The organism is Lactobacillus sp. CA30L, assembly GCF_059900845.1.
Genome location: NZ_JBWXGB010000002.1, coordinates 1 through 57671, shown reverse-complemented (window position 1 = coordinate 57671; position 57671 = coordinate 1). Strand labels below are relative to the sequence as shown.

Sequence of the window (57671 nt, the reverse complement as noted above, 5' to 3'; positions counted from 1 at the left end):
AGGGCGTCCTTGGAATCACGGTCCAGGTGGTTGGTCGGCTCGTCCAGGAACAACAGGTTGGCGGGTTCAAACTGCATCTTGGCCAGCTTGACCTTCTCCTGCTCGCCGCCCGATAGCTTCTTGAGCGGACTCATCGCCTGCTGTGCAGTCACGCCCAGCCGGGCCAGCGCACCGCGCAGTTCCTTGGGCTTCTTGCGGTCAAATTCCTCCTGCAGGTACTGCAGGGGCGTCATGTTGCTATTGGGCCAGGCCAGATCCTGCTTGAAGTAGGCCACCTTGGCCGTAGTCGACAGTTCAAACGAGCCGAAGATCGGCGGCAACTGGCCCAGCAGCGTCTTGAGCAGGGTCGTCTTGCCGATTCCGTTGAAGCCCGTGATTGCGACCTTTTCACTGCCGCCAACGGAAAAGTTGAAGGCCTCGGTGACCAGTGCGTGGTCGTAGCCAATCACCAGATCCTGCGTCTGCAGCAGCAAGTTGGAGGCCGTGGCCACGTAAGGAAACTCAAAGTGCACGCGCTTGTTGCCCTTGGGCGGGTTGAGCACGTCCATCCGGGCCAGCTGCTTTTCACGCGACTTGGCACTCTTGGACCTGGTGCCGGCCTTGTTCTTGCGGATGTAGGCCTCCGTCTTGGCAATCTTGCGCTGCTGGTTGGTGTAGGCCTTCATGTAGGTCTCCCGGTTGGCCGCCTTCTGCCGCATGGCCTGCTTGAGCGTCCCCGTGTAGCGCGTGATTGTGCCGATGTCAATGTCGATGATGCAGTTGGCAATCCGGCCCAGGAAGTCGTAGTCGTGGCTGACAACGATGAAGGCACCGCTGAAGTCGTTCAGGTAGCCCACCAGCCAGTCGATGTGGCCGACGTCCAGGTAGTTGGTCGGCTCGTCGAGCAGCAGGACGTCCGGGTTCTGCAGCAGCAGCTTGGCCAGAATAATCTTGGACCGCTGGCCGCCCGATAGCTGTGCCACGTCGTGGTCGTAGCCCAGTTCGGCCAGGCCCAGCCCCGACGCCACGCGTTCGATTTCCGTGTCAAGGCCGTAGAAGTTGTTTTCTTCCAGGTAGGTCTGCAGCTTGCCCGCTTTTTCAAGCAGGTCGGCGGCGCCCTCTTCGGCGTACTGCGCGTACTGCGCATTTAGCTCTTTTTCTTTTTGATAAAGGTGGTCAAAGGCCGTCCGCAGGAAGCCGCGGATGGTCACGCCCGGCGTGAGCTTGGCGTACTGGTCGAGGTAGCCCACGGTCACGCGGTTCTGCCACTTGACCTGGCCCTCGTCCGGCAGCATCTCACCCGTCAAAATCTTGATCAGGGTCGACTTGCCCACCCCGTTCTGGCCGGTGACGCCCATGTGGTCTTCCTTGTTGAGGACGAAGTTGCCGTTTTCGTACAGCGTCTTGTCCACAAAACTCTGCCCCAAATTTTTAACCGTCAGTAAACTCATTATCCATCCTCTTTCAAAAATACGACTCGCCTTAGTATATAATAAAGTCGCCCGTTTGGCTTGCCTGGGCGCCGAAAAGCCGCCGATTTCTGCGCACCGCTGACCCGCAAATTATTTTTCGCGGTGGTGCCAAAAACGATTGTGCAACGCGGCACGGTAACATATAATTAGGTATCACATCTATCAGTAAGTTTGGAGGAAACCAAAATGAAGTTGAAAAAATGCTTAATTACGCTTGCTGCTCTGGTAACGGTCGGTGCTGCCGGTACCGCTGCCGCCGCTCCGGCCCGCGCTGCACAGGCCAAGGCGGACACGGCCGTCTTCCCCAAGAAGATGCACGGTACCTGGTACTACTACGACACCGACATGAAGAAGGTCAATAAAACCATCTTTACCAAGACGACGCGGACCATCTTTGATGAAAAGGGCAAGAAATTTGTCGCCCCCCTGCACCCGTTAAAGGACGGCGAGCTTGATCCCCAGTTTGACCAAACCTACAACACCTGGATCAAGATTGCCGGCCAGCCCAAAGCGCACGGCCGCAGGTGGATCAACGTCCAGGGCTTTGCAGCAGGTGCAGGCGATGGTATCTACTACAACGTCGCCAAGCTCAAGGGCCACAAGGTCCTCTCCATGGCTTACGGCGCGGGCATCTGGCACACGGACCACTGCTACAAGACGGCCAAACTGGCCAAGCAGCTGAAGAACCGCCACTACGCCCACTTTGAATATTAATTAATACGGACTTCAGCATCAACGCTGAGGTCTTTTTTTGTCCCAAAGGCCGGCACTCACAAAAAGAGCCCCGTCAATTATTAACGAAGCTCTGCGTAGTCTATTCAAAAATCTCGCTTGCGGCCAGTAGCCAGTATCAACGGTGTTCCTGCTCGTACTTCTGCAGCGCATCTAGCACCTTGGGCCAGTAGCGCTTGGGCAGAATCAGCTGCAATTTATTATGGTAAATCGGAAAGTCGCTGCTCTTCATCCCCGTGATCTGCGCCAGGTCCTCGTCAGACAGGTGAAATTCACGCGCGATGCGCTTGATCTCGACCGACGCGTGCCCCCTAAACCAAGACAGTGCAAAGAAGAACACGGCGAAGAGGCCGGCACCAAATACGGCGGCCGGCATTGCCCAGTGGAACGTGTTCAGGCAGATGAAGAAGATGGCGATAAAGGCAATCAATGCCGAAATCACCCCGTAGACGACGGGAAAAAGTGCTGGTTTGCGCAATTGGAACCTCCTGTTTTTAAAAAATTCAAGGTTGAAATCCAGATCCTTTGGCCTTCCCGACCGGGCAGGCAGTCCAGGTTCTATTGGCCCGCGGAATTGTTGCTTGTGCCGTCCGTGCCGCCCTCGGTGGTAACGGCCGAATTATATATCTGGTAGTTGGTGAAGGGCGCCGGGTCCTTCCACTTGATATTGTTATTCTGCTCGTTGAGCCGGTTAAGTCGGGTCTCGTCGTTATCAAGCACCACCTTGTCTAGACCGAGGTTGCCCCGCACCTGGTCCGACACTTTTTGCAACTCCTTGGTTGAGGCAACCTGGATTGATGAGCCGTTAATCCACGCATCATGTCCCTGGAGGTAGCCGCTATCGATGTTATGTGAACAACCGCGGTAGGTGAGGGCGAGGGCGAGCAGGTCATTGAAGGTCAAATTGGTCTTAACGTACTTAGTAAAAATCTGGGCCAACTTGCGGTAATTAGCAATAGAATCAATCGAGATAGCCTTGTGTACAACTGCCTCAATCACCTGCCGTTGGCGCATCTGACGGCCATAGTCACCGCGTGGGTCATCATGGCGCATCCGCACGTAAGCAACAGCGTGGCGACCATTCAGGTGTTGTTTACCCTTATGAAAGTCACACCAGTCATAGCTAAAGCTAAAGGGCACCTTAACGTCCACACCACCAACCGCCTCAACCAAGCTTTTGAGAGCCTTCATGTTGACTTCGACGTAATAATAGATGGGCACGTCAAGCAATGCCGAAACGGTTTTGACTGAAGCAGAACTACCACCCATACCAAAGGCGGAATTAATGCGAAACATGTTGTACTTATCCCCAGGGTCGCCTAAAATATTAGCTAAGGTGTCCCGCGGAATTGAAGTCATTGTTGCCTTATTCTTAGCCGGGTTGGCCGTGGCCAGAATTAGGGTATCAGAGTTGCCCCGGTCGTGGCGCCCCTCAATTCCCTGGTCGACACCGAGAACCAAAACCGAAATCGGCTGCCGGTTAGCAATGCGAGCAGACGTGGCGGAATTACCGTTTTGTCCGTCAATCGCATAGTGCAGGGAAAAATACATATGCGCGGCCCAGGCCACGCCCAAACAGACACATAGGGTTGCAACAATACCACAAATGCGGGCAAAAAAGTTACCTTTGAACGTTCGCGCTGGCGCAGCCAGGACGTGATTGCGATGAAGATTCAGAGAAGGATGCCTTTGATGATAGTCTTCCCTGCGTTTTGAACTTGGATTCATGCCACTCTTTAATTCCTTCCGTAATTATTCATATTATTTGTATCACTTTTGGACCCAAAATAAAATAACGGCAACGATAATTAATAATACCTTATTTTTTAGTTTTTAACATATTAACACAGTTTCAGATAAATAGATAAAAAGGAGAACTGCAATGACAATACCTAACAGAACGGCAGTCCCAGAAGAACTCAAGTGGGATCTAACCCGTGTCTTCAAGTCCGACCAAGAATGGGAGGCTGAATCTGCCCAAGTCAAACAAGCAATAGCGACCCTGGATGCCTTGAAGGACAACTTTATCCAGTCAGGCAAGAACCTTTATGACGGACTCAGCCAGATTTTGGCCGTGCAGCGCAAGTTGGAAAGGGTCTACGTCTACGCCACGATGGCCAGTGACGTCGATACGGGGAATGCTCACTACCTGGGCTATGCTGCCCAAGTGCAGACGTTAGCCAGTGCCTTTGAAGCCGCGACATCCTTCATGAGTCCGGCCATCCTGAGCCTTCCTGCCGACCGCCTCGACCAGTTCAAGCAGGACGAAAAGCGGCTGCACGACTACGACCACCTGCTCGACCAGATTACTAAAAAACGCCCCCATACCCTGCTGGCCCCGGAAGAAAAGCTGGTCGCCGCTGCTGGAGCCGCCCTGAGTGCATCCGCGAGCACCTACAACGTTTTGACCAATTCGGACATGGAGTACAGCTACGTGCAAAATGATGACGGCGAAATGGTCCAGCTGTCCGACGGGCTCTACTCCCTCCTGATTCAATCACAGGACCGCATGGTACGTAAAGGGGCCTTTGACTCGATGTACGCTACTTACGGGCAATTTGAAAACAGTCTAGCCTCTACCTTAGCCGGCGCAGTTAAGGCCCATAATTATGATGCTGGTGTTCACCACTATGATTCAGCCCGCGCCGCGGCAATGCTCGAAAACGGCGTGCCGCCAATCGTCTATGATACCCTTATCCAAGCAGTCAACAGCCATCTAGACCTGCTCCACGACTATGTGGCCCTACGCCAGCAAATACTCGGCGTGGATGACCTGCAGATGTGGGACATGTACGTGCCCTTGACTGGCAAGCCGGCCCTGACCTACACCTTTGAAGAGGCCCAAAAGGAGGCCAAGAAGGCCCTAAAGCCACTGGGTGATGACTACCTGAAGCAGGTTGACTACATCTTCAATCACCGCGTTATTGACGTCGTTGAATCCCAAGGTAAGACCACGGGGGCCTATTCTGGCGGCTCCTACGACACGGACGCATATGAACTACTCAATTGGGAAAACAACGTAGACTCGCTCTACACCCTGGTGCATGAGACTGGCCACTCCGTCCACAGCATGTACACCAGGGCAAATCAGCCTTACGTCTATGGTGACTACTCCATTTTCGTAGCTGAAATCGCTTCGACCACCAATGAAAACATCCTGACGGAGTACTTCTTGGATCACGTCACCGACCCCAAGATCCGTGCGTTTATCCTCAATTATTACTTGGACTCCTTCAAGGGTACCCTGTTCCGACAGACCCAGTTTGCCGAATTTGAACAAACAATTCATCAATTGGATGCCCAGGGCGAAGCTCTGACTGCCGAACGGCTCAATGAACTATACGGTAAGCTTAACCAGCACTACTACGGATCAGCTGTCGAAGCGGGAAGTGCCATCGCCAGGGAGTGGGCACGGGTGCCACACTTCTATTATGACTTCTACGTCTACCAATACGCGACTGGCTTTGCCGCAGCAACTGCCTTAGCCAATAACATAGTCCACGGGACAAGTAAGCAGAAGCAGGCCTATCTTGAATTTCTCAAATCCGGTTCTAGTGATTACCCGGTTGAAATCATGAAAAAAGCCGGTGTTGACATGACCCAGCCTGTCTACCTAGAAGAGGCCTTTGCCACTTTCAAGAAACGCCTAGTTGAATTCAAACAGCTTGTTCAAAATGACTTTAAGTAACAAATGAGCGCTATAAACACATAAGAGGGGTGACGGATACCGGCCATACCCTCTTTTTTAGGTTACGAGCGGGTTTTTAGTCTGCCGTTCACAACGAGCTATTTAGTAATTAAAACATTATTGAATTCTACCAATAACATTCATAATAGAGTATTTCGACCAAATTTGACTAAAAAAGTACTCCTGACAACTATCTTAGTTGCTAGGAGTACTTTCTGATGGGGTGATATTTCGATATTATAGGGAATTAACTACTTAATATTTGTCTTTTTAATTAAAGTGTTGTCAGCTATTACGTAATAACTGGACTTCTTCATAGTTACGCTGCTACCGTAAGTTCTAACCAAATGGTGCTTTCTAAGCACTGTTTGACCCTTACGATGGCCGTATTGATTATAAAGATAAGCATTGTGCTTCAACGTACGGTTTTGGCCGTCAATATTGGCTGCTGCTAGGTAGAGGCCATCAGGCAGTTCATAATAAGTCTTGCCGTTGATCTTCTGTTTGCCTGTCGTCTTGACTACAGAACCAGCCTTAATAATCAGGCCATTAGCACGCTTAGCCTCCTGGTTATACAGATAGGCGTTGTGCATAACTTTCTTTTCAAGCAGGTTATTGGCGTTGTCATTAACGATAGCTGTGCCGAACTTATTTGAAGTAGTCTGCTCCACCAGGTTGACCAGTTTGACGAAGCGATTAGGGGCAATAATCAAGTACTTTTTACCCCGCATTGTGACAGGGTCACCGTAAGTGTCAAGCGTTTGGCCCTTCTTGAGTACCTGGACGGGGTTTACCCGGTTACCATACTGGTTGTAAATAAGGGCATTGTGCTTTAGGGTACGCTTGGTGGCGTCAATGTTGCCCGCCGCCACATAGTAGGTTTTGTTATTTGCACCGCGATCAACCAGGATATAGTATTTTTGATCAGCAATGGTGGTATAGCCGTTAACCTCCAGACGGGACCCGGCTTTGAGCACAACCTTGTTGGCCCGCTTCCCCTCATGATCGTACAGATAACCATTGTGCATTAAGATGACTTGCTCGCTCTTAGCGGTACTATTGGCTATTCCATCAGCTGGATTAGTGTTTCCCGGCGCTACTGGGGCAACAGGAACGGTAGAAGCAATCGGGTAACTAGGGTTGACTGGAGTGCTCGGGCTATTAGAACTATTCTTGGTATAGATGTAAGTAACTTCCTGTGGTTGATCAGTAAATTCAGTTGGCTCCGTACCCTTTACTTGCTTAAAGGTGTAGTACTTGATGTCCTTGTGCTGCGGAGTAAACTTGTCACCAGGCCATTTGCTCGAAGCATCGATAGTGTCAATGGGGCTGATAGCATTGTTATTCTCATCAACATAGTGGATAACGATGTTAGCAGCAGGGGTTATCAGATTATGATCCCGAATCCAGACTCCTAAATCCCTGGTACCGACAAAATTCGTTAGAAATTGGGCAAAATCACTTTCACTTTTCCCATTCGGCTTAATAAATGAACCTGTACCCTGTTCTTGCCATTTTCCTTTCAAGCCCGTATCGTTAACAAATTTATTCGCCTTACCTAGTTTAATTATTGATATCGCGTCACCAAACATGTTCTTAGTGGCCTGCACGTTTGTCATGTTAAAGTCGCTAATATCTAGCCACTTTAAGCCTGAGCCATTGAACATGTCGGACATATCAGTAACCTTGCTAGTATCAAAGCTAGTTAAGTTAACTTGTCCAATATTTGTGCCAACAAGAAACATTCCTTTCATATTAGTTACTTGATCAGTCTTAAAATGGCTTAAATCTAGCTTGACCCTGGTAGCTTCACCTGAGTCAGATGTACCTGTATTAATCGTACCTGTTATGCCTGTATCTGTTTTTGCACTATATGAAAACATGTACGACATGTCCGTTACACTACTGGTATCAAAGTGACTAAAGTCTAAACCACTTAATGCTGGGCCCATTTCATTGGAAAACATATATGACATATTCTTAACTTGGCTAGTATTTTTTAAGTTACTAATGTCAAGCTTATTGCCACCAAAAGCTTCAAACATATGAGCCATGTTGGTAACTTTCTTTGCATCCATGTTAACCGTCAGATCACCAGGGGTTAATTGACCATTAACCATATCACTGACTCTTAGCTTGTTAAACATATAAGACATATCCGTTACATTGCTAGTGTCAAAGTTAATGGCTAGCTTAGATTGGTGATACAAGTTAGTACCACTAAACATGCTTTTCATATTAGTAACTTCGCTCGTGTTAACATGGTCTAAGCCCGTTATTTGGCTTAAGTCCAAATTACTAAAGAAACCTTCAGCTGAACCCTTTAACTGCAAATTACCTGTGATCTTTAATTCATAGTTGAAGATATTATGGTTCGCAAATTTTTCGGAAACGGACAAGGGATCGGTAGCGGTACCACCCTTAATATTAATAATATGCTGGGTATCATCAATATCATAGGTAATATTTGACCAATGGTCGTCTTGACCAGCACCTTTAGCCGTTAATTTGTTAACTTTGTTAGTGTTAGCTGGCTTTATGGTGTCACTAGGTGTTTTTGCATCAACTGGTTTTGCAACTTGATTAGCTTCAGCTTTACTAGTTTGATCAGTTGTATCAGTTACTACTGGCACTTTTGAACTAGCTGCTACGGCTTTATCATTTGTATTTTGACTAACTGTTGCGGCAACCTTAGCATTCTTAACGCCATCAGCAGGCGCTTTATTACTAATAGTGGCGTTAGTAGCCGAGTCCGCAGAATTATTAATCGTATCAGCTTTTACTTGTTGTGCTCCCATCAGTAGCAGTGAGCAGAGGGCTGCTCCCGCTAAGCTGAGTGTTAATTTATTGGTTTTATTGTTGATTACTTTGTTTTTATAATTCATAATGCTCTTTCTCCCCTAAATTAACAATATTATATTATTTATATGTAAAAAAGTGAAGTCTTATCTCTGCATTCAATAAAACTTCACTAGCTAGTTAATTATATTTTACTTATATTCCTGCCAGAAGCGCTGGGCTAGCTTTGCATAAAGCCGGCAGCCCGCTAGATAATCGGCTACTTCGACAAACTCGTTAGGTTCATGATCTGTTGTACCGGCGGCTGGACCCAGAATGATAATGGGGAAGTCACCAGCCCGAATATATTCAGAGGCATCGGTAGCACCGGTACCTGCTGTGAAGTGACTAGGCCGCGCTAATTCTTCTTGGACAACTTTTTGGGCCAATTTAGCCAGGCGCGTCCCCGCTTGACTGGGCAGTGGCACTTCCGGAAAACTGTAACGCAGCGTGAGCTCCGCTCCATTTTTATTGAGTTCGGCAACAATTTCTTCTAGCTCGCTATAAATCTGGGCATTAGGATAGCGTGGTGTTGTCCTGATGTTGCCCGACAACCACGCACTGCCTGGTACGGAATTAATCTGATCGCCACCCTGAATCTGGGTAATGACGTGCGTCAATAATCCTAGATCCGGGTCTTCCTGCGTGTGACAAGCCAGCAAATCCTGGGCCCTTTGTGCAAACTCAACCAGGGGCATAATAGCATTCTTACCTTTTTCTGGTGTCGACGAGTGAACAGTCGCACCCGTTGAAGATACATAATAATCAATCACGCCTTTATGGGTCACGCGCACATTGAAGTGAGATGGCTCCCCAATGACTAGGCCGGCCAAATCAGTCGCATAACCCTCTTTAACCAGCTGTGCGGCCCCATATTCACCGGTTTCTTCACCAACTGATGCCAGCAAGCGAATGCGGCCCGGCAATGGTTTTCTTTCAGCTAGCAAATCTAGCATGGCGACCACCATAGCGGCTAGACCCGACTTCATGTCACTGGCACCACGACCAAATAACCGACCATTCTTAATAGTTGGCGTAAAAGGCGGTGTCTGCCAGTTACTGAGCTCACCGGCAGATACAACGTCTTCGTGCCCGGAAAAGCCCAATAGTGGGCCCCGCTCACCCATGGTAATAACCAAGTTATCGCGCCCCGGGGCGTAAGGTACCCGCGCAAGCTGGACGGGGTATTCACTAAATAAGTCCGTTAGATAGTCTGCCACCAGACTTTCGTGGTCATTAGCCGAAGCGATTGCAATCAGGTCAGTCAGAATTTTGAGTGCACGTTTTTCTTCCATTAATTAATCCTTTTTCACTTAGCTGCTTTTATGCTTCTAACACTTTAGCCAAAAAGTCCTGAGCCCGTCCGGTCTTGGGGTGAGCAAAAAAGTCCTCGGGCGTCGCCTTTTCCTGGATGTAGCCGTCAGCCATGAACCAGACTTCGTCCGCCACATTCTTGGCAAAACCCATCTCATGCGTAACGACCACCATGGTCATCCCCTTTTGAGCAAGATCCTGCATTACCTTAAGCACTTCACCGACCATCTCAGGGTCAAGTGCCGACGTGGGTTCGTCAAACAGCATCACTGCAGGATCCATTGCTAAGGCCCGCGCAATCGCCACCCGCTGCTGCTGTCCTCCGGAAAGACTGGCCGGAAAGGCCTCGGCCTTGTCGGCTAGCCCCACCTGAGCGAGCAGATCGGCGGCCGCTGCCGTAGCCTCCTCATCACTGGCTCCCTTTACCTTCATTGGTGCCAGCTTAATGTTTTCGCTAATCGTCATGTGCGGGAAAAGGTTGAACTGCTGAAAAACCATGCCCATTTTCTCGCGCAACTGATCTAGCTGCGTTTCACTTAAAGCTGTCAGTTCCTTATTTTCAAACAAAACCCGGCCTGCAGTTGGCTGGTCCAATAAGTTGAGACAGCGCAGGAAAGTACTCTTACCGGCACCTGAGGGACCCACCAGACAGATAACCTGTCCCTCTACAACTGTTGCATTAACGTCTTTTAAAACCTCATTATTGCCAAACGTCTTTTTTAAGTGTTCAACTTGTAAGACTGTCCTCTTAGTCATGGTTCATTTTCCTTTCTAAGTGTTTCATCAGGCTGGACAAGCCAAACGTAATGATAAAGTACAGCATCATCGTAATCACGAGTGGCATAACCCCACGGTAAGTATCGGCCTGCACGATTCGTGACTGGTAAATTAAATCCTTGACACCGATTACCGATACAATTGAACTTTCCTTTATTAAAGACACAAATTCATTACCCAGAGCTGGCCAGATGTTCTTCATTGCCTGTGGCATGATGACGTACCGCATCGTCTTGGCCCGTGATAGGCCCAGTGACCGCGCTGCTTCCTGTTGACCCACTGCAATCGAGTTGATGCCGGAACGAATAACCTCAGCAACGTAAGCGGCCGAGTTGAGTGCGACCGCAATGATACCGGAAAGCAGCGCCGGTATGTTAATAATCACTCCTAGGCCAAAATAGATGAAGAGCAGCTGCACCATCAGGGGCGTACCCCGCACAAATTCAATGTAGGCTGTGGCCACGGAACGCGCAATTTGATTGTTACTTAAGCGCATTAAGGCCAGTATAGCACCCAGTAAAAAGCCAAAGAAAACAGAAATTGCCGAAATAAATAGGGTGTAGCCCACGCCAGCAATGAAGAAATCCTTATAGGCCCACATCGAATTAGATTCCTGTGCCGCCTTTTTGGTCTGACCGCCAGCCAGGTACTTCCCAGCCTGAGGCAAGTATTGCTGATTAATCAAATCCTGCTTTTTAATTTCAGCAATTGACTTATTGGCGGCCTTGACCAGACTTTTTGCCCCCTTATGAAAAGCAATCGCAGATCCGGCAGAATCTACCTTAAAGCCTGAAGGAATGACCATAATACCACTCGTATTTTTGGCAAAAGCATTAGCCGTAGCCGTGTCAACAGCTACGCCAGCAAACTTATTCGTCTTTAAGCCGAGAATAAGGTCACTGTCTTTATCCATCGTTTTCAGCTTGGCCTTTTGGGCCTGTTCCTTGATCAGGGTGGCCTGCAAACTGCCCGTCTGAGCACCGATGACCTGACCGGTAAAAGAATGGTAATCTTTAAACTTGGCCTTGTCCGCTGTTCTAATCAACAGATCCTGCCCACTCTTATAGTAAGCGTGACTAAAGGCTACGCTCTTCGCCCGTTTAGGCGTGGCATCCATACCAGAAATGACCATGTCAATCTTACCCGTCTCCAAGGCCACCAGTAGTGAATCAAAGTCCATCGTACGGACAACTAGCTTTACGCCCAAATCACGGGCAACTTTACGGCCGACCTCAATATCCATTCCTACTACCTTGGACTTACCATTAATGTTTTTGACAAATTCATAAGGTGGAAAATCGGGGCTGGTACCCATCACTAATTCACCTTTTTGCTTAACTTTATGCAGGTATGTATCCGTTGCCTGCGGGGATTGACTAGATTTTGCGGCCAGTATTTTTTGGGGGGATAGGGTCAACATCATCACGACTATGATAATTGCTTTGAGCCAGTTCCACGGTTTTTTCATAATTTCTCCTCCACTTTTGCATTATAACAATTATAATAATATAAAAATAAAATTACAGCAATTCATATTATCTTATTTTTATCAAGCAAAAAAAAGCTCTGCCATTCAATCTGCTTAAATAGATTGACACAGAGCAATTTTGTTTTCTTAGGAACAAGCGTAATTAAGCGTGTGAAGCCCCCGATACCACATCAGAATCATTTTCCTTAATTTGGTTATCAGCAGTTACAGGATACGGCTGAATTCTGGAAGGATCCGTATTTGACTTCAAATTATCAGCTGAGTAGTTGATGTGAGCAAGCTTAGCGTGCTTAACATCCTCAATGGTCTTGCAGCCAGTCAGTTGCATGTCAATTAAGAGTTCTTGATTTAGTTGTTCAATAACGGATTGTACCCCCTTCGGGCCACCCAGAGCCAACCCATACAAGTATGGGCGACCAATGCCGACCAGGTCAGCACCAAGTGCCAATGCTTTAAAGACGTGCGATCCGCGCCGAACACCTGAATCGAAGATAATCGGTACCCGGTGGTTAACCGCCTGGGCGATTTCGGGCAACATATCGATTGTGGCTGGGCCACTATCAATTTCACGGCCACCGTGATTAGTAACGTAAATTCCATCCGCACCACAGCCCATGGCCAGATAAGCATCCTCAGCACAGACAACCCCCTTGACAAATACTGGCAAGCCAGACATTTCCTTAATGCGCCGAACATCTTCTGGACCAATCTTTTGGGCGGAGGAAGCATACATTTGTGCCACCGTCTGTCCTTCACCTTTTGCACCTTGGTAACGGCTAAAGAAATCAAGCGGTACAGGGTAAGCGAACTTGGTCCTCAGGTTGGCTTCACGGAAGCCAGAAACTAGTGCGTCAACCGTCAGGAAGATTCCCTTATAGCCAGCCTTCTTAATCGCGTCAAAGACCATCTTGTTGAAGTCCCAATCTTTACTCAAATAAAGCTGGAAGAAACGGGCTGCATCCGGAGCAGCCGCTGCAATATCTTCGACACTCTTGTTGCCATAAGTACTAGACGAAAATAGGGCGCCAGCCGCAGCCGCACCCTTTTGAGTAGCAGCTTCGGCATCCTGGTGGGCAATACCGTGACAAGCAATTGGTGAAATCATTATCGGGGTCTTCAACTTCATCCCCATGAATTCAGTGTCCAGTTGTGGGCTATCCATATTGGTTAAAGCCCGGGGCACAATTTGGAAATGGTTGAAGGCAGTAGTATTGTTCCGCCATGTCCATTCATTTTCCGAACCAGAAGCAATGTAATAGTAAGCACCTTCCGGCATAACTTCCTTGGCCCGTTCCTCAAGCTCATCGAGGTTAATCATGTTGATCATTTCATCCCGATCACTTTGGGGAAAACCATTATAGTATGATGTCATTTTAAAGACTCCTTCTATGAATTAAATCTATCCACGTCTTATTATACATGAAAATGCTTACAATAGTTAGTGAATTTTGCAAAAGAATGTTTAAATAACAGTCTTATCGATGTGTTAAAATTCACAATCTCATCACAAGCAGGTACTTGCAGACTGCTGTTGGAATTACCTAATCAAAGGTTGTGCTTAATCAGGTGGGTGAAGTAAGTAACAAGATATACTGCCACCTCAATGAGTGCGATGAAAAAAGTTACGGGCAGATTAGTGATGAAGCCCAAATATAATCCAAGCCACACCCCCGCCAAGGCCAAGATGACTGACCAGGCAATCATTGACGACACCGTCTTGCCCAGATAGCTTGCCGTTGCCGGTGGCAGCGTCAACAAGATAAACACAAGCAGGGAGCCCACAATCTGTGCACCAATGGAGACTGACATGGCCAGTGCAACCAGGAAGATGACGCTGATCAGGCCCGTTTTTACTCCGTGCGCCAGTGCGCCGATGTGATCAAAAGAATCAAAGTTCAGCGGGCGCTGGATGGCAAAAATCAGCAGAAGGACAATGACGGACAAGACAACCAGCTGCACGACGCCCTGCTTGTCGACCCCAATGATGCTGCCAAACAAAATATTGGTGGCATAGTTGCTGTTTGCCCCCGATATTGCCAAAAACAGAACTCCCAGCCCGATAAAGAGCGCAGAAATCGCACTGATTGATGATTCTTTTTGCTCGCTGTGTAGGGACAATTCGCCGACACTAATTGAGCCCAGCAGCGCGAACAAGAGCATCCCCCAAAGCGGGCTGATCCCGAGCCAAACCGCGAAGGCCGCACCGGCAAAGCCGATTTCCGACAGCGTGTGGGCCAGAAAGCTGAAGTTGCGCGCTACCACGTACACGCCAACGGTCCCGCAGGTGATAGCAATAAAAGTGCTGGCCAGGAAGGCGTTGCGCATAAAGTCAAATGCAAACATTATTCATAGGCCTCCTCAAATTGCGTCATCTCACCCTGTTCCATCTTGCCGTGGTTCAAATACAAATAGTTTTGCATATACTTGCGCGCCAGGGGAACATCGTGCGTCACAAACAGAACGGTTATTTTATGTTTCTCGTTCAGGTGCCTGATTAACTTCATCAGTTCTTCCTTAGCCATCGGATCAAGACTAGCAGTCGCTTCGTCCAGAATAATCATGTTTGGACTGTCAAGGAGAGCCTGGGCCAGGTACGCACGCTGCTTCTGGCCGCCAGAGGCCTCGCCCATACGCGTACCTCCTATTTTATCCAAGTTGGTTTCTTTCAGCTGTTTTTTTATGGTCTGCTTAATTTTACTGTTCTTGATTAGGGGCGCATTCAACCCGACAAAAGCTTCAATCGATAGTGGGTATTCTGCATCGATATTGCGGAACTGCGGGACGTAGCCCAGTCGCATATCGCTTGCAAAGGTGAAACTACCGGTTGTCGGTGCCAGCATGTTCATTAAAATGTTGATCAGCGTCGTCTTTCCTGCACCATTAGGTCCTAACAAGGCGGTCATCGAGCCTTTCTTCAGCCTAAAGTTAACGTCCGCAAAAACCGGCCTTTGCTCAAATTTCATTGAGAGATTGTTAACTTCTAAAATGTCAGTCAAATTGTCCTCCTGTCGTTATTTTTTAAAATTTCCCGCTTTAACGTACTGATTGACGTCAATAGGATAAAACTTGCGCCCGTTAATCTTGACCCGGCCGCCGTAAGTTCTGACGTACCTCCCGCGATACAGCTTGCCGACGTTAACCCGCCAGCCTTGATTATCATAAATAAACGCATTGTGGGTCAAAAGCCGCAATTTGCCCTCAACGTTGCTGGCCACAACATACTGGCCAGCAGCAATCTGCAGGTATTTTCTGCCCTTGATGAACTTGGGTCCGTAAAGCGTGAGCTTGGTGCCCGCCTTCTTCACGGGAAGGCTTGTCTTAGCCCCCGTTTCATCATAGACCGCTGCGTTGTGCATCAGGGTCTTGGTGCCGGTTGAAGCAGGCAAGCTGGGCGCAGCCGGAGCTACTGGGGCTGATGGAGCTGCTGGGGCTGACGCAGCCGGCGGCGTAACTACCGGTTGCTGGTCGACTGGGTTGGCAGGTGTGCTTCCTGAATCCTGCTGGTCGTAGTAGTACTTGATGAGATCGTAGAAGTCATCCATTGAGTAGCCCCACTTGGCAAAGTAGCCATCGGGGTCCGTGTGGTCCGTGCCCCCCAAAAACTTGGAGACGGCATGGTGGGACCAGACCGTGCCTACGCCGTCGTGGACCGCGTTATCGGGCACCAGGTTATACTGGTGCATTACCTGTGCAATGTAGATTGCATCGTTGTTAATGCTTTTGGCGAAGTCGGCCTGATTGTTTTCCTGGCACAGTTCCACCTGGAAAAAGCGGTTGTTGGCCATCGGTCCTGCGCCCCAGACGCCGTATGCCGGCGTCATCATCTGGATGACGCCCGTGTGGTCGACGAAGGCGTGCACGTAGGAATAAATATTCATCCATTCCCGGTTAAAGTAAATAGCCTCGTTATGTGCGCTTGCGCCCGGCGTCGCCGTTTCGTGAACAACAACGCCCTCGGGCTTGCCGGTGCGGTACTTTATTTGGTTGGCAGCCAAAAAATCATTGTACTTGATGCCTTCCTGCTGCAATATTTGCTGCAGGCTAGTGACACCGCTGTAGGTATTCTGCTTGGCAGCATCATTGATTGCACTCGCCTGAACGTTAGATGTTTGCACCGCAGCGGGTACGGCTAGAGTAACAGCCAGTGCCAGTGCAGTAATAATCTTTTTCATTTTTATCCCTCGTTTAACTCATTTCTCGATAACTTTTGCCAATTTGCGGTAATTGCTTGTCATCCACTCAAGGTAGGTTGTGTCAGCCGGTATTGTTTCCCGGACCGTCAAAACCGGAATCCCTTGTTCTTTAGCCAGTTTAACAAAATTATTGACGGTTGAGCTAGAAGTTTGCGAATTAACCACCAAAAAGGCAATTTTCCGCTTTTTAATGCCCGTCGTCATCTCCTGCACGGCTGCGGGGCTGGGATCCGTATTGTTTTGGATTGCCTTTTCAAAGTCCTTGTCCGCTACCTTGAGGCCGGCTGCCGCCAGAGCGTAATCGAAGACCGGTTCACTCACGTAAACGGGCTTGGTGTCGGTGCCCGCATTTTTGGGCAGCAGCTTGCGGACACGCGCAATCTGGGCCAGGTACCGCCGGCCGTTATCACGGTAATACTGCGCGTGGTGCGGGTCCTTCTTGCTCAGTCTTTTGACCAAGTAATCAACGTACTTGGCCGGCATGGTCAAATCATACCAGATGTGGGGATTGGCGCCCTTATTCAGCCCCAGCAGGTCTTCACCAACCAGAACGGGCTTCTTGTCAACTGAGGAGGCAAGCTTGTTCATCCAGCTATCATAACCCAATCCGTTAGCAACGACAACGTCTGCGGCCGACAATGTCTTGGCGTCGTTTGTCGTAGGCTCAAAGTCGTGCGGATCGGCGGACGGCTTCTTAATGATTGCCTCGGCCGTGCCGTACTTGCCCACCACGTTCTGGGCAATATCGGCGTACACGTTTGTCGTTGTTACTATTGCTATTTTGCCATCTTTATGCGGCTTGGGCGCACATGCGCTCAACACCAGCGCAAGCACGCACGCCATGGCAGCACCAGCAAATATTCTTTTCAATTTAGCAAATTTCTTCATCGTCGTCATCCTTTGATCAACTTTAACCAGTCGAATAATCGGTACTTACAATTAATAACCATTATACACTACAATACTAGCACTCATAAAGCGCCGCGTCAGGTTCACCGGGTTGACAATCCAATTAAGTTTGACGGCTTCTTTTTCCTGGTCGCAGCACCAATCAAAATAACAAAGACACGCGGCCAGGCCGTACGCCTGCGGTACAAGCAGGCGTCACCAGTCAATGACTTTAAAAGGCGGGCACCGGCAGAAGGTGCCCGTGCGCCTAAAAATAGCCGTTGGGGGCCATTCTAGACTAGGTTTTGACCAGCAAAAAAGCAGTTCACGGGAGCATTCCCCCCCATTAACTGCTTAAATTTTCTATTTATTATTCCTTACTCGGCTTTTTGCTCAACGGACTTTTTCCACAGGCCCAGAATCACACCGGCAACAATTGAACCAATGATGGTTGCAACGAAGTACAAAACAATGTGGTTGGCAAGGGGCGCTACCCACAGACCGCCGTGGGGTGCAGGAACGCCGATGCGCCAGAAGCCAATGAGGGCGCCGCCCACGGCCGAACCAATGATGCACGACGGGATGACGTGGCCGGCATCGGCCGCTGCAAATGGAATCGCACCTTCAGTAATAAAGGAGAAGCCCAAAATCCAGTTAGTAATGCCTGCACGGCGTTCCTCTTCCGTATACTTGTTCTTAAAGAAAGCCGTACTGATCGCCGTTGCAAATGGTGGCACCATGCCGCCGACCATTACGGCCGCCATCATGACAGCCGCCACCGTTGAGTGGGGATCGTTGGCAAAGGCACCGGAAGCAAAGACGTAAGCAGCCTTGTTGAAGGGTCCACCCATGTCGATTGACATCATAGCCGCCAGGATAGTCGTTAAGACCACCAGGTTGCCCGTACCCATCTGGTTCAAGAAGTTGGTAATTGCCAGATTAATCGTACTGAAGACGGGGTTAACAATGTAGTACATGACAAGGGCAATGAGGAGCAGACTCAAGATTGGGTAGATGAGCATCGGCTTCATCCCCTCAAGCGACTTAGGCAATTTTGCAAACAATTTTTTCAGGCCCAAGACCAAGTATCCGGCGATGAAACCGGAGGCCAGACCGCCCAAAAAGCCAGCCGGCGACTTGGCATTGGAAAAGACATTGGCCACGTAGGCGCCGCCGTATGCCCCGCTATAGACGGTGGCCATGAAGCCGCCGACAAACCCGGGCATGAGGGCGGGCAGATCGCCAATCGATTCGGCAATGTAGCCGGACAGGATCGGCACCATGAACGCAAAGGCCATGTTGCCGGCATTGTTTAGGAAGATGAAGGCCGGTGACTTGGGACCGCCGGCATAGTTTTCCACGATGAAGGAAATGGCCATGAGGATCCCGCCTCCGATAACAAAGGGCAGCATGTGGGAGACGCCGTTCATCAGGTTCTGGTAGATTGAACCCCAGACCCCCTTCTTAGAGTCATCGCTGGCAGCTGCTTTGCTATCAGCATGATAAATGCCGGTATCCCCATCCAAGATCTTGCTGATTAATTCGTCCGGCTTGTTAATGCCATCAACTACCGGCCTCGTAACCAGCGGCTTGCCGTCAAAACGCGGCATGTCCACCTTCTTGTCCGAGGCGATGACAACGCCCTGGGCCCGCTTGATCTCAGCGGCGGTCAGCTTGTCCTTGACCCCTTCGGAACCATTGGTCTCGATGCGGACGTCAACGCCGCGCTTCTTGCCCGCCTTAATCAGGGCTTCCTGGGCCATGTAAGTGTGGGCAATGCCGTTGATGCAGGCCGTTACCCCGACAATTAACGGCTTGTCGCCGTCGCCTGGTTTTTCCGCCTGCTTACGGTCAGCCTCTTTGTCCGCATCATTTTTCTGCTCAGCAGCTTCAAAAAGGTTAATCACTTCAGCGGGCGTCTTAGCCTCCTTGAGTGCTGCAACCAGGTCAGGGTTGATCAGCAATCCCGACAATTTTGCCAGAGCCTCGAGGTGGGTGTTGTCAGCACCGTCTGGTGCGGTAATCATGAAGAACAAGTTGACGGGCTGGCCATCAAGGGAGTTATAGTCAATGCCCTGCTCGCTCTTGGCAAACAGTACGCGTGCCCGGTTGATTGACTTGTTGCGGGCGTGCGGCATGGCAATGCCATCACCAATGCCCGTTGTCGACTCGTTTTCACGCGCCCAGATCGACTTGATGAAGTCCTCTTCATTGTTGACGATGCCGGTCGCGACTTCTAAGTCGGCCATCTCCTTGATTGCATCCTCCTTAGTGGTCGCCTTGAGCGCCATAATCATGGATTCAGGAGCTAAAATATCCTTAATTTTCATTGCATTTCCTCCTTAAGTTATGAAATCTGCTCTACTTCGATCTGGGGCAATACGGCCTCAATCTGCCCCTTCACGGCAATATCCTTGGTAAAGGCGGTGGCGGCACCGCAGGCCATGCCAACCCTGAAACTGTCCACAGGATTGCCACTTTGCACGTATGTGCCGATAAAGCCTGCAATCATCGAGTCGCCGGCACCCACCGAATTGACCACGGTCCCGACCGCGGCTTTAGCATGGTAGAAGTGGTCGGGGGTAATCAGGTACCCGCCCCGGCCGGCCATTGATACCATCACGTTTTGTGCACCTTCGTCCAGCAGCTTGCGGGCCGCTGCCAGCATCTCGCGGTCAGAATCAAAGGTCGCACCGAACAGGTCAGCGAGTTCATGGTGGTTAGGCTTGATAACTAGCGGCTGGTATTCCAGCGTGTCAAGCAGTGCCTGCCCCGTTGTATCAATAACGAACTCTGCACCGGCTTCCTTAATTTTGGGGAGCAGCTGTTTGTAAAAGTCGGCCGGCAGACTCGGGGCCAACGACCCACTCAAAACGATCACGTCGCCCCTTTGCAGGTCCTCCAGCCGGGCTGTAAAGGCGGTGATTTCCTGCGCGGTGATATTGGGACCCGCTGCGTTAATTTCCGTCTCCTCTTCCGCATGGATCTTGACGTTGACCCGGGTAGAAGCGGAAATCGTGACAAAGTCGTTGACGATGTGGCGCTGGTTCAGCTGTCGCACCAGTTCCTTGCCGGTGAACCCACCAACAAAGCCCCAGGCCGTGTTGTCAACCTTTAGCTGGTTAAGGACCTGTGACACGTTGATGCCCTTGCCGCCAGCCAAGAACGAGCAGTTGTTGCTGCGATTCACGCTGCCGGCTTCAACCTGCTCCAACTGGATCACATAGTCCAGAGCGGGGTTAACTGTAACCGTATATATCATTTACTTTACCTCTTTCACAATAATCTTAGCGGGTAATAATTTCTTTTGCTGCGCACTGAGCCTGCTGGTGATCACGGTGCAATTTTTGACATTGCCAAAAACGGCAAAGTTCCGCTCACCAAATTTCGACGCATCAGTCAAAACGTAGGTTTGCCGCGCTTGGGCAATCTCCAGTTTTTTGATTGCGGCCTCTTCAGGGTCGGGGGTCGTCATGTTGCCCCGGCAGTCAATGCCGTTAGTCCCGACGAAGCTGGCCGCAAAGTTCATGCCCTGCAGCTGTTCGAGGGCCGATTGGCCCACCACGGCATGGGTATCTTCCTTTACCCTGCCCCCGAGAAGAAGCGTGTTGATTCCGTGCCCAAGAGTGCCCAGTGCCGTTTCAATACCATTGGTCACAACGGTGACATTCGCAATCTCCGCCAAGAACGGCACCATCTCGTAAGCGGTCGTTCCCGCATCGATAAAAAGATAGTCATTTTCATGGACATAATGACGAACTGCGTATTCGGCAATCCGCGTCTTTTCATCATGGTTCATCGCGAAGCGGATGTGCTGGGAAACGTCGTGACTAAAATTTTTAACCGATTGGGCCCCACCGTGAATCCGTTTGACCAGTCCGTTTTCTTCTAGATGAATCAGGTCACGTCTGATGGTTGATTCAGATGTGGCCGTCAACGTGCACAAGTCGCTGATGCGACACAACCCGTGCTGGTTAACGTAGTTTTCGATTAGTCTTTGCCGTTCCTGGGTTAACATCACCCGCTTCACCTCCCAGAATATTTTATGCGGTTTGCTCGTCATAATCAATCATTTTCACCCAAATCCACTCAAAAAAATGCACTTTGATGCAAAATTATCCAGCAGGCGCCAACTCGCCATTGTCTTTAATGCCCGGGGAGAATAATTTTCACCTTTTTATTTGTGGTAAACTTGATAGTACTAACTTCCAAGCAAAAGAAAGGTCGATCACAGTTAACAATGGCAGATAATGAAGCACGACACCATATATCCGCGCGCCACCACATGAAAATCCATTGGAAGGATTTTTATAAGAGTCCTGATAATACCCTCATCAAATACACAACGCTCGTGGAAAAAGGCTCGCTTGTGGGCCGAATCGGGATCATGCTGCTGGAATGCGGCACCGGTGCATGGCGGGTGCGGGACTCGATGAATTCAGCGGCACGGGCCCTTAACCTGACCTGCTCGGCTGACATTGGCCTAGTGACCATCGAATACACCTGCTTTGACGTCGACAACAAGTCCTATTCCCAGACCCTGTCACTCCCATCCACCGAAGTCAATATGAATAAACTGAACAAAATGGAAGATTTTGTCCGCCGCTTCGAAAGCGAAAACGATCAGTGGACCATTGGCATGGTGCACCAAAAGTTAAACAACATTGAACGCCACACCCAAAGTTATCCACTCACCGTTTCCGCACTGAGTGCAGGCCTGGCCTGTGCCGCTTTTATCTTCTTGCTGGGCGGCGGCGTTCCGGAAATGATCTGCACGTTCTTTGGGGCTGCGATTGGCAACTACTTCCGCGGATTGATGGGCAGACACAAGATTACCTTGGTTGCCAAAATCGCTGTGGGGGTTGCAATATCATGCGCAGTTTACTTTCTATGCCTGCACCTCGGCGAAAATTTCGGCGGTTGGCAGCACCAGAATGCGTACGGCTATATCGGCGCCATGCTCTACGTTATTCCGGGCTTCCCCTTTATTACTTCGGGGCTCGACATGTCCAAACTAGACATGCGTTCCGGTCTTGAGCGCCTGGCTTACGCCGTATTGATTGTCATGATCGCCACCATGGTCGGCTGGGGCATGGCCACTCTACTCAGGCTGTCCCCGGGTTCAATGCCTCAGCAGCACCTCAGTCCGCTTCTTCTGACGGCTTTGCGTGTCCTTGCCAGCTTCTGCGGCGTGTTGGGCTTTTCCATCATGTTTAACGCCACGCCCGCAATGGCCACCGTCGCCGCCCTCATTGGTGCACTGGCCAACACGCTGCGCCTTAGCCTCGTTGACTTCAACCACGTTCCGGCAGCCCTTGCCGCCTTTACGGGTGCGCTCCTGGCTGGTCTTATTGCTAGCTTTGTCCGCGACCGCGTGGGCTTTCCCCGTATCGCCATCACGGTGCCCGCGATCGTCATCATGGTCCCCGGGCTCTACATGTACCGCGCCGTTTTCAATTTTGGCGCGACCAACATCAACGTTGGCGCCTACTGGATCATGAACGCCCTGATGATCATCACGGCCCTGCCGATTGGCCTGCTCACCGCCCGGATCCTGACCGACGCCAAGTGGCGGCACGCGGATTAAATTTTCAAAAAACTCAAAAGCATCCCCTTGCAGTTAGGCAGATTAGCCAACTACAGGGGGGTGTTTTTTCTGATTAACAAATATTATAAACATGGGATAATAGTAGTAAGAGGTGAAGACAGTGAATGATAAAAAGTTAAAATTAGTGCGTGATTCATACTTTGATTCAGGCCACTGGGGCTTGAAAAGCGGTCAAACGGCCGTTGCCATAATTGGCTGGCTGGGCGTGTTGTTTCCTTTTTTCTGGGTTTTGCTGCCCGTGTGGTGGCCCCAGGCGGGACGCAAACTCAAGATTGCCCACTACCAGGATGAAATTCATTTATTGCAATTTTTAGCATTGTTTTTCCTGGGTTATTTTATCTTTATCCTGCTTTTTTACTGTGGGGTAACCTTATGGAACAACCGCCGCTTTAAGACCACCCTCGACAAGTATGCAGTTCCTGACCAGGAAAAATTGCACAAGCGCGAAGAGGTCATCGAGCAAGCGTGGGAAAAGCGCTTCGATTCGGCGCCAAAACGGCACCAAGCGCGCTTTTACAGCGTACGGCCCGACCAGAACCTCGACACCCACTTTACGTACGATTTATTTAAGAAATACGAGGTCTAACATGAATGCCTTGGGGCAATCCAGCAGTTTTATTTCAAACCTAGGTTTTTTGATTTTGATTTCCTATCCCATTCTGGGTGGACTAGCGTGGTTCGTGGGCGTTTTGTGCTACAAATTCGTTTTTAAGCACCAACAACGTGAATGGGTTGAGATTCCACCGGCGATTGAGCCGTTCGTGACCATCATGATTCCCGCCCATAACGAGGAAGTCACAATCAAACAGACTATCGACTACCTCATGACCCAAATCAACTACACCAATTATGAAATTTTGGTCATTGATGATTATTCCACCGATCAAACGCCAGCAATTTTGGCTCAACTCCAAACCCAATATCCCAAGCTTAGGGTCATCCACATTGAAAAAAATAAGGGCAAGGCCCACGCCTTCAATGTCGGGCTGGCCTTTGCCAAAGGCGAGCTCATTCTCAGCAACGACGCCGATACCATCCCCGAGCCCGATGCCTTGAAGAAGTACGTCAACTACTTTATTCGCCAGGATGCCAGAAATATTGCGGCCGTGACCGCCAACATGGACGTGCAGAACCGAACCAAATTAATCGCCAAGTCACAAACCGTCGAATTTTCAAGCATTGTGGGGATCATTAAACGGACCGAAACCGGCGTTTTTGGCGGCATCTACGCCTATAGCGGCGCCAACACGATGTACCGCAAGAGCGCCTTGATCGATGTTGGACTCTTTCGCCAGGATCGGGCAACCGAAGACATTAGCGTGGCCTGGGATCAACAGATTAGCGGCTGGCTGGCCGCCTTTGCCCCCGACATCATGTTCTACATGAATGTGCCCGAAACAGCCAAAAGCCTTTACCAGCAGCGTAAACGTTGGGCCAAGGGCGGAACCGAGGTTTGGCTGACCAACTTCAGCAAAATTATCCGCCACCCGCTTGAAAATATCGGCCGGACTTTGATGTTCATTGACCAGTCATTCAGCATCATCTGGTCCTTCTTCTTCTGGCTTTCGACGCTTTACTTTGTGGGCCTAAGCGCCCGTCTTTTGATTAGCAAAAATTTCACTTCATTGATTCACCTGCTAGCAATGGCACTCGTCTTCGTTTGCTTTGAAATGATTGCGGGCGCCCTCCAATTAACCGCCTCGCTGATCATCGATGACCGTGGCCGTAAATTTGCTTATATTTTGTTTGCGCCGCTTTACATGCTTTGGTGGTGGATTATTAACGCATTAACGATTGTCACCACCTTCATCCCCGCGGTCAAAACCATTATGGGGCACGGTTCAGGAACCTGGGTCAGTCCCGAGCGCAAGGCGAACTAGATCACGGTCAGTGCAACAAAAAAGCGGCCCAGCTGCCGCTTTTTTTATTGCCTAATTTGGAAAACAGTGACTTGTTGGCAAGCAAAAAAGCTAATCACAAGGATTAGCCCAGACTTCACAGTCATTTAATTGCCAGAGAAGCGGGCGAGCATCAATCGTCCGCTCTTCTACGTTCATTATAGATCACCCGCACTTAAAAAGCGAGCAGATGCATTAACTTAGCGCAACGCTGCACGTTGACTATCCTTTTTAGCTAATGCCACTGGGACTAAAGCCGGAAATTGCGACCACGTCCCGCCGTTAGCAAAGATTCAGACCGGAAGTGGGGAGCCTGCAACTTCAGTGTTTCTGTAACTATGTAGGCGTAGCCTTGTGATAGCCTAATACTCATTTTGCAAGTCCAGCACGATTCCGCCCCAATTCAAATTTTACAGTACAAAAATAGGGTAGACCGCAATCTACCCTATTTTGTTTATTCAAATTAACTTTATTTCTTATTGGCAATCGCCTTGATAGCGTTGCGGCCGGAGAAGATGCAGTAGCCGGCATGCGTGCCCGGTACGTTGACGCCGTAAGTGTCACCATAGAGGACTGCGGAGCCGTCGCCGCCAACGGCATAGATGCCTTCGATTGGGCGTCCCTTAACGTCCAGCACCTCGTTATTCGTGTTGACGCGCAGGCCGTCGCCGGTCGTGTAGGCCCCAACGCCCAGTTCAATGGCGTAGAACGGACCGTCGCCGTCAACGGGCAACATGTACTTGGCCGGCTTGTGGAAGTCGGTGTCCTCACCTTTTTGCGCCATCTCGTTATAGTGCTTGACGTACTCAACCAGATTCGGCGTGTCAATCTCCTTAGCCAATTCCTCCAGGCTGGCAGCCTTGTGCAGGTACTCGTGGCCCTCTTCTTCAGCCTTCTTAATGTCATCACGCAAGCTCGGGTAGCGGTCTTCCGGAACAAACGGCTTCATTGACCGCGGGAAGGTCCTGTCGGTGAAGTCGTCCAGAATCTTCTGGCTGAAGATGCAGTAAACGTGATCCTGCCTGTTCATGGCATTGCCTTCGTTGGCCCAGTTGACCACGCAGGCACTTTCATCGACGAAGCGCTCGCCCAGTTCGTTGACCCACATTTGCGGCTGGTCGCAGACCGAGCTCCAGATGGCTGTGCCCCACAGCTTGAATGACGGAATCTTCTTGCTCTTAAGCTGCCCGCCAAACATCATGGCCATGCCGGTGAAGTACTTCTTGGCACCCAGGTCCCAGGCCAACCGCAAACCGTCACCGGTGTTCTTGCCCGAGTTGACCGGAATAATGTTGTCTGGGTTTTGGTGTGGCGTTGACTCAAGCAGCTTCTGGTCGTTTAAGTAGCCCCCGGTTGCCAGGACAACGTTTTTAGCGTTGACTACCTTTTCGCTCTTATCTTCGACGCTCGTCAGCGTTACATCGTAAGTATGATCTTCGTTGTACTTCAAGCCGGTCACGCGGGTCAGGGTCACAATCTCGACGCCCTTTTGTTTGGCGTACGGCTCCAACCCGTTGTGGATGGCATCGTGGCCCTTGCCCTTGAACAAGTGCCAGGTCTTGGCCCCGTCACCGAGACCTGAAACCATCCAGAACTTAACGCCGTGATCCTCAAGCCAGTCAACGTTTTTGCCCGCCTGGTCGATGTACTTCTGCCACATCTTGCCGTCGGCCTTATAGTGGGAGTAAGTCAATTCCTCTTTTAGCAGCGCCTGCTTGTCCATGACGGCATTTTCTTTTTCCTGCATGGCGGAGTCGGCCGCAAACACGCCTTCAACGTAGTTGCCCGTTCCGCCCGTAGTCTTGCCTTTTTCAACCAACAAAGTCTTTAAACCATCGTCGGCTGCTTCGGCCGCAGCGCCAAAGCCTGCCAGTCCAGCACCGACAATTACAACATCATATTTTTCCATCAGTATTCTCCTTTAAGAAAAAAAGCACGCCCAAATTAAGTTTCCTTCAATTCGCTCATGCTTTTTGCTTATCTTACTTGCCTTCTTGAGCTGTTTCGGCCGCGTCAATTCCGGCTAGCCGCCCCGAAATGTATGCAAAGCCCAGGGTTCCGCCTTCAAAGTCAACGTAGGCCTTGCCGTACATGCCGGATGCATCGGCACCGGTTACGTACAAGTTAGGCACTGGTTCGCCTTCCGGCGTTAAGGCGTGCATCTTTTCGTCGATGGTTGCACCCCCCAAAGTACCCAGGTTGCGGGCAATAAACTTAACGGCGTAGAATGGACCTTCCTCAACCGCAAGCATCCGCTTCGTGTCGGAGAAGAACAGGTCGTCTTCGCCCTTCTTCACGGCTTCGTTGTACTGTGCAACAGACTGCTTTAGGTTGTCCTTGTCGACGCCCATCTTTGCGGCCAATTCTTCAATTGTGTTGCCGATGAAGACCACTGGCGTTGCTTCCAGCTTGTTCAAGAGACTTGGGAAGTCCATCTTCTGCTCTTCGCGCTTGATCGCATCGTCAGTATCAGACGGGAAATTGAACTCCATGTAGAACTGCCGGTTGTTCTTCCACTTATCGTAGTGCGGTTCGATGGCGGCGGTTCCGCCCTTCTTGATTATGTCCAGGTGGGCCTGGTCCCAAATAACGTATTCGGTTTGCTTCGGCTGCTCGGAAAGTTCTGCACCGTGAACGGCGAAGTCCAGGGCGTGAGTTTCACTGGCGTAACGCTGACCGCGGTTGTTAACCCGCAGGTTCGGGAAGTTGGCCAGACCGTTCAAAGCCATCCAGTTGGGACCAACCAATTTGGCCATCGCGGCAACGTCCTGGTCAGCGAACGTTTGCCAGAAGTAGTGAGTTGAACCATTGATGTGGTGAGCCGTACCGGCATCCCAGGCCATGTTCAGGCCGTCACCTGTGTTCTGCAGGACTTGGCCTTGAGTGCTGACGTCGCCCAGGTACTGCTTGCGCATCTGCGGATTGCCGCCAAAGCCACCAGTAGCAATAATAACCTTCTTGGCGTTAACTTGAAGTTCCTCGTCATCACCCTTGGCCACAACGCCAATAACCTTGCCTTGGGCATCCGTTAATAGTTTTTGTGCGGCAAAGCCGAAGTACATCTGGCCCCCGATTGACTCGAACTTTTCAATCAGCTTGGTGATGGCAACCTTGCCACCCTCTTGGTAGCCGTGCAGGGTGGCGGGCATGCCAATGTGGTCGTAGCTGCCGCCCGTACCGGCGTCCATCAGCTTCATAATGGCACCGTTGTCGTTCAGCCAGTCAACGGTCTTGCCAGACTCATCAATAATCCGGCGCACCAGGATTGAGTTCATGTAGCCCTGCGAAGCGTCCATGTATTCTTCATACAGCCACTTCTTGGACACAACCCGGTCCTGGTCTTTTTGCTGCTGACTGTCAGCGGCAAACATCCCACCGGCAAAGGTACCGGCACCAAGTGGTGAAATCGTCTTTTCCAAAAGGGCAACGCTAGCGCCGTGTTGACGTGCTGCCAAAGCGGCAGCTGCACCGGCGGAACCGGCACCGACAACGGCAACGTCAACAGCAATTGTCTTCTTGGCAACGTCGCCAGTTTGGGCACCGTTTTCCTTCAAAGCAGCGAAATCAACGTCGGCCTTGGATAAAGCTTCCTTAACCCCATCAATGATGCCGCGGGAAGTTTCAGAAGCTCCGGACACAACGTCAACGTCAACGGATTGGTGGTCAAGAATCTTCTTGGCCATCTTCTTGAACGCATTATCATTCAAGCTGTCCGGCGCGTACTTGTCCAGTGGCTTAATGTCAGTAATGTGGTCAGCAGCCACTTCAACCTCGAGGTTGATCATGTCTTCTTTGCCCTGACCGGAACCGGTATACTTGCCCGGCTTGTCAGTAATCTTTTTGGCCATTTCAAAATTCCTTTCAAACAGTAAATAAATTTTCTTTTAATAACTTAATTATTTAGGCCGACGTGCACCGTTTGCATCAGGCAAGATGGCAATAATCACGGCCGTAAATGCGAAAAGCGCACCTTGAATAATGAAAGTCAACTCGTAGTTTCTGCCAGCAGCACCAGAAATAATAATTGGCACGAGGTAAGAAAGCAGTAGTGAAACGGTTCCGACTAAACCGCCGGCAGAACCAGCATTCTTTGGTCCGATTTCTGGGAACGTGATTGGCATGGCTTGCATAACTGGTCCGGTCATGGCTCCAAACAATCCGCCAAGAATCAAGGCAACGGTCAGAGGCATGCCTAGTGGAACATACCAAGTAAGTCCCATTAGCACACCGCCGATTAGGGCAACCAGAATCATAACCGGCTTGGCCTTTCTGGCCTTATTAATAATTGCTGGACCAAAGAACGAACCACACATACTACCAACAGTTGCAATTGCGGCAATCATGCTGGCACCCTTAGGGGTCATTCCACGAGCGGCAAAGGCTTGGGGAAGAATTCCGGAGAAACTCTCACTGGCCGCAACTCCAAAACCACCTGCAAGGCCAACCAGCCAGGTCTTCTTGCTGTGAATGGCAGCCTTCAAGAAGTCAAGTGATGACTGTGCCCTTTCTTGTTTGAGGGCCTCTGGTGGAATTTCTTCACCGGCTGGAGCTTCCTTAACAAAGAGCATCCAGCAAACAGTTAAAACCAGCAGCAGAGTTGAAGAGAAGATGTAGGCTGCTTGAACGCTTGGAAACATTGGTCCGGTTATTTGCGATAACATGATACCGATACTGGCACTGGCAAAGAACACGCCCATTGCCATCTTGGTATCCTGTTTAAACCAAGTACCAAACAGTTTCATGGTATTGGCGTTGAGCAGCGCCATGTAGACTCCGAAGAGCAGCAGCATGATCATCATCGACGCAAAGTTGGTGGCAATCAAGCGGCCGTAAGCACCGAGAACGGAGACAACCAGACCAACGGAAACAATCTTCTTGGCACCGAACTTGTCGGCCAGTGTTCCGGCTGGGATACTGAGGAACACGGCAACCAGCATTGGTGCCATCAAAAGGCTTTGGAATTGTGCTGGTGCAATGTGCAGCGCCGGCATAACCTGTGTTGCCAGTGCAGAAACTTGAAATTGAACATAGCTACTGGTTGCGTCAAGCAGAGCAGCAATCGCTAAGATGACCCACCTGTAACTAGAAAGTTTAGGCATTTGTCTTTCTTCCATGATATTTATAAAACTCCTTCATTAAGTAAATAGGTAAAATTAATTTTCAGCCGCATTTTGACCGGCTAAGCGGCCAAAGGTCTGGGCGTGGCTGCAAGTCAGGCCAGGAACGCGGTCCGGGTAGCTGCCCCAGAAGAAACCACCGCTGGCGTTGCCGGCAGCGTAGAGGTGCGGGATGGGCTTGCCCATCTTGTCGATGACTTCCATCTTCGAGTTGATCCTCAGGCCGTCAAGCGTGGCCAGCAGACGGCCACCCATGATGACGCCGTAGTACGGGCCGTTTTCAACCGGGAACAAGCGGAATTTTTCCTTGCCAAAGTCGGTATCCTCACCCTGTTTGCACATCTCGTTGTAGCGCTTGACCGTCTTAACCAGGTTTTCTGTTGGCAGGTTCAATTTTTCGGCTAATTCCTCGATGGTGTCGGCCTTTTGTACCATGCCATCGTCGATTCTGCGTTGAATCTCCGCCTTGTTGCCTTCGGTATCGTAGATACCTGGGAAGCCTAGGCGTGCACAGCCCTGCGTGTCAAACTGAGCCAGGTGGTCCATTGTCTCTTCCGACCAGATTTGTGCTTCCAAATAGCCCGGCTGTTTCGACATCGCATTGATATCGAACTGGTAAGGAACGCTTTCGTTGCCGAAGCGCTCACCGTTCAGGTTCACCTTGAGCAGCGGGTAGGCACCCATCCAGAAGTAGCCCGGACCCTTGAAGTCAATCGTGTAGTGCTCCTCGGCATTGGTGCCAACCGGAACCGCACCACGGTCAAAGATGATTTCGGCGGGCTCTTCGTCGCGGGCAGCACCCACCTTTAAGCCGGCCAGGATACCCGAACCATCGTCACGCGGACCGTCCGAGTAGACGTTCTTCTTGTAGCCTAGCGGATCCCACTTCTTCATCAGTTCAGGGTTGCCACCGTAGCCACCGGTACAAATGATGACGCCCTTGGTAGCCTTGTACTCGGTCTTGGCGCCGCTCTTCCGGTCGCTGGCAATGATGCCCGTAACCGCACCACTGTCGTCGGTCAGGATTTCTTCCATCTTCGTGTTGTACTTCAGGGTTACGCCCAGTTCCTGGGCCTTGTTGATGACCCATTCACCGTAGTGGGCCCAACCATCATCAGGCGTTGCAATCGCTAATTCAGTTTGAAAGGCCGTGTTGACAACCGTCTCGTAGTGCGCATCTTCTTGGGGACGCAAGACGCCGCCGTTGGGCTTCAAGATGTTGTCCTCAAGCCAGTTGGCCGTCTCGTCGGTGTGGTTGGCCCACGTCCAGAGCAGCCGTTCATCAACGTTGTCCTGGAAGAACAGGGTCAAGAAGTTCATCAGCTTAGCCTTGTCAACCTTGATGCCGGCTCTTCTCTGCGCGTTGCTGTCCAGCGCTGCAAAGAAAGAACGGAACAGGAACTGCGAGCTTCCGGATTTATCAATTAGTAAAACCTTGGCCCCCTTCTCGGCCGCCGCACACGCAGCCATCGCACCGGCGTTGCTGGCACCGGCAATAATCACGTCATACGTATTTTCCATTTCTATCCCTCACTTTGTCTAAAGCAATTCTCTTAATCGCTTTCATAATACTATGAATCACGTGAATTTCTGCACCATTTTTAGAATTGAGGATTACCAAATGGAATAGTAGAGATTTATTAAATTTTTAGGTACACAAAAAAGCTTGCAATATCAACGTTTAACGGTGACATGCAAGCTGACCCTTAATAAAATTTTATTGTGTATTACTTACTTTTGTTTTCAGCCAAATATTCCGTGAGTGCCTTTTTCATCGTCGTGACTACTTCCTCGAGCACCGAATCATTGGTAAAGGACTGCATGTATGCGATGCCATAGGGCGAAATATCCCGGTAGTCAATCGGAACGTAGGTAATGCCCTCAGCCTGCTGATCGGCGATGAAGTTCGGCAAGATGCCGCAGCCCCAGCCCCCCTTGACGTAGATATTCATCGACAGGTAGTCTTGCACGAACTTGATGTGGTCCATGCCCATATTATTGATCAGGATGCTCTGGTATTTCATCTGAACATTCAGTGAACTGTTGGGATCCAACAGAAAAATATCGATTTTTTCCAAATCCCTGAGCGTGATCCTGCTCTTTTGCGCGATCGGCGAGTCGCTGGGACAGGCCAGCATGAATTTGCCTTGAATCAGTGGCTTGAACTTGACGTCGTCAACAATGTCAACGTCATCTTGCGCAATCGCACAGAGGTCCACGTGGTGGTTGAGCAGTTCGCCCAGCGAATTATTGAGCACAAAGACGAACTGCACGTTCAGGTTGCTGCCCGCCTTTTTCAGGTTGCGCAGAAAAAGCGGAAGGATTTTTTGTTCCATTGGCGTGTCCGTGACCCCAATCCGCAACAGCGTTTCCGGATCATTGCGCTTGTCTTTTAAGTACGAAACCGTGTAGTCCATATCATCGACGACGTTGCGGGCCACGCGGTAAAAATACTTGCCGGCATTGGTCAAGGAAATGCGGTGGTGGGCCCGGTTGAGCAGGGGCACACCAATCGTATTTTCCAGGTCCTTGATATTTTTGGAAACGGCCGATTGGGAAAAATTCAGCCGCTCGGCTGCAATGGTAAAGCTTGAGTTGTCCACCGCCTTGATAAAACAACGTAATTGGGTAAAATTCATCTTCTTATTCCGTCCATTCGCTAGTTTAACTGATACTTTTTAACTTCTACAAAACCAGTGCGCACGTCCTTTTTGCCCACTACATATTATTGCAATCGCTTACAATTGTAAAATAAATATCCCGGCACGACAAGCATTAGGCTTAATCATTGATGTAGTCTGCAAGCTGCTGACCCGCAAGCCCTGCACTTAGCCCAACCAAGAGCTTGATCCGGGCCTTGGGACCGGTCAGGCCCCGGCAGTAGATAATGCCCATCTGGGCGAGGCCCACACCGCCGCCCTCGTAATCATAGACCGGTTCGGCAATGCCGTTGAAGCAGCGTGAAACCAGCACAAGCGGGATATGGTGGTCGAGCAGCGACTGCAGTGCGGGCAGCGTCGCCGGCGGCATGTTGCCCGCACCGAGGGCCTCAATCACGATGCCATTGGTCGTCGGCTTGTTTAGCGCGTGCAATAGTTCCGGACTCATCCCCGCATAGGCTTTAACCAAAAAGACGCCGGAAACGACGCGGTCAAGCGGGAGGTGGCGCTGCGGGTTAATCGTCTGCACGTAGTTGACGTGGCCTTCGGAAACAATCCCAATGGGCCCAAAGGTCGGCGTGCGGAAGGTGGCCACGTTGGTCGTGTGGGTCTTGGTCACGTAGCGGGCCGAGTGAATCTCATCGTTCATGACCACGACAACGCCCTTGCCGATTGAATCCTGGCAGCTGGCCACCGCGATTGCCTGACGGAAGTTGTACATGCCGTCCGTCCCAATTTCGTTGGACGACCTCATCGCGCCCGTGACCACAACGGGCATCTTGCTAGAAACGGTCAAATCCAAAAAGATGGCGGTCTCTTCCAGCGTGTCCGTGCCGTGGGTGACCACGGCCCCGCAGAAGCCCTCTTTTTCCGCGCGGCGAATCCGCATGGACAATTCCAGCATGCGCTCCGGCGTCATGTGCGGGGACGGCAGGTTGAAGATTTCCTCCGTTATTAGTTCCAAGTCGCCCCTACTGCCCGTCGTGGCAGCGGTCAGCGGGTTCTGCGCGTTTGGTTTGATGTTGCCCGACTCGTCTTCTGACATCGAGATCGTCCCGCCCGTGTGCAGGACCAGAATTTTTTTCGCCATAATTATTACTCCTCACCAAGTTGCTTAACTCAATTTTAGCACTGATAACCGCTTCTTGATACCGGGGACATGCGGTCCTGTCACATTAATTGTGCACCTCGTGCCCAAGATGTCAGTAGCCTCCTTTAATGTTTTGGGCTCTTTTCATTGTTCATTGGCTGGTTCGGGAGCTGATTGTCCGCAGTGGACTTTTGTTGGGATTGCTATCCGTAATGCAGGGCTATCAGTTTACGGCCTTTTACATCACAAATATGCTCTTTGCTTTTAAAAAATAAAACACGCTGTAAGAGAAGAAGAATTCTTGCAGCGTATTTACAATTTGCTATTGCTTAAGAAAAAATAACATATTTTACTTATCCTCTCCTTGGCGGCAACCGTGAAGCTGGAATTCTCGGCGGCCTTGACGTAGCAGTGCAATTGCGTAAAGTTCATTTTTCTTACTCCTGTTTTTATTAATCATGATCATTATATAACAGTTGTAAAGCCTTTCACAAAAATAGTTAAAATTGCCCGCGCTGGTCGAATATAACCTACACTAAAAGCTAGCAAGCAGTCACCAACCATGTTATACTGTAACCAGAAAGGAAGCCCAGCTCAAAGCTGGACTTCCCGTGTAGAGCCGCTCAAGGCGGTGGCTTACTATTATGTTAAAAAATAACCGCTAGCTGTGCCCAGCTAAGGCGGTTATTTTTTTGGCTGATTTTTAATCAGCTTCACAACTAGTGCAATCAGGTTGATGATCAAAAGACCGACCCCAATTGCCAGCTGCAGGGCGTCCGCAACGGACACCTCAGGCTGCCTTCCTTCATTAGGTTTTTTGGGGCTAGAGGTGTTTACACCATAAGCATCACCTTAGCTTCTCTACAAGCCTAATTATACAGAATTGACAAGCACCAAATTAGGACAGAACGCCAATTATGCAGACTAAAAAATCCCGCAAACATAACAGGCTTGCGGAATTTTTACTTTAAATATTCAATTTTTGACTAGTCGTCCAGCTTTTCCTTGCTTGTGACGTTCAACTGGTCGTCAAAGGTGTAGACAACCGGCTCACCGGTCTTCATTTCCAAGTTCATAATGTCGGCGTCGGAAATGTTCTCGATGTACTTGGTCAGCGCACGCAGCGAGTTGCCGTGGGCAGCGATGATCACGTTCTTGCCAGCCAAGAGGTCCGGTGCAATGTGATCTTCCCAGAATGGCATTACCCGCTTCAAGCAAACCTTCAGGTTTTCGGTCCGGGGGATAATGTGTGGGTCGAGGTCGGCGTAGCGGCGGTCATGGACCTGACTGAACTCGGAATCGTCCTCAATCTTCGGTGGCAAAACGTCGTATGAACGGCGCCAAATGTGCACCTGCTCGTCGCCGTACTTGTCAGCCGTGGCCTTCTTGTTCAGGCCCTGCAAGCCGCCGTAGTGACGCTCGTTCAGCCGCCAAGATTTGGTTTCCGGAATCCAGAGTTGGTCGCTTTCTTCCAGGGCGTAGTGCAGGGTCTTGATTGCACGCGTCAGAACCGAGGTGTAGGCCTGGTCGAACTTCAGACCGTGCTCCTTGATTAACTTACCGGCATTCTTGGCCTCTTCGACCCCTTTTTCTGACAGGTCAACGTCAATCCAACCCGTAAACTTGTTTTCAAGGTTCCACTCACTTTGTCCGTGACGGATCAAAACTAATTTCGACATGAAATATCTCCTTTGCAAATTAAAAGCTTCACTTATTATTTTACACATTTTCACGCTATTTTCACAGGGTTATGTCCTAAAATTCCTGCTTAAGTTGCAGTTTTACGTTACAATGATAGTAACCAAGTTTAGTAGAAAGGGAATTTTTAATAACATGAAATTCAAGAAGCTAGTGCTCGGCTTGGCGGTAGCCGCCGCACTAATTACTGGTGGCTGTGCCAAGCAGAAAAAGCAGGCCCTGCCTGTTTTAACCAAGACAGCGGCGATTAAAAAAGCGCAAGAGCCCTTTAAGAGCGGACAGGTCACGCAAACGGTCGACCTGCGCACCGACACCTCCAGCCAGGTGGTAGCGACGACCTATACCTTTGGCGGCGACCCCACCGTCTTCCACATCAACTACCAAACTAAGAGCAAAAAAGGCACGCGGACTGCTGAAGAGTGGGCCGCCAACACCGGCAACCTCTACGTTAACGGCCAGAGCGCCTGGTACAAGACGCAGCTCACCAAAACAACCGGCCACTCCTACGCCGACCTGCTCGATGCGGTCGTCAGCAACAAATTGCTGGTGAATCCTCCGGCCGGCCTAACCAGGGCCTATAAGATGAAGCGCAAGGGCAAGACCTACATTCTGACCGCAACAATCAAAGACCCCAAGATAATCAAGGCCGCGGTCAATCCCATCTTTGTCACCAACACGCAAAGTCCCGAACAGACCAAGGTCTATAAGGACCTGAGCAAGCAGGGCAAGCCGGGGCACATGAACGTTAAATTAGTAATCAAGAACAACAAACTATTCTCGTTCAACTATAAGGTTGACTACAGAATCAACAAGCTGTACAAACTCAAGGTGAGCCAGACCCATAGCAAGATGGGCAGCCGGGACTTTTTGAAGATTCCGACCAATGCCCTCAATTCCAAGCCGCTACCCAAGAAAAACAGCAAAAAGTAAGAAAGAGCACACATTAAGCCGTGTGCTTTTTTTGTTGGCATAAACACCGCCAGGCTGACGTGCACAGCGCCCTATTAAGCACAAATGACGGGGCACGCTAATTGCCTCTAAAAGTCCAATCGTTTATGATTAGGGTGGATATTATTACCAAGTATATTTTTTTAGATGGAGGCTTACCTATGAAGTTAGGAATTATTGGCAGCGGCAAAATAGTCCATGATTTTTTGACAACCGCTGACCAAATCGACCACTTGGGACTAGCTGCTATTTCCACTACCGCACGCAGCAAGCACATTGCGGAAGACTTAGCCCAGCAGTACGGCATTAGGAGCGTCTATACCGACAACGCCCAACTGTGTCGCGCCGATGACGTTGATACGGTGTACGTGGCCGTACCGAACTCGCTGCACTACGACATCGTCAAGGAAGCCGTGACAGCCGGTAAAAACGTGATCTGTGAGAAGCCCTATGTTGACACGGTTCAAGAAGCTGAAGAGCTCAAGAAGCTTGCCGACCAGCACGACGTGATCATCGTTGAGGCCATCACCAACATTCACTTGAAAAACTACCAGGGAATCAAGCAGTCGATTGCCAAGATTGCGCCCGTGCACATTGTGGCGCTCAACTACACCCAATATTCCAGCCGCTATGACAACTTCCTTGAGGGCAAAATTGCACCGGTCTTTGACCCGGCCAAGGGGGGCGGAACGCTGGCAGACCTGAACATTTATAATATTCACCTGGCCGTTGGACTCTTTGGCAAGCCCGATGCGGTCCAATATTATCCCGTCATGCAAAAGGGCGTCGACACGTCGGGGATTTTGAATCTGTCCTACCCCGACATGCAGGCCGTTCTAATTGCGTCCAAGGATAGCTACACCACGCCTCGTTCCTTCATTGAGGGCGAAAAGGGCTCAATCCACTTTGACGGTTCCACCGGTGTCATCGATAATTTCACGGTGGAACACAGAAACGGCGACACAAACAAGTACCGCTTCAACCAGTACCACCACCGGATGGCCAGTGAGTTCCACGACTTTGTTGACATCATCGACAGTCACGACGTCAAAGCCGCTGATAGGCTGTATGAGCACAGCATCAACGTCATGACTGTCCTGGCCCAGGCGAAGGCATCAGTTGCCCACAAGTAATTTTACAGCACATAAATAGCAATTAAACAGATCCTGAAATTAGGTTAATTTGCCCAGCGCATTTTACCGCTCAATTTCAGGATTTTTTTGCTATTATCAAGCATACCAAAAAAGTGCCACAAACTGCTATTTCTAACAGTTTATGACACTTTTGTTTGGCTAAGCAGTTACTATCCGTTTTTAGCGGAAGTTGGCTGCCTTAATATACATGTTCTCAGCAACAATGTAGTATTTTACGCCGTTGATACTTACTGGATCACCATAAGTCTTGATTGACCTATTTTCCTGCAGTACCTGATTGCCACGACGGTTGCCGTAGCGGCTGTAAATATACGCATTGTGCGTCAATCTTAATGACTTACCATCAATATTGCCCGCGGCGATGTACATGCCGTTGGCTAAACCGTAGTACGTCCGCCCGTTAATCGTCTTCGGCCACGTAGTATCTACGGCCGAACCAGCTTCAATGATTAATCCATTGGCCCGCTCGCCCTTCTCCGTGTAAAGGTAGGCGTTGTGCATGACCTTCTTTTCAACCGTTGCCACTGGCTTTTGGTTAACGACCGTGCTGATCGGTTCAACCACACCGGCGCCCATCGCGTTCATGCCGGTCAACTCAACGTTAGCGGCCTTGATCAGGCGGTTATTGGCAATAATGAAGAACTTGTGCCCGTGGATCGTTACGGCTGCACCATAGGTGTTGACCTTGCTGCCCACGTGCAGGGTGCCAGCGCTCTTAACCCGTTTGCCGTACTTGTTGTAGACGTATGAGTTGTGGCTTAGTACCCGCACAGCGGCCTTGACGTTACCTGTGGCCACGTAGTACTTCTTATTGTTGTCGCCCTGGTCGATTAAAACGTAGAATTCTCTGCCGTTAATCACCTCAACGCCGTGAGCCGTCAGGCTAGAGCCGGCCTTCAGCGTAATCTTGTTAGCACGGCGGCCATTAGCATCGTAGAGGTAAGCATTGTGCATTAGGACAACGTTTTGGGTTTCCTTGTTGACCACATTGCTTGGCTTGCCGTTGCTGCCGTTGGAGCCGGCACTACCGTTGCTGCCATTGCTGCCATTGGAGCCAGCACTGCCGTTGGAGCCATTGGAGCCATTGCTTCCGGCACTACCGTTGCTGCCATTGCTTCCGTTAATAACAACAGTAATACCATTGCCGCTATTATTCACATTCGCACTGCCAGCAGTGTTTGCAACAGCTTCAATTGCGCTATTAATCTTGTTAAGAGCGTCATCACGAATGCTGTTGGCTTCAGCAGCAGTCTTGTCTGTGGTGATTTTACCTACGCCATCAGCTGCTGCCTTGTCAATATTAGCCTTGATTGTAGCCTTTTCACTATCCGTGAACTTGCTGCCGTCCTTGTGCTTAGCCCCGTCCTTATCGACTCTGTTCTTAGCACTTGCAGCAGCGTCCTGAATAACAGCTTTGGCAATATTCTGCTCAGCCTTTAGCTTCGCAGCTTCAATCTCAGCCATTGAGTTGCTGCCAGAAACATTTTGGCTAGACGTGCCGTTAACACTAGAAGTAATTGCGTCTGAACCGTAACCACCTTGAAGTTTACTAATGGCTTCTTGCCGTTCCTTTTCCAGTTCCTTGTTGGCCTTATCAATTGCGGCTTGCAAGCTGGTGGCATCCGAATCAAGTTTGGCTTGTGCCTTCGCAGCAGTCAGAATTGCATCAACATTGTTTACACCATTCTTTTGGGCCTTGGCAATTGCGGACAGGTCACTTGCGGCTTCGATTGCCTTGATGGCTTCATCATGAGCCTTCTTGGCCTGGTCACGGTAGTTGCCAACGTGTTCAGCTGTCAACCCACTGTTGCCTAAGTCCTTAATTGCCTGGTCAACGCCCGGTGCGCCGGCTGTGCCATCGCCGTTTAGCTCCTTATCAAGTGCATCTTTGGCAGCTTGTTTAGCTGCGGCTAATTCGTTGGCCTCCGTCTCATCGGCAGTGGCCTTGACAGCATCAATGTTCTTAATAGCATCGTCCTTGGCCTTGTTGACAGCGCTAATTGATGTTGCATCATCGATTGCTTTGTTGGCATCACTGACTAGACCATCGAGCTTCTGTTTGTCTTCCGGCTTCTTCAGACCAGCTCTGACCTTGTCGGCTTCAGCCTTCACGGCGTCTTTGGCAGATATCTGGGCAAAGGCTAGCTGTGCACTGGCTTCCGCATCGGCAAACTTGTCTCTTGCTGTCTGTGCCGCACTAGCAGCATCTGACTTGCTTTGAGCCTTGCTAATAGCGCCTTTGGCTTCGATAACTGCGCGGTAGACTGCGTTAAGCGCAGCGTCGCGTGCATTTTTCGCTGCAGTCTGTTCGCTTGGCGTCAGCTTGTTGTATGCAGCGTTGATCCGGTCTTTAGCGGCCTGGGCAGCAACTTCGACCAACTTATTGTTAGTTGTTTGCGCTGTTTGCGTGTCCTTAGCAACCGCTGCATCCGCAGCTGCATCAATTACGGCTATATTATCGTCTTTAGCTTTATCGGCCTCTCCCGGTGTTGTTGCCGCACCGATATGGTCCTTAGCGTTTTGGGCAATCTTGTCAATCTCTTCCCTGGCCTTCTGCTTGTCTGCAGGGGACATGTCGGAATCACCAATCTTGTCCTTGGCCTTTTGAGCGGCCTCGTCGACTTTTTGCTTAGCATCAGCAACGTGCTTAGCCAGGTCTTGAGCTTCAGTCAGGACGGCGTCAATACTTTCTCTGCCCTTGCCTTGCTCAGTCATAACATCCGCAATCGTTTGTGCGCTATTGATCTTAGCTACTGCATCATTGTATGCCTTATCGACTTTATCCTTCAGTTGGGCCTTAACCGCTGCGCTAAGGTCTGGCATGCTGTCGATTTTGCCCTTAACCGTGCTCTGTTCATTCCGCAGGGCGTTAATGGCACTATCTTTGGCTTGTTTTAGTTGAGCAGCTGCTGCTTGATCGCTTGCATCGGCAGTAGCCTTAACGGCATCAATATTCTTGATTGCATCTTCCCTAGCCTTGTCCACACCATCAGCTGTTGTGGCTGCGTCAATGGCCTTGTTGGCTTCACTGACTATGTCATCAACCTTCTTTTGGTCTTCCGGTTTCTTCAAGCCAGCCTTGACTGCTTCAGCCTTAGACTTCACGTCATCCTTGGCTGTTACTTGCTTAAAGACTAGTTGAGCTCCTGCTTCAGCTTGACTAAACTTATCGGTTGCCGCCTTTGTAGCACTATTTGCATCCGCCTTGTTTTGGGCCTTGCCAATAGCATCAATGGCATCACTTTCAGCCTTATTAACTGCTGCAATAGCCGTATCATATGCATTCCAAGCTGCATTCCGTTCATCCGGCGTTAGCTTGATATATGCACTGTTAATCCGGTCTCTAGCAGCTTGGGCTGCATCCCTAACGGCCTTGCTGTTTGCAGCTTGGGCCGCCTTAAGGTCGTTGGCAGTAGCGATATCCGTCTTGTCACCAATTGCGGTCGTACCATGATTTTGAGCTTGGTTGGCTTCGTCGGCAGTTGTTGCGTGATCAATATGATCCTTAGCTTCTTGAGCCGCCTGATCAATCTCATCTTTGGCCTTCTGCTTGTCTGCAGGGGTCATGTCAGAATGATCAATCTTGTCCTTGGCCTTGTTGGCAGCCTCATCGACTTTTTGCTTGGCATCAGTAATCTGTTTATTCAGATCCTTGACATCACCCAGGATTGTGTCCATCTTTGCGATGCCGTTTGCCTTGGCAGTTCTCACCTCATCCTTGGTTGCAGCTGCATTGACCTTGCCTGCTGCATCAGCGTAAGCCTGATCAACTTGGTTCTTCAAGTCTTTCTTGGTCTTGGCGTTGATATTCGTCGAAGCGTCGATTGCACCCTTAACCTCGCTCTGCTTGTTCTGCAGTGCGGCGATTGCGTCAGCCTTAGCTTCTGCTAATTCTGTAGCCGCGGTGTCATCGGCAGTCTTCTTCACGTTATCAATGTCGCTAATTGCATTGTCTCTTGCTTGGTTAACATCTGCTACAGTTGTCGCACTGTTAATCTTGGAGTTGGCTGCGCTGACCAGGTCATCGACCTTCTGCTGATCAACCGGCTTCGTTAAGCCTGCCTTGATCTTGGCAGCTTCGGCCTTGACGGCTTCTCTAGCGGCTACCCGCGCAATTGCGGTTTCACCGGTCGATTCGCTTTGGGCAATCTTGCCCTTCGCAGCATCTGCGATGCTCTTCGCATCGGCCTTGCTTTGGGCCTTGTCAATGCTGTCCTTAGCTTCTTGGGCAGCCTGCTTAATTGCATTTCTGGCTGCCTGGTATGCATCGTTAGCAGCATTCTTCTGTTCAGACGTAGCCAAACCGTTGTAAGCATTGTCCAAACGGTCAATTGCGGCGTTTGCAGCGTCATCGATAGCTTGCTTGTTGGCAGCTTGCGCTGACTGCAGGTCATTAGCAGTTGCGGTGTTTGTTGCATCCGTAATAGCAGTTGTACCGTCGGTCTTAGCCTTGTTAGCTCCATCGACCGATGTTGCCTGACCAACGTGATCCTTGGCTTCCTTAGCAGCTTGATCTATTTCATCTTTGGCCTTCTGCTTGTCTGCAGGGGTCATGTCAGAATTATCAATCTTGTTCTTGGCCTTGCTTGCGGCTTCGTCGACTGCCTGCTTGTTAGCAGCAATCTGCTGGTCTAAACCTGTAGCTTCCGTCATAACGGCATCAATATTGGTGATACCCGTTGCTTGCGCATTGGATACCGCAGTATTGGTCTGCGCGTTCTTGACTTCGTTTGCAGCAGCTGTATAGGCGTCATCGACTTTGCCCTTCAGCTTCGTCTTTGCCTCAGCACCAAGGTTTGGCAGGGCATCAATTGCATCTTTGACCTTTTGCTGTTCTTTTTGCAGAGCGGCAGTTGCATTGGCCTTGGTGTTTGCCAGGTCCTTAGCGGCTGCTTCATCTATTGCATCGGCAGTGGCCTTGACGGCATCAATGTTCTTGATGGCATCGGCAGTGGCCTTGTTGACAGCATCAATCGATGTTGCATTATCGATTGCCTTGTTGGCATCACTAACCAGCCCATCAACCTTCTGCTTGTCTTCCGGCTTCGTTAAGCCCGCCTTAATCTTTTCAGCTTCGGCCTTGACAGCATCTTTGGCAACTACCTGTGCAAAGGCTAGCTGTGCACTGGCTTCAGCATCGGCAATCTTGCCTTTGGCTGCCTTGGCGGCGTCATCGGCCATTGTCTTGCTGGTTGCCTTGTTAATGGCTGCTTCAGCATCAATCACTGCCCGGTCGACTGCATTAAGTGCAGCATCACGTGCATTTTGCGCTGCTGCCTGCTGACTAGACGTCAGCTTGTTGTATGCAGCGTTGATCCGGTCCTTAGCAGCTTGAGCCTCATTCTTAACCGCCGTATTATTGGCAGTTTGGGCCGATTGCAGGTCATTTGCACTGGCTGTTGCGGCAGTATCTGCAATGCTTGTCTCACCAGCTTTTTCTGCTTGGTTAGCTTCATCGACAGATGACACTTGACCAATGTGGTCCTTAGCATCCTTGGCGGCTTGATCAATTGCATCCTTGGCCTTCTGCTTGTCCGCAGGGGTCATATCGGATTGGTCAATCTTGTCCTTGGCTGCTTGCGCAGCATCGTCAACCTTTTGCTTGCTCTTAGAAATTGCAGTGTTCAGACCATTAGCCTTGTCCAAGACTTCGTTTATCTTGGTGATGCCAGCTGTCTTGGCACTAGCTACGCCAGCCACTGTTTGGGCCTTCATGACATTGTCGACAGCATCATCATAAGCCTTGTCAACTTGATTCTTCAGATCAGTCTTGACTGCAGCGCTGATGTCTGACATGCCGTCGATATAGCCTTTGACTCTATTTTGCTCATTTTGCAAAGCGCTAATCGCCTTGTCTTGAGCCTGCTTGAGCTGGGCTGCAGCCGTTGCATCTGCATCATCGGCAGTGGCCTTAACATCGTCAATCTTGTTAATCCACTGGTCTCTTGTTTGATCGATGCTGGCAACCGTTGATTCATTGTCAATTGCGGCTGTCGCATTATTTACTAAATCATTAACCTTTTGCTTGTCTTCCGGTCTCTTCAGGCCTGCTTTGACGTTTTCGGCTTCTGCAGCAACGATCGTCTTGGCCTTGGCCTTCTCGTAAGCAACTTCTGCCGGAGCTACAGCAGCATTAATCTTAGAAATTGCCGGGTTAACTGGGCTCGTAGCCGCAATCTTGTCGCTTGCACCAGCAATTGCCTTCTTAGCGTCACTAGCTGCCTGGTTAATTGCACTAATTGCAGCATCATGTGCCTGCACGACTGCTGGCGTCTGCTCTGATGGTTTCAGACTATTGAATTCGTCATCAACCTTCTGCTTAGCAACCGCTGCCGCCTGGTCAACACTAGCCTGGGCTTCGGTCTTTGTCTGGTTCAGATCATTTTGACTAGCATCGTGTGCAGCGCTACTAATCAAATCTTTTCCAGTCTGGACAGCGCTGTCGGCTATTTGGATTGATCCGGCCGCACCGATGCTATCCTTGGCTGCTTGAGCAGCCTTGTTGATGGCATCCTTGGCTTGCTTCTTGTTGGCAGGCGTCATATCGGAGTCATCAACCTTGGCCTTGGCAGCCTCAGCAGCCTCGTCAATCTTCTGCTTGTCCTTAGTTATCGCATCGTTAAGGCCCTTGGCTTCCGTCAAAACGTTGTCAATCTTCTGAATGCCTACAGCCTTAGCACCAGCCACATCTGTAATCGTTTGGGCAGTCTTGACCTGGTTCATTGCATCATCGTAGGCCTTGGCTGCTTGATTCTTCAAGCTTTCCTTGACCTTATCGCTGATGTTGGCCATGCCATCAATCATGCCTTCGACTCTGCTTTCCTCTACCTTGAGGTCGCTTATCGCATCAGTCTTGGCATCAGCCAATTCCTTAGCTGCTGCTGCATCGGCGGCCGTCTTTACGTTGTCGATATCATTAATGGCATCTTTTTGTGCCTTGACAACATCGTCAACTGTAGCTGCGGCGTCAATATCCTGGTTGGCCTTGCTTACCAAGGAATCAACTTGATCCTTATCGGCTTGCTTATTCAAACCAGCCTTGATGCGCTCAGCTTCAGCCTTGACGGCATCCTTGGCGGCTACCCGTGCGATTGCGGTTTCACCGGTCACCTCAGCTTGAGCAAACTTGTCCGTAGCGGCCTTAGTGGCAGCCTCAACATCATCCTTGCTCTGTGCCTGGTCAATTGCATCATTAGCAGTTTGAAGCGCCTGGTCGATTGCACTAATGGCCGTGTCATGTGCACTCTTAGCAATGATTTGCTGGTCGGCACTCAGCCTGTCGTACTCTGCATTGATCCGACCCTTGGCGGCGTCAGCTGCATCCTTAACGGATTGCTTGCTAATTGCCTTGGCAGAATTCAGGTCGTTTGTCAGAGCTAGCTTCACTGCATTGGCAATCGCAGTTTCGCCGTCGTGCAGGGCTTGATCTGCATCGATTGTTGTGGTTGCCTTGCCGATGTAATCCTTAGCGGCTTGAGCAGCAGCATCAACGCTCTTCTTGGTTGCCAGTTTGTCAGCAGAATCCATAGCGGAATTGTCAATCTGGTCCTTAGCAGCTTGAACAGCCTTGTCAATAGCTTGTCTATCAGTATTGATCTGCTGATCTACAGCCTTGGCCGCATCTAAGACCTCGTTTATCTTGGTAATTCCTTCTATCTTCACGCTTGCCACGTCAGATGCCGATTGGGCACTATTGACTTGGTCAATCGCATCATTATAAGCCTTAGCAACTTGAGCCTTCAGAATTGTCTTGGCTGCATCGCTAATGTTGGTCAGACCATCAATTATGCCTGCAGCCCGACTTTGTTCTGCCTTTAATTCTGCAGCAGCCTGGTTCTTTGCATCTGCCAATTCCTTGTCAGCTGCGCTCTTTATGCTGTCAATCTTATTGACTGCATCGAGTCTAACCTTGTTTATATCGTCAACTGTAGCTGCGGCGTCAATATCCTGGTTGGCCTTGCCTACCAAGGAATCAACTTCATCCTTATCGGCCTGTTTGTGCAAACCAGCCTTGATGCGGTCAGCTTCAGCCTGAACAATTGCCTTAGCAGCAACCCGCGCAATCTTAGTTTCGCCGGTTGTTTCACCTTGGGCAATCTTGTCCGCGGCAACCTTAGCGGCGGCTCTGACAGCGTCCTTGCTGGTTGCCTGGTCAATGCTCGTGACTGCATCTTTAGCGGCCTGCTCAATTGCGGCAATTGCAGCATCACGTGCATTCTTGGCAGCAGTCTTCTGCTCGTCCGTGGTCAAGTTATTGGCTACATTGTCATAAGCGTCATTGACCCGGTTCTTAGCAGCGTCAGCAGCGTCCTTAATGGACTGCTTGTTGGCTGTTTGAGCCGACTCCAGGTCGGTTGTCGTAGCTGTCTTCACCACATTGGCAATCGCAGTTTCACCGGCTTGTTCAGCACTATCAGCTTGGGCTGCGGTTGCAGCCTTGGCAATATTAGCCTTAGCGGCTTGACTTGCAGCGTTGATGTCCTTGATTGCGGCATCCTTGTCTGCACTGGTCATATCGGTCTTGTTGATCTTGTCCTTGGCGGCTTGTGCAGCATCCTCAATCTTCTGCTGGTCCTGAGTAATTGCATCACTCAATCCCTTAATTGTATCGAGAACTTCGTCCATCTTAGTGACGCCGTCAGTCTTCACGCTCGCAACATCAACTGCTGTTTGCGCTTCATTAACTCGTTTTACAGCATCATCGTATGCCTGGTCGACTTTGTTCTTCAAGTTGGTCTTAACTTCAAGGCTTACGTTTGTCAGCCCGTCAATTGTGCCCTTAATCTTGATTTGCTCATTCTGCAGGGCATTGATGGCTCTGTTCTTAGCATCAGCCAAGTCCTTTTCAGCAGCGACCTTGACGTTATCAATATTCTTGATGGCGTCATCTCTGACTTTATCTACGCCGTCAACTGTTGTTGCCTGGGTAATTGCCCGATTTGCTTCATCTACGAGGTCATCGACCTTCTTCTGGTCTTCCGGCTTCTTCAACTCGGCCTTGATCTTAGCGGCTTCTGCCTTAACTGCTTCCTTAGCAGCTACCTTCTCAATTGCCGTCTTACCCGTCTTTTCGGCTTGGGCAATCTTGTCCATCGCTGTTTGTGCGTTGGCCTTGACTGTATCCTTGTCCGTAGCCTGGTCAATTCTATCATTGGCAGCTTCAACTGCACGGTCAATTGCGTCTTTAGCAGCCTTGTATGCATTTTCAGCGGTCTTCTTCTCGTCTTCAGACAAGTTGTTGTAAGCCGTATCTAACTGTGTCTTAGCTGCATCAGCTGCATCCTTAATGGCCTGCTTGTTGGCTGTTTGTGCTGATTGCAGGTCGGTTGCCGTAGCTGCCTTGACGGCATTGGCAATATTCTTTTCACCGGCTTGTTCAACTATGTGGGACTCGTCTACTGCTATTGCATTAGCAATGTTGTCCCGAGCAGCCTGACTTGCCTTATTGATTGCGTCCTTAGCCTTCTGCTTGTCGTCATTGGATAAAGCGGAATGATCAATCTGGTTGATTGCGGTCTGCGTTGCACTAGCAAGCTTCTGCTGATCCTGAGTAATTGCATCGCTCAGGCCCTTAGCAATATCCAAAACTTCATCGATGCTCGTAATGCCATCAGTCTTTGCAGACGCCAATTTAACTGCATTTTGTGCATTGTTAATTCGATCAACTGCATCACTGTATACTTTATCAGCTTGTTTCTTCAAATCAATTTTGACGCTAGTGCTGATGTTGGTCAAACCATCGATTAGGTCTTTGACCCTATTTTGTTCATTATGCAGTTCACTAATGGCCTTGTCCTTAGCACCTGCCAGATTCTTGTCGGCTGCGGCCTTCACGTTGTCAATCTTCTTGATTGCATCGTCTCGAGCCTGTGCAACATCTGCTACCGTTGCAGCCTTGTCAATTGCGGCTGTCGCATCGCCTACTAGAGCATCAACTTGATTTTGATCAACTTGATTGCTCAAATCTGCCTTAATGCGAGCAGCTTCAGCCTTGACGGCGGCCTTAGCGGCTACCCGTGCAATCGCGGTTTTACCCGTGGCTTCAGCAGAATCAATCTTGTCCGTAGCAGCCTTAGCTGCGGTCTTGACGTCTTCCTTGCTTGTGGCCTGGTCGATTGCGGTAGTGGCAGCACCAGCAGCCAGGTCGATTGCGGCAATTGCGGCATCGTGTGCGCTCTTGGCAGCGGCCTTCTGCTCGTCCGAAGTCAAGTTGTCATAAGCTTCATTGATCCGGTTCTTAGCAGCGTCAGCGGCATCCTTCACAGCCTGTTTGTTGACGGTCTGTGCCGATTGCAAATCAGTTGTGGTAGCTGCCTTAACTACATTAGTAATTGCAGTTTCACCGTCTTTTTCGGCATCAGCAGCCTGAGTAGCCGTTGCGGCTTTAGCTATGCTATCTTGGGCTTTTTGAGCCGCTGCATCAATGTCATCATTAGCCCGTTGCTTATCATCAGCTGTCAGGGCAGAATTATTAATCCTATCCTTAGCCTTTTGAACGGCATTGACGAGCTTCTGTTGGTTATCAGCAATTGTTGCGCTCAGACCCTTGGCTTCATCCAGGATAGCATTTATCTTGGTTGTTCCGCTTGTTTGCGTGCTTGCTATTGCTTCTGCCGTTGATGCCTTGTTAATTTGGTCAACCGCATCACTATATGCCTGATCAACTCTGCCCTTCAAATTAATCTTGGTGTCGCTATCAATGTTGGTTAATCCATCAATCGTGCTCTTAGCCTTGATTTGTTCTAGCCTCAGCTCGTTGATGGCCTTGTCCTTGGCAGCCTGAAGCTTAGCGGCTGCTTCCTTAGCAGCTTGCTCCACGCTGGCCTTCACATTGTCAATATCCTTGACGCCTTGGTCCCTGGCCTGGTTGACAGCGGCTACTGTATCAGCAGCATCAATTGCTTGGTTTGCTTTGCCCAGCAAATCGTCAACCTTGTCACGGTCAGTCTGGTTGTCTAAGCCAGCCTTAATCTTGTCGGCTTCGTTCTTAACCGTTGCCTTAGCAGCTACCCGTGCAAATTCAACCACACCCGTTGCGGCGGCTTGCTCCAGCTTGGCCTTGGCAGTCTGGACAGCAGTCTTCACGCCATCCTTGTCGGTAGCGCCGTCGATTGCAGTATCAGCGCCTTTAACAGCCTCAGTGATTGCGTCCTTGGCTGCTTGGTAAGCCTTGGCTGCTTCCTTCTTCTCGGCATCAGTCAAACTGTTGTAGGCACTGTCTAACCGCGCTTGAGCTGCTGCTGCAGCGGCCTCTACCACGGCCTTATTAGCTGTCTTAGCCGAATTTAGGTCGGTTGTCTTAGCATCCTGCACTGCAGCGGCAACTTCTGCTACCACCGTTTGTGCAATTGCATCGGCACTGCCGATTGTTGTGGCCTTGGCAATATCATCCTTGGCTTTTTGGCCTATGCCCGTTATCGCCGTTCTTGCGGTTTCCTTGGCTTGGTCCGTCATATCAGCCTGGTTGATTTGGTTAATTGCGTCCTTTACGGCGTCGTCTACCTTTTGCTTGTCCTTGGCAATGGCAACGTTCAGGCCCTTGGCTTCATCCAAGAATCCGTTCATTGCATTAAGACCCTTAGCCAGTTCGACATCTACCGCATTTTGGTCGGCAGCGCCGTTAATCTTGCTGATTGCATCGAGGTAAGCACCGTTGATCTTATCTTTCAGGGCCTTCTTAATCTCCGGACTGATATTTGCAGATGCATCTGCCAGTCCGTCGATTGTGCCGTTGATCTCGGCGTTTTTAATCTTCAGCTCACTGATGGCCTTTTCCTTAGCAGCTGCTAACTCATTATTGGCTGCCATCTTGATGTCATTAATTTTGCCGATGGCATTGCCCTTGATCTGTTTAACGTCATCTGCCGTCTTGGCTTTAGCAAACTCTGCGTTAGAAGCGTCTACTACTGCGTCGACTTGGTCTTGGTCGGCCTTGTTCTTCAGCTCGTTCTTGACCTCGTCCGCCTTAGTCTTGACCTCGTCTTTGGCTTTGATCAGCACAATTGCGGTTTCACCGGTTGTTGCGGCTGGCTCGATTATGGCCTTGGCTGCAGCTGCGGCTTTGTTTACATCATCCTTTATCTTAGCACCTTCGATTGCAGTTGTGGCATCATCGGCGGCACTCTTAATTGCAGCACTAGCTGCTTGGTAAGCCTGGTTGGCTTTCAGCTTTTCAGCATCAGTCAAATCGTTGTAGGCCTTATCCAACCGTGCTTGAGCTGCTGTGGCAGCATTTTTAATCGCCTGCTTCTGGGCGGTTTTAGCTGACTTCAGGTCGGTCGACACTGCCGTGTTCACTACATCGGCAATCGCATTCTCGCCGCCCTTTTCAACAACATGGGCTTCTCCAGCTGTAATTGCGTCCGCAATATTCTGGTTGGTAGCTGCAATTATCTGGTTGATTACAACCCTAGCATCGTGCTTCTCCTTGTCCGCCAGGTCCGAATTGTCAATCCGGTCAATCGCGGCTTGAGCGGCGCTGGCAATCTTCTGCTTATCCTTGGTAATTGCGTCATTCAGGGACTGGGCTGCACTCAGTGCTCCAGTTATTCCATTAATGCCTGTGTCTCTTTCAGTTTCCACCGTATTTTGATCAGCCGCGGCATTAATCTTGCTTACGGCATCGAGGTAAGCACCGGTTACCATGTCCTTCAATGACTGCTTGACGCTAGCACTAATGTTTATCAAGCCATTTGACAAACCGTCAATTGTACCGATAGCTTCAGCCTGCTTAATCTTCAGGTCGTTGATGGCCTGGTCCTTGGCATCCTGGAGCTTAGCCGCCGCTTCCTTATTTCTAGCTTCTGCGGCCGTCTTCACGCCCTCAATGTCCTTGACAGCTTGAACTTTAATAGTGTTTACACCAGCTACTGTTGTGGCCTTGGCCAACTCAGTAGTTGCACTGGCAACTAGATTGTCAATTTGATCTTGGTCAGCCTTGCTTAGTCCCGGTTTAACCTGGTCAGCCTTCGCTTTGATTGCAATCTTGGCAGCTATGCGTGCAATTGTAGTCTCACCGGCTTGCTCAGCTGGTTCAATCTTGGCCATAGCGGCGTCTGCCTCTTGCTTGACAAGATCCTTGTCTGTGGCCACCTTGATTGCACTTATAGCATCATCGGCGGCACTCTTAATTGCAGCCTTAGCATCTAGGTAAGCCTGTTCGGCTTCCTTCTGCTCAGCCGCAGTGGTGCCGGTGAAGCCTTTGTAGGCATTTTCTAACCGATCCTGAGCTGCGGCGGCAGCGTTCTCAATGGCCTTTTGCTGGGCGACTTGGGCAGTGTGCAGGTCGGTTGCCGTTGCCGTCTTCACAGCATCAGCAATCGCAGTTTCACCGGCTTTTTCAGCCTGGTCAGCCACAGTCGTATCCGTAGCTGCGGCAATGTTGGCCTTAGCCTTCTGCCGTTCTGCCGCGATGGCCTTTCTTGCCTTAGCCTTGGCGTCGTCTTCTAACTTGGAACCATTGATTTCTTCAAATGCACTCTGGGCAGCCTGGTCAATCGCTTGCTTGCCTGCGGCAATCCGCTTGTCCAAGCCCTTGGCCTTGGTCAGTGCCGCTTCGATGTTGCCAATGCCACTTATCTTCACCGGCGTGATAGCTGCTTCGTCTGCAGCAGCGGTAATCTTGCTTACGGCCTCATTGTAGGCCTTGTCGATATCGCCTTGCAGCGTCTGCTTCACATCATCGCTGATGTTGGACAGTCCGTCAATGGTGCCCTTAGCCTTGCTTTGTTCAAGCTTCAGGTCGTTGATGGCCTGGTCCTTAGCGGCCTGGAGCTTAGCGGCATCAGCTTTATTCTTGTTTTCAGCGGCCGTCTTCACGGCATCAATATCCTTGATGCCTTGATCTCTAGCTGCATTTACTGCAGTCACGCTCTGACCGCTACCAATTGCCGTATTTGCCTTGGCTGCGGCTTGGTCAATCAGATCTTGGTCAGCCTGACTCAGACCAACCTTAATCCGGTCAGCTTCGGCCTTGATTGCATCCCTAGCAGCGGCCTGTGTAACTGCAACTTCGCTGGTTGTTCCCATTTGCGCAATATTGCTCATGGCCGCCTTAGCAATATCCTGCACGGCAGTTCTAGATGAAGATTGGTCAATGTTCGTGATGGCATCATCAGCTGCCGTGTTAATTGCATCAATAGCGTCATCATGTGCCTTCTTAACTGCTGGAGAGATCTGTTCAGTCGGATCCAGGTTCTTGTAAGCATTGTCTACCTGGTTCTTAGCGGCTTGAGCTGCATCCTTAACTGCTTGCTTGTTAGCGGTTTGTGCACTCTGCAGGTCGGTTGCCGTTGCCGTCTTCACAACATTGGCAATCGCAGTTTCACCATCGCGCTCACTTGTATCAGCGTCAGTTGGTTTCTGAGCATTAGTAATGTTGGCTTTAGCCTTCTGACCTTCACTAGTAATTGCAGCCTTAGCCTTTGTCTTGGCATTAGACTCCAAATCAGAATTATCAATCTGAGTGATGGCGGCTTGGGCAGCTTGATCAATGGCTTGCTTGTCATTAACAATTGTATTGTTAAGGCCTCTGGCATCATCCAGAACGCCTTCCATTGCCAAACGGCCCTTCTTAGCTTCAGCTTCAATAGCCGCTTTGTCTTTGGCTCCATTAATCTTATTTACCGCTTCAAGATATGCGTCATTAACTCTATCTTTCAGCGCATTCTTCGCATCAGCATTAAGGTTTTCCATACCATTAGCCAGTCCGTCGATTGTACCATTAATTCTGCTTTGCTCTAACCGCAGTTCATTGATAAACCAGTCTCTGATAGCGTCTAATTCCTGATCAGCTGCCATCTTGACGTTATCAATATCACTAATGGCACTGTCCCGAGCCTGATCAACCTCATCTATCGTTGCTGCTTTATCAATTGCTGCATTGGCTGCAATTACCAATTTATCAACTACCTGTTGATCTTCTGGCTTAGGTAATTCAGCTTTAATCTTGGCTGCTTCGGCTGCTACCACTGCCTTAGCGGCTACACGCTCAATTGCAACCTTGCCGGTTGTTTCACCTTGGGCAATCTTGTCCATGGCAGCCTTAGCAGTATTCTGCACGCTATCCTTGTCCGGAGCGCCATCGATTGCAGTTATGGCATTATTAGCTGCCGTGTTAATGGCATCAATAGCATCATCATGTGCCTGCTTAGCTTTCGCCTGGTCAGTTGGGGCCAAATTGTTATATGCGTGTTCAACCCGGTCCTTGGCTGCTTGGGCCGCATCTTTGATAGCTTGCTTGTTAGCTTCTTGTGCACTCTGCAAGTCGCTTGCCATTGCTGCGTTCACCGCATTAGTAATCGCATTTTTACCAGCTTGCTCAGCCTGGTCAGCTCCTTGAATAGTATCGACTTTGCCGATTTCACTCTTGGCATCCTTAGCTGCCTGATTAATGGCATCTCTGGCCTTCTGCTTATCGACAGATGCCATGCTTGAACCATCAATCTGCTTCGTGGCGTCTGCTGCAGCCTGATCGATTGCAGCCTGATCGGTCTTAATTTGACTATCTAGGGCCTTGGCATCATCACGAATCTTGTCGATTGTCTTAATGCCATCATTCTTAGCCTTGTCAATACCGGCAACATCTGCAGCTACGTTGACGTTGTCTGCTGCAGCCTTGTATTCGTCATCTACCTGACCCTTAAGCTTGTTCTTGACGGTAGCACTGACGTTAGTCAGTCCATCAATTGCCTTCTTAGCAGCGGTCTGTTCATCCTGCAGTGCCCCAACGGCTTTAGCCTTGGCATCTGCCAATTGCTTAGCAGCTTGACCAATACCGTTAATGTCGCTGATGGCCTTGTCTCTAATACTGTCAATGCCGCTGACGCTCGTGCCCGCCTCAATATCCTTATTGGCTTGGGTAACGATGTCCTCAACCTTCTTTTGATCGGCAGGGTACGCAGCGATAACCTTATCGGCTGCAGCTTGAACTGCACTCTTCGCCTTTTCCTTCTCGTAGGCTACTTCCGCTGGCGTCACCGCATCGTTAATGGCCTGCTTGCCATTATTCGTGGCCGTCGTGATAACATCCTTGCTCGTGGCGGCGTCAATTGCACCCTTGGCGGCTTTAGCTGCTTGGTCAATCGCGGCTTCAGCTGCCTTCTTGGCATCCTTGACTGCCTGCGTTTGCTCCTTTGGAGTCAGGGCATTGTACTCGTCTTGAATCTTCTGCTTGGCTGCTTCAACTGCGGCGTCAATCTTAGCCTTTTGCGCAATCTGCTCAGCCTTGACGGCATCCTGGTTAGCCTTAGCGGCAGCATTGTTGATGTTGTTAATGCCCGCAGTCTTAGCGTCATCGGCTTCACTGATTGCAGTAGCCTTGCCAGTCTCGCCCTTGGCTTTCTGGGCAGCTGTGTCAACAGCTGCTTTGGCAGCTTTCTTCTCGTCTTGCGTCAGATTGGTATTGCTATCAATCGTATTCTTGGCGTCGTTTGCAGCGGCATCAATTGCGGCTTGATCTGTCTTAATCTGCTGGTCAAGCTTCTTGGCCTCGTCGCGAATCTTGTCAATGGCAGTGATGCCAGCATCTTTAACCGGCTTAACGGCATCGGCTTTTGGTGTCTTGTTGACGCTGTCTTCTGCAGCCTTGTATGCGTCATCTACCTGACCCTTAAGTTTGTCCTTAACGGCATCACTGACGTTAGTCAACCCATCGATTGTACCCTTGATGGCTGCTTGTTCAACCTTCAAGTCATTGATGGCCTGGTTTTGCGCATTCTTCAAATCAGTTGCTGCTTTATCAGCTAAAGCTTGTTTTAAGGCGTCCTCCAAGGCTTGGTCAATGTTGTTCACGCCTTTGCCCTTCAAGCCCTTGATTTCACTAATCTTGGCCGGATCTGTAATAGCGTTGATAGCATCAATCGCGTCTTTATGCGCTTGCTTAGCCTGCTCTTGGTACTTCTTAATGTTTTCAGGCGTCAAACCGTCTTTATCCAGCTTATCAATTGAATTGACTACACCTGGAGTAGCTGACGTGCCGTTACCATTAAGTTCCTTTTCCAATTCATTGATGGCATCAGCCTTAGCCTTTGCTAATGCTTGCGCCGCAGTGTCGGCTGCCGACTTGATACCGTCAATGTCGCTGATAGCCTTGTCTCTAGTGTCATCGACAGCCTTAATCGTCCGATCCGTATTGGTGATCTTGGCGATTGCCGCTTGTGCAATGTCATCGACCTTCTTTTGATCAGCTGAATCGGTCAGCTGGCCCTTGATCTTGGCCGCTTCCGCATTGATTGCGCTCTTCGCCTTTTCCTTCTCGTAGGCTACTTCGGCTGGCGTCACCGCATCGTTAATGGCCTGCTTGCCATTATTCGTGGCCGTTGTGACATCGGCCTTATTCTTGGCGGCGTCGATTGCGGTCTTGGCTGCATCAGCGGCATCGCTAATTGCCTTAAGCGCATCATCATGCGCCTGTTGTGCATTTGTCTGCTCAGCGGGCGTTAACGCCTTAAAGTCGTCCTCGACCTTTTGCTTAGCTACGTCTGCGGCCGCATCAATCTTCGCCTTTTGTGCAATCTGCTCCTTGGCTACCGCATCTGTACCCGCATTCTTAGCTGCATTGCTAATTGCATCTTTACCCTTGGCTGCTGCTGCGTCTGCCTCACCAGTCGTGTCTGCTCTGCCAATTTCATCCTTAGCCGTGTTGGCGGCTGTATCAACAGCTGCTTTAGCTGCATTCTTCTCGTCTTGAGTCAGATTGTTATTGTTGTCAATCGTATTCTTAGCGGCAGTTGCGGCGGTGTCAATTGCACCTTGGTCGGCCTTGATTTGATTATCTAAGCCCTTGGCCTTGTCGCCTACTGCATCAATTGCACTAACGCCATTGCCCTTAGCAGTTGTTACGTCTGCAGTGCTCGTGGCCTTATCCACATTGTCTTTGGCCTTATTGTATTCCAGCTGTGCTTCTTGCTTGAGGGTGTCCTTGGCATTCTGGTCAATGTTTGGCAGGGCATCAATCACACTGTTGATCTTGCTTTGTTCAGTTGCCAGGTCTTGCTTGGCCTTATCCTTGGCATCCGCTAATTCCTTCGCCGCTGCCGCTGCCGTTTGGTCTGCACTCGTCTTCACGCTGTCAATGTCGCTGATGGCCTTGTCTCTAGTGCCATCGACAGCCGCTACCGTCTGATCCGTATTGGTGATCTTGGCGATTGCCGCTTGTGCAATGTCCTCGACCTTCTTTTGATCAGCTGGGTCTGTCAGCTGACCCTTAATCTTGTCTGCTTCAGCTTGAACTGCACTCTTCGCCTTTTCCTTCTCGTAGGCTACTTCCGCTGGCGTCACCGCGTCGGTAATGGCCTGCTTGCCATTATCCGTGGCTATCGTGACCTCGGCCTTGCTCTTGGCGCCGTCGATTGCGGTCTTGGCTGCATCAGCGGCATCGCCAATCGCCTTAAGCGCATCATCATGCGCCTTTTGCGCATTCGTCTGCTCAGCGGGCGTTAACGCCTTAAAGTCGTCTTCGACCTTTTGCTTGGCTGCTTCGGCTGCAGAATCAATCTTCGCCTTTTGCGCAATTCGCTCTTTGGCTACTGCGTCTGTACCCGCATCCTTGGCCGCGTTGCTAATTGCATCTTTGCCCTTGGCAGCCGCAGCGTCTGCTTTACCAGTTGTATCTGCTCTGCCAACTTCGTCCTTGGCATTGTTGGCGACGATGTCAACAGCTGCTTTAGCTGCCTTCTTCTCGTCTTGAGTCAAATCGTTATTGCTGTCAATCGCATTCTTGGCGTCATTGGCCGCGGTGTCAATTGCACCTTGGTCGGTCTTAATTTGGCTATCTAGGGCTTTGGCATCATCACGGACCTTGTCCATCGCCGTGATGCCGTTGTCCTTAGCGGTCGTCACGTTTGCTGGAATTGTGGCTTTGTTTACATTGTCAACAGCGTCCTTATATTCGCCATTGACCTTCTCCTTCAGCGCGCTCTTAACGTCATCGCTGATGTTGTTCAGTCCGTCAATAACCGCATTGTCCAGCTTCTGCTCACTCTGCAGCGCGGTAATAGCCTTATCCTTGGCATCTTGCAAGTCCTTAGCCGCTGCCGCTGCGGCGGCGTCTACGCCGGTCTTCACGCCGTCAATGTCGCTGATGGCCTTGTCTCTAGTGTCATCTACGCCCGTAATCGTCGTGCCCGCGTCAATATCTTTATTGGCTTGGGTAACGATGTCCTCGACCTTCTGCTTGTCAGCTGGGTCTGTTAGCTGGCCCTTGATCTTGTCAGCTTCGACTCTGACTGCACTCTTCGCCTTTTCCTTCTCGTAGGCTACTTCCGCTGGCGTCACCGCGTCGTTAATGGCCTGCTTGCCATTATTCGTGGCCGTTGTGACCTCGGCCTTGCTCTTGGCACCGTCAATCTTATTCTTGGCGTCAGTAGCGGCACTATCAATTGCACCGATTGCATCATCATGCGCTTTCTGTGCATTCTTCTGCTGTTCTGGCGTTAATGCCTTAAAGTCGTCTTCAACCTTTTGCTTAGCTACGTCTGCGGCCGCATCAATCTTTGCCTTTTGTGCAATCTGCTCTTCCTTAACGGCGTCTTGGTCAGCCTTAGCGGCCGCGGTATTAATGTTGTTAACACCCGCAGTCTTAGCGTCATCGGCCTCGGTGATTGTTGTTGCCTTGCCAATCTCGTTCTTGGCGTTAGTGGCTGCCTGATCAATATTGTCCTTGGCCTGCTGCTTCTGTGCCGGCGTCAGGTTGTTATTGCCGTCAATCTTATTCTTAGCGGCAGTTGCGGCGTCATCTACCGCCTTCTTGTCATCGACAATCTGCTGGTCAAGCTTCTTGGCCTTGTCACGGACTGCTTCCATCGCGCTGATGCCATCGTTTTGAGCGGTCGTTATTCCGGCTTTATCACTGGCACTATTGACCTTGTCCTTGGCGTTATCGTAGGCCAGCTGTACTTCTTGCTTGAGCTTGTCCTTGGTCTTTGGGTCAAGGTTTGGCAAGCCATCAATCGTGCTGTTGACGCTGCTTTGTTCATCGGCCAGTTTCTTGATCGCATCTTTCTTGGCATCTTGCAAGTCCTTAGCCGCTGCCGCTGCGGCGGCGTCTACGCCGGTCTTCACGCCGTCAATGTCGCTGATGGCCTTGTCTCTAGTGTCATCTACGCCCGTAATCGTCGTGCCCGCGTCA

The 57671-nt window shown here is 50.2% G+C and carries 32 protein-coding genes (1 of these 32 running past the window's edge); 8 read left to right on the top strand and 24 right to left on the bottom strand.

Annotation, left to right across the window (positions count from 1 at the left end; translation table 11 throughout):
- A protein-coding gene (locus AC2JF8_RS02780; protein WP_500760929.1) for an ABC-F family ATP-binding cassette domain-containing protein crosses the window boundary here: on the bottom strand, positions 1-1430 show its 5' portion. 118 nt of this gene lie to the left of the window's left edge; 1430 of the gene's 1548 nt are visible here — the first part of the coding sequence; it begins with the start codon at positions 1428-1430; the stop codon falls past the left edge of the window.
- A 207-nt stretch (positions 1431-1637) separates the two neighbouring features.
- On the opposite strand from AC2JF8_RS02780, the gene AC2JF8_RS02775 reads away from it, so the two are divergent.
- A complete protein-coding gene (locus AC2JF8_RS02775) occupies positions 1638-2165 on the top strand; it encodes a hypothetical protein (protein WP_500760926.1) in 528 nt (175 codons plus the stop codon).
- Between the two features lie 136 nt (positions 2166-2301).
- Here the strand turns inward: AC2JF8_RS02775 and AC2JF8_RS02770 are convergent, their stop codons facing one another.
- Together AC2JF8_RS02770 and AC2JF8_RS02765 are read right to left on the bottom strand one after the other, a co-directional pair.
- Positions 2302-2661: a hypothetical protein gene (locus AC2JF8_RS02770; protein ID WP_500760924.1), complete on the bottom strand. Its 360-nt coding sequence runs from the start codon at positions 2659-2661 to the stop codon at positions 2302-2304.
- An 80-nt stretch (positions 2662-2741) separates the two neighbouring features.
- Entirely contained in the window at positions 2742-3911 is a 1170-nt protein-coding gene (locus tag AC2JF8_RS02765) for an LCP family protein (RefSeq protein WP_500760921.1), read from the bottom strand.
- A 154-nt stretch (positions 3912-4065) separates the two neighbouring features.
- Between AC2JF8_RS02765 and pepF the strand changes: the two genes are divergently transcribed.
- A complete protein-coding gene (gene pepF, locus AC2JF8_RS02760; RefSeq protein WP_500760919.1) occupies positions 4066-5871 on the top strand; it encodes an oligoendopeptidase F in 1806 nt (601 codons plus the stop codon).
- Between the two features lie 251 nt (positions 5872-6122).
- Here pepF and AC2JF8_RS02755 read toward each other — a convergent pair whose 3' ends face one another.
- From AC2JF8_RS02755 to AC2JF8_RS02715, 9 genes are all read right to left on the bottom strand, one after another.
- The gene (locus AC2JF8_RS02755) at positions 6123-8756 is read right to left on the bottom strand and encodes an SLAP domain-containing protein (protein ID WP_500760917.1); all 2634 of its coding nucleotides are present in this window, start codon (positions 8754-8756) and stop codon (positions 6123-6125) included.
- A gap of 105 nt (positions 8757-8861) precedes the next feature.
- Positions 8862-10004, bottom strand: coding sequence for an ArgE/DapE family deacylase (locus tag AC2JF8_RS02750; RefSeq protein ID WP_500760915.1), 1143 nt, complete (start codon positions 10002-10004; stop codon positions 8862-8864).
- Between the two features lie 28 nt (positions 10005-10032).
- Positions 10033-10779: an amino acid ABC transporter ATP-binding protein gene (locus AC2JF8_RS02745; RefSeq protein WP_500760912.1), complete on the bottom strand. Its 747-nt coding sequence runs from the start codon at positions 10777-10779 to the stop codon at positions 10033-10035.
- Positions 10772-12268, bottom strand: coding sequence for an ABC transporter substrate-binding protein/permease (locus tag AC2JF8_RS02740; RefSeq protein WP_500760909.1), 1497 nt, complete (start codon positions 12266-12268; stop codon positions 10772-10774). The genes AC2JF8_RS02745 and AC2JF8_RS02740 overlap by 8 nt, the downstream gene beginning before the upstream one ends.
- 163 nt (positions 12269-12431) lie before the next feature.
- Entirely contained in the window at positions 12432-13661 is a 1230-nt protein-coding gene (locus tag AC2JF8_RS02735; protein ID WP_500760907.1) for an alpha-hydroxy-acid oxidizing protein, read from the bottom strand.
- Positions 13662-13834: 173 nt separating this feature from the next.
- Positions 13835-14632 carry a metal ABC transporter permease gene (locus AC2JF8_RS02730; protein ID WP_500760904.1) on the bottom strand — a complete coding sequence of 266 codons (798 nt, stop codon included), beginning with the start codon at positions 14630-14632 and terminating at the stop codon, positions 13835-13837.
- Positions 14632-15252 (bottom strand): metal ABC transporter ATP-binding protein, encoded by a 621-nt coding sequence (locus tag AC2JF8_RS02725; protein WP_500761271.1) that lies wholly within the window; start codon positions 15250-15252, stop codon positions 14632-14634. Before AC2JF8_RS02725 ends, AC2JF8_RS02730 begins: the two co-directional genes overlap by 1 nt.
- A 48-nt stretch (positions 15253-15300) precedes the next feature.
- Positions 15301-16467 carry an SLAP domain-containing protein gene (locus AC2JF8_RS02720; protein WP_500761269.1) on the bottom strand — a complete coding sequence of 389 codons (1167 nt, stop codon included), beginning with the start codon at positions 16465-16467 and terminating at the stop codon, positions 15301-15303.
- 12 nt (positions 16468-16479) lie between these two features.
- A complete protein-coding gene (locus AC2JF8_RS02715) occupies positions 16480-17370 on the bottom strand; it encodes a metal ABC transporter solute-binding protein, Zn/Mn family (RefSeq protein WP_500760901.1) in 891 nt (296 codons plus the stop codon).
- Between the two features lie 12 nt (positions 17371-17382).
- Between AC2JF8_RS02715 and AC2JF8_RS02710 the strand changes: the two genes are divergently transcribed.
- Positions 17383-17667, top strand: coding sequence for a hypothetical protein (locus AC2JF8_RS02710; RefSeq protein ID WP_500760899.1), 285 nt, complete (start codon positions 17383-17385; stop codon positions 17665-17667).
- Positions 17668-17747: 80 nt separating this feature from the next.
- Here AC2JF8_RS02710 and AC2JF8_RS02705 read toward each other — a convergent pair whose 3' ends face one another.
- From AC2JF8_RS02705 to AC2JF8_RS02695, 3 genes are read right to left on the bottom strand one after another with little or no spacing between them, the layout of a single operon-like run.
- Complete coding sequence (locus AC2JF8_RS02705) at positions 17748-19700, bottom strand: PTS fructose transporter subunit IIABC (protein ID WP_500760896.1); 1953 nt, start codon at positions 19698-19700, stop codon at positions 17748-17750.
- Positions 19701-19717: 17 nt separating this feature from the next.
- A complete protein-coding gene (gene pfkB / locus AC2JF8_RS02700) occupies positions 19718-20632 on the bottom strand; it encodes a 1-phosphofructokinase (RefSeq protein ID WP_500760894.1) in 915 nt (304 codons plus the stop codon).
- Positions 20633-21388, bottom strand: a complete 756-nt coding sequence (locus AC2JF8_RS02695; protein WP_500761267.1) for a DeoR/GlpR family DNA-binding transcription regulator — start codon at positions 21386-21388, stop codon at positions 20633-20635.
- A gap of 222 nt (positions 21389-21610) precedes the next feature.
- Here AC2JF8_RS02695 and AC2JF8_RS02690 point away from each other — a divergent pair, with 222 nt between their 5' ends.
- The 3 genes from AC2JF8_RS02690 (at position 21611) to AC2JF8_RS02680 (ending at position 24858) form a co-directional block, all read left to right on the top strand.
- Positions 21611-22957: a threonine/serine exporter family protein gene (locus AC2JF8_RS02690; RefSeq protein WP_500760892.1), complete on the top strand. Its 1347-nt coding sequence runs from the start codon at positions 21611-21613 to the stop codon at positions 22955-22957.
- 121 nt (positions 22958-23078) lie between these two features.
- The gene (locus tag AC2JF8_RS02685; protein WP_500760889.1) at positions 23079-23564 is read left to right on the top strand and encodes a cell division protein; all 486 of its coding nucleotides are present in this window, start codon (positions 23079-23081) and stop codon (positions 23562-23564) included.
- A 1-nt stretch (position 23565) separates the two neighbouring features.
- Complete coding sequence (locus AC2JF8_RS02680; RefSeq protein WP_500760887.1) at positions 23566-24858, top strand: glycosyltransferase family 2 protein; 1293 nt, start codon at positions 23566-23568, stop codon at positions 24856-24858.
- A gap of 487 nt (positions 24859-25345) precedes the next feature.
- On the opposite strand, the gene vprA is transcribed toward AC2JF8_RS02680, so the two are convergent.
- The 8 genes from vprA to AC2JF8_RS02640 all read right to left on the bottom strand — a co-directional run bounded on the left by vprA (position 25346) and on the right by AC2JF8_RS02640 (position 35422).
- Entirely contained in the window at positions 25346-26785 is a 1440-nt protein-coding gene (gene vprA, locus AC2JF8_RS02675; protein ID WP_500760885.1) for a vinyl phenol reductase, read from the bottom strand.
- 73 nt (positions 26786-26858) lie between these two features.
- Positions 26859-28724, bottom strand: a complete 1866-nt coding sequence (locus AC2JF8_RS02670; RefSeq protein WP_500760883.1) for an FAD-dependent oxidoreductase — start codon at positions 28722-28724, stop codon at positions 26859-26861.
- Positions 28725-28772: 48 nt separating this feature from the next.
- Complete coding sequence (locus tag AC2JF8_RS02665) at positions 28773-29990, bottom strand: MFS transporter (RefSeq protein WP_500760881.1); 1218 nt, start codon at positions 29988-29990, stop codon at positions 28773-28775.
- A gap of 39 nt (positions 29991-30029) precedes the next feature.
- The gene (locus tag AC2JF8_RS02660) at positions 30030-31514 is read right to left on the bottom strand and encodes an FAD-dependent oxidoreductase (protein ID WP_500760878.1); all 1485 of its coding nucleotides are present in this window, start codon (positions 31512-31514) and stop codon (positions 30030-30032) included.
- 206 nt (positions 31515-31720) lie between these two features.
- Positions 31721-32632, bottom strand: coding sequence for a LysR family transcriptional regulator (locus AC2JF8_RS02655; RefSeq protein ID WP_500760875.1), 912 nt, complete (start codon positions 32630-32632; stop codon positions 31721-31723).
- Between the two features lie 142 nt (positions 32633-32774).
- Positions 32775-33743: an asparaginase gene (locus AC2JF8_RS02650; protein WP_500760873.1), complete on the bottom strand. Its 969-nt coding sequence runs from the start codon at positions 33741-33743 to the stop codon at positions 32775-32777.
- Positions 33744-34427: 684 nt separating this feature from the next.
- The gene (locus AC2JF8_RS02645) at positions 34428-34532 is read right to left on the bottom strand and encodes a putative holin-like toxin (RefSeq protein WP_500760870.1); all 105 of its coding nucleotides are present in this window, start codon (positions 34530-34532) and stop codon (positions 34428-34430) included.
- A gap of 197 nt (positions 34533-34729) precedes the next feature.
- A complete protein-coding gene (locus AC2JF8_RS02640; RefSeq protein ID WP_500760867.1) occupies positions 34730-35422 on the bottom strand; it encodes a 2,3-diphosphoglycerate-dependent phosphoglycerate mutase in 693 nt (230 codons plus the stop codon).
- 154 nt (positions 35423-35576) lie between these two features.
- Between AC2JF8_RS02640 and AC2JF8_RS02635 the strand changes: the two genes are divergently transcribed.
- Positions 35577-36371, top strand: a complete 795-nt coding sequence (locus AC2JF8_RS02635; RefSeq protein WP_500760864.1) for a hypothetical protein — start codon at positions 35577-35579, stop codon at positions 36369-36371.
- Between the two features lie 179 nt (positions 36372-36550).
- Positions 36551-37522: a Gfo/Idh/MocA family protein gene (locus tag AC2JF8_RS02630; RefSeq protein WP_500760862.1), complete on the top strand. Its 972-nt coding sequence runs from the start codon at positions 36551-36553 to the stop codon at positions 37520-37522.
- A gap of 180 nt (positions 37523-37702) precedes the next feature.
- On the opposite strand, the gene AC2JF8_RS02625 is transcribed toward AC2JF8_RS02630, so the two are convergent.
- Entirely contained in the window at positions 37703-57604 is a 19902-nt protein-coding gene (locus AC2JF8_RS02625) for a DUF1542 domain-containing protein (protein ID WP_500760860.1), read from the bottom strand.
- Between the last annotated feature and the right edge of the window lie 67 nt (positions 57605-57671).

What these genes read in the sequence shown, in the direction of transcription:
- AC2JF8_RS02775 (WP_500760926.1), top strand. Translation starts at nt 1,638, where the DNA reads ATGAAGTTGAAAAAATGCTTAATTACGCTTGCTGCTCTGGTAACGGTC.
- AC2JF8_RS02765 (WP_500760921.1), bottom strand. Translation starts at nt 3,911, where the DNA reads ATGAATCCAAGTTCAAAACGCAGGGAAGACTATCATCAAAGGCATCCT.
- pepF (WP_500760919.1), top strand. Translation starts at nt 4,066, where the DNA reads ATGACAATACCTAACAGAACGGCAGTCCCAGAAGAACTCAAGTGGGAT.
- AC2JF8_RS02755 (WP_500760917.1), bottom strand. Translation starts at nt 8,756, where the DNA reads ATGAATTATAAAAACAAAGTAATCAACAATAAAACCAATAAATTAACA.
- AC2JF8_RS02750 (WP_500760915.1), bottom strand. Translation starts at nt 10,004, where the DNA reads ATGGAAGAAAAACGTGCACTCAAAATTCTGACTGACCTGATTGCAATC.
- AC2JF8_RS02745 (WP_500760912.1), bottom strand. Translation starts at nt 10,779, where the DNA reads ATGACTAAGAGGACAGTCTTACAAGTTGAACACTTAAAAAAGACGTTT.
- AC2JF8_RS02740 (WP_500760909.1), bottom strand. Translation starts at nt 12,268, where the DNA reads ATGAAAAAACCGTGGAACTGGCTCAAAGCAATTATCATAGTCGTGATG.
- AC2JF8_RS02735 (WP_500760907.1), bottom strand. Translation starts at nt 13,661, where the DNA reads ATGACATCATACTATAATGGTTTTCCCCAAAGTGATCGGGATGAAATG.
- AC2JF8_RS02730 (WP_500760904.1), bottom strand. Translation starts at nt 14,632, where the DNA reads ATGTTTGCATTTGACTTTATGCGCAACGCCTTCCTGGCCAGCACTTTT.
- AC2JF8_RS02725 (WP_500761271.1), bottom strand. Translation starts at nt 15,252, where the DNA reads ATGAAATTTGAGCAAAGGCCGGTTTTTGCGGACGTTAACTTTAGGCTG.
- AC2JF8_RS02715 (WP_500760901.1), bottom strand. Translation starts at nt 17,370, where the DNA reads ATGAAGAAATTTGCTAAATTGAAAAGAATATTTGCTGGTGCTGCCATG.
- AC2JF8_RS02705 (WP_500760896.1), bottom strand. Translation starts at nt 19,700, where the DNA reads ATGAAAATTAAGGATATTTTAGCTCCTGAATCCATGATTATGGCGCTC.
- pfkB (WP_500760894.1), bottom strand. Translation starts at nt 20,632, where the DNA reads ATGATATATACGGTTACAGTTAACCCCGCTCTGGACTATGTGATCCAG.
- AC2JF8_RS02695 (WP_500761267.1), bottom strand. Translation starts at nt 21,388, where the DNA reads ATGTTAACCCAGGAACGGCAAAGACTAATCGAAAACTACGTTAACCAG.
- AC2JF8_RS02690 (WP_500760892.1), top strand. Translation starts at nt 21,611, where the DNA reads ATGGCAGATAATGAAGCACGACACCATATATCCGCGCGCCACCACATG.
- AC2JF8_RS02680 (WP_500760887.1), top strand. Translation starts at nt 23,566, where the DNA reads ATGAATGCCTTGGGGCAATCCAGCAGTTTTATTTCAAACCTAGGTTTT.
- vprA (WP_500760885.1), bottom strand. Translation starts at nt 26,785, where the DNA reads ATGGAAAAATATGATGTTGTAATTGTCGGTGCTGGACTGGCAGGCTTT.
- AC2JF8_RS02670 (WP_500760883.1), bottom strand. Translation starts at nt 28,724, where the DNA reads ATGGCCAAAAAGATTACTGACAAGCCGGGCAAGTATACCGGTTCCGGT.
- AC2JF8_RS02665 (WP_500760881.1), bottom strand. Translation starts at nt 29,990, where the DNA reads ATGGAAGAAAGACAAATGCCTAAACTTTCTAGTTACAGGTGGGTCATC.
- AC2JF8_RS02660 (WP_500760878.1), bottom strand. Translation starts at nt 31,514, where the DNA reads ATGGAAAATACGTATGACGTGATTATTGCCGGTGCCAGCAACGCCGGT.
- AC2JF8_RS02655 (WP_500760875.1), bottom strand. Translation starts at nt 32,632, where the DNA reads ATGAATTTTACCCAATTACGTTGTTTTATCAAGGCGGTGGACAACTCA.
- AC2JF8_RS02650 (WP_500760873.1), bottom strand. Translation starts at nt 33,743, where the DNA reads ATGGCGAAAAAAATTCTGGTCCTGCACACGGGCGGGACGATCTCGATG.
- AC2JF8_RS02640 (WP_500760867.1), bottom strand. Translation starts at nt 35,422, where the DNA reads ATGTCGAAATTAGTTTTGATCCGTCACGGACAAAGTGAGTGGAACCTT.
- AC2JF8_RS02635 (WP_500760864.1), top strand. Translation starts at nt 35,577, where the DNA reads ATGAAATTCAAGAAGCTAGTGCTCGGCTTGGCGGTAGCCGCCGCACTA.
- AC2JF8_RS02630 (WP_500760862.1), top strand. Translation starts at nt 36,551, where the DNA reads ATGAAGTTAGGAATTATTGGCAGCGGCAAAATAGTCCATGATTTTTTG.